This is a genomic window from Parapedobacter sp. 2B3 (genome assembly GCF_041925275.1).
Classification (GTDB): Bacteria; Bacteroidota; Bacteroidia; order Sphingobacteriales; family Sphingobacteriaceae; genus Parapedobacter; species Parapedobacter pyrenivorans_A.
In genome coordinates, this window is record NZ_JBHEUZ010000012.1 from 1 (window position 1) to 57671 (window position 57671).

At 51.3% G+C, this 57671-nt stretch carries 47 protein-coding genes and 1 tRNA gene (1 of these 48 running past the window's edge); 25 read left to right on the forward strand and 23 right to left on the reverse strand.

All coding sequences use genetic code 11. The features are described 5' to 3' along the window. The first annotated feature begins 107 nt into the window (after positions 1 to 107). Together ACEVG1_RS13900 and ACEVG1_RS13905 are read left to right on the forward strand one after the other, a co-directional pair. On the forward strand, positions 108 to 662 hold the full coding sequence (locus ACEVG1_RS13900) for a BfmA/BtgA family mobilization protein (RefSeq protein WP_374744348.1): 555 nt from the start codon (positions 108 to 110) through the stop codon (positions 660 to 662). Positions 663 to 665: 3 nt separating this feature from the next. After that, a complete protein-coding gene (locus tag ACEVG1_RS13905; protein ID WP_374744349.1) occupies positions 666 to 1652 on the forward strand; it encodes a DUF5712 family protein in 987 nt (328 codons plus the stop codon). A 345-nt stretch (positions 1653 to 1997) separates the two neighbouring features. Here ACEVG1_RS13905 and ACEVG1_RS13910 read toward each other — a convergent pair whose 3' ends face one another. The 5 genes from ACEVG1_RS13910 to ACEVG1_RS13930 all read right to left on the reverse strand — a co-directional run bounded on the left by ACEVG1_RS13910 (position 1998) and on the right by ACEVG1_RS13930 (position 5711). Next, positions 1998 to 2882 (reverse strand): Rpn family recombination-promoting nuclease/putative transposase, encoded by an 885-nt coding sequence (locus ACEVG1_RS13910; RefSeq protein WP_374744350.1) that lies wholly within the window; start codon positions 2880 to 2882, stop codon positions 1998 to 2000. Positions 2883 to 2927: 45 nt separating this feature from the next. Then, positions 2928 to 4145, reverse strand: a complete 1218-nt coding sequence (locus ACEVG1_RS13915) for a site-specific integrase (RefSeq protein ID WP_374744351.1) — start codon at positions 4143 to 4145, stop codon at positions 2928 to 2930. A gap of 314 nt (positions 4146 to 4459) precedes the next feature. After that, a tRNA-Glu gene (locus ACEVG1_RS13920) sits at positions 4460 to 4531 on the reverse strand. Between the two features lie 95 nt (positions 4532 to 4626). Continuing rightward, entirely contained in the window at positions 4627 to 5298 is a 672-nt protein-coding gene (locus tag ACEVG1_RS13925; protein WP_374744352.1) for a class I SAM-dependent methyltransferase, read from the reverse strand. A gap of 5 nt (positions 5299 to 5303) precedes the next feature. Then, positions 5304 to 5711, reverse strand: a complete 408-nt coding sequence (locus tag ACEVG1_RS13930) for a DoxX family protein (protein ID WP_374744353.1) — start codon at positions 5709 to 5711, stop codon at positions 5304 to 5306. A gap of 133 nt (positions 5712 to 5844) precedes the next feature. Here ACEVG1_RS13930 and metG point away from each other — a divergent pair, with 133 nt between their 5' ends. Beyond that, a complete protein-coding gene (gene metG / locus ACEVG1_RS13935; RefSeq protein WP_374744354.1) occupies positions 5845 to 7920 on the forward strand; it encodes a methionine--tRNA ligase in 2076 nt (691 codons plus the stop codon). A 19-nt stretch (positions 7921 to 7939) separates the two neighbouring features. Here the strand turns inward: metG and folP are convergent, their stop codons facing one another. The 4 genes from folP to ACEVG1_RS13955 all read right to left on the reverse strand — a co-directional run bounded on the left by folP (position 7940) and on the right by ACEVG1_RS13955 (position 10713). Further along, positions 7940 to 8746 (reverse strand): dihydropteroate synthase, encoded by an 807-nt coding sequence (gene folP / locus ACEVG1_RS13940; RefSeq protein WP_374744355.1) that lies wholly within the window; start codon positions 8744 to 8746, stop codon positions 7940 to 7942. Position 8747: 1 nt separating this feature from the next. Next, positions 8748 to 9227, reverse strand: coding sequence for a DUF4920 domain-containing protein (locus ACEVG1_RS13945; RefSeq protein WP_374744356.1), 480 nt, complete (start codon positions 9225 to 9227; stop codon positions 8748 to 8750). An 85-nt stretch (positions 9228 to 9312) separates the two neighbouring features. Beyond that, positions 9313 to 9891, reverse strand: a complete 579-nt coding sequence (locus tag ACEVG1_RS13950) for an L-threonylcarbamoyladenylate synthase (protein WP_374744357.1) — start codon at positions 9889 to 9891, stop codon at positions 9313 to 9315. A 3-nt stretch (positions 9892 to 9894) separates the two neighbouring features. Then, entirely contained in the window at positions 9895 to 10713 is an 819-nt protein-coding gene (locus ACEVG1_RS13955) for a 2,3,4,5-tetrahydropyridine-2,6-dicarboxylate N-succinyltransferase (protein ID WP_374744358.1), read from the reverse strand. Between the two features lie 82 nt (positions 10714 to 10795). Between ACEVG1_RS13955 and ACEVG1_RS13960 the strand changes: the two genes are divergently transcribed. Further along, positions 10796 to 11194, forward strand: a complete 399-nt coding sequence (locus tag ACEVG1_RS13960) for an RNA-binding S4 domain-containing protein (RefSeq protein WP_374744359.1) — start codon at positions 10796 to 10798, stop codon at positions 11192 to 11194. Here the strand turns inward: ACEVG1_RS13960 and ACEVG1_RS13965 are convergent. The 4 genes from ACEVG1_RS13965 to ACEVG1_RS13980 form a co-directional block, all read right to left on the reverse strand. Next, positions 11191 to 11958 (reverse strand): hypothetical protein, encoded by a 768-nt coding sequence (locus ACEVG1_RS13965; protein WP_374744360.1) that lies wholly within the window; start codon positions 11956 to 11958, stop codon positions 11191 to 11193. The two genes, ACEVG1_RS13960 and ACEVG1_RS13965, sit on opposite strands and share 4 nt — an antisense overlap. Positions 11959 to 12344: 386 nt before the next feature. Further along, positions 12345 to 12839, reverse strand: a complete 495-nt coding sequence (gene ribH / locus ACEVG1_RS13970) for a 6,7-dimethyl-8-ribityllumazine synthase (protein WP_374744361.1) — start codon at positions 12837 to 12839, stop codon at positions 12345 to 12347. An 18-nt stretch (positions 12840 to 12857) separates the two neighbouring features. Continuing rightward, positions 12858 to 13541: a tetratricopeptide repeat protein gene (locus ACEVG1_RS13975; protein WP_374744362.1), complete on the reverse strand. Its 684-nt coding sequence runs from the start codon at positions 13539 to 13541 to the stop codon at positions 12858 to 12860. A gap of 72 nt (positions 13542 to 13613) precedes the next feature. Next, positions 13614 to 15545 carry a polysaccharide biosynthesis protein gene (locus ACEVG1_RS13980; protein WP_374744363.1) on the reverse strand — a complete coding sequence of 644 codons (1932 nt, stop codon included), beginning with the start codon at positions 15543 to 15545 and terminating at the stop codon, positions 13614 to 13616. A 226-nt stretch (positions 15546 to 15771) separates the two neighbouring features. Here ACEVG1_RS13980 and ACEVG1_RS13985 point away from each other — a divergent pair, with 226 nt between their 5' ends. From ACEVG1_RS13985 to ACEVG1_RS13995, 3 genes are all read left to right on the forward strand, one after another. Next, entirely contained in the window at positions 15772 to 16983 is a 1212-nt protein-coding gene (locus ACEVG1_RS13985) for an alanine dehydrogenase (protein ID WP_374744364.1), read from the forward strand. A gap of 52 nt (positions 16984 to 17035) precedes the next feature. Next, on the forward strand, positions 17036 to 17908 hold the full coding sequence (locus tag ACEVG1_RS13990; RefSeq protein ID WP_374744365.1) for an alpha/beta hydrolase: 873 nt from the start codon (positions 17036 to 17038) through the stop codon (positions 17906 to 17908). A gap of 163 nt (positions 17909 to 18071) precedes the next feature. Continuing rightward, positions 18072 to 18929 (forward strand): glutamate--tRNA ligase family protein, encoded by an 858-nt coding sequence (locus ACEVG1_RS13995; protein WP_374744366.1) that lies wholly within the window; start codon positions 18072 to 18074, stop codon positions 18927 to 18929. Here the strand turns inward: ACEVG1_RS13995 and ACEVG1_RS14000 are convergent. Then, entirely contained in the window at positions 18894 to 20174 is a 1281-nt protein-coding gene (locus ACEVG1_RS14000) for a replication-associated recombination protein A (protein ID WP_374744367.1), read from the reverse strand. The two genes, ACEVG1_RS13995 and ACEVG1_RS14000, sit on opposite strands and share 36 nt — an antisense overlap. Before the next feature lie 89 nt (positions 20175 to 20263). Here ACEVG1_RS14000 and ACEVG1_RS14005 point away from each other — a divergent pair, with 89 nt between their 5' ends. The 10 genes from ACEVG1_RS14005 (at position 20264) to bglX (ending at position 38840) form a co-directional block, all read left to right on the forward strand. Beyond that, positions 20264 to 21400 carry a tetratricopeptide repeat protein gene (locus tag ACEVG1_RS14005; RefSeq protein ID WP_374744368.1) on the forward strand — a complete coding sequence of 379 codons (1137 nt, stop codon included), beginning with the start codon at positions 20264 to 20266 and terminating at the stop codon, positions 21398 to 21400. A 174-nt stretch (positions 21401 to 21574) separates the two neighbouring features. After that, a complete protein-coding gene (locus ACEVG1_RS14010) occupies positions 21575 to 23692 on the forward strand; it encodes a carboxy terminal-processing peptidase (protein ID WP_374744369.1) in 2118 nt (705 codons plus the stop codon). 493 nt (positions 23693 to 24185) lie between these two features. Then, positions 24186 to 27227, forward strand: a complete 3042-nt coding sequence (locus ACEVG1_RS14015; RefSeq protein ID WP_374744370.1) for a SusC/RagA family TonB-linked outer membrane protein — start codon at positions 24186 to 24188, stop codon at positions 27225 to 27227. Positions 27228 to 27247: 20 nt separating this feature from the next. Next, a complete protein-coding gene (locus ACEVG1_RS14020; RefSeq protein ID WP_374744371.1) occupies positions 27248 to 28780 on the forward strand; it encodes a RagB/SusD family nutrient uptake outer membrane protein in 1533 nt (510 codons plus the stop codon). A 32-nt stretch (positions 28781 to 28812) separates the two neighbouring features. Next, entirely contained in the window at positions 28813 to 29886 is a 1074-nt protein-coding gene (locus ACEVG1_RS14025) for a LamG domain-containing protein (protein WP_374744372.1), read from the forward strand. 8 nt (positions 29887 to 29894) lie between these two features. After that, the gene (locus tag ACEVG1_RS14030; RefSeq protein ID WP_374744373.1) at positions 29895 to 31880 is read left to right on the forward strand and encodes a glucoamylase family protein; all 1986 of its coding nucleotides are present in this window, start codon (positions 29895 to 29897) and stop codon (positions 31878 to 31880) included. 15 nt (positions 31881 to 31895) lie between these two features. Further along, positions 31896 to 33248, forward strand: coding sequence for a glucoamylase family protein (locus ACEVG1_RS14035; protein ID WP_374744374.1), 1353 nt, complete (start codon positions 31896 to 31898; stop codon positions 33246 to 33248). A gap of 49 nt (positions 33249 to 33297) precedes the next feature. Then, entirely contained in the window at positions 33298 to 35028 is a 1731-nt protein-coding gene (locus ACEVG1_RS14040) for a family 43 glycosylhydrolase (protein WP_374744375.1), read from the forward strand. A gap of 11 nt (positions 35029 to 35039) precedes the next feature. Continuing rightward, the gene (locus tag ACEVG1_RS14045; protein WP_374744376.1) at positions 35040 to 36536 is read left to right on the forward strand and encodes a sulfatase; all 1497 of its coding nucleotides are present in this window, start codon (positions 35040 to 35042) and stop codon (positions 36534 to 36536) included. Positions 36537 to 36545: 9 nt separating this feature from the next. Then, positions 36546 to 38840 (forward strand): beta-glucosidase BglX, encoded by a 2295-nt coding sequence (gene bglX / locus ACEVG1_RS14050; RefSeq protein ID WP_374744528.1) that lies wholly within the window; start codon positions 36546 to 36548, stop codon positions 38838 to 38840. Between the two features lie 8 nt (positions 38841 to 38848). Here bglX and ACEVG1_RS14055 read toward each other — a convergent pair whose 3' ends face one another. From ACEVG1_RS14055 to ACEVG1_RS14070, 4 genes are read right to left on the reverse strand one after another with little or no spacing between them, the layout of a single operon-like run. Continuing rightward, a complete protein-coding gene (locus ACEVG1_RS14055) occupies positions 38849 to 39487 on the reverse strand; it encodes an alpha/beta hydrolase (RefSeq protein WP_374744377.1) in 639 nt (212 codons plus the stop codon). Positions 39488 to 39491: 4 nt separating this feature from the next. Beyond that, complete coding sequence (locus ACEVG1_RS14060) at positions 39492 to 40430, reverse strand: ring-cleaving dioxygenase (RefSeq protein WP_374744378.1); 939 nt, start codon at positions 40428 to 40430, stop codon at positions 39492 to 39494. Between the two features lie 54 nt (positions 40431 to 40484). Then, positions 40485 to 40928: a tRNA (adenosine(37)-N6)-threonylcarbamoyltransferase complex ATPase subunit type 1 TsaE gene (gene tsaE, locus ACEVG1_RS14065; RefSeq protein ID WP_374744379.1), complete on the reverse strand. Its 444-nt coding sequence runs from the start codon at positions 40926 to 40928 to the stop codon at positions 40485 to 40487. Between the two features lie 21 nt (positions 40929 to 40949). Beyond that, complete coding sequence (locus tag ACEVG1_RS14070) at positions 40950 to 42503, reverse strand: PglZ domain-containing protein (protein WP_374744380.1); 1554 nt, start codon at positions 42501 to 42503, stop codon at positions 40950 to 40952. Positions 42504 to 42642: 139 nt separating this feature from the next. Between ACEVG1_RS14070 and ACEVG1_RS14075 the strand changes: the two genes are divergently transcribed. The 6 genes from ACEVG1_RS14075 to ACEVG1_RS14100 are packed head-to-tail and all read left to right on the forward strand — an operon-like array spanning position 42643 to position 49060. Next, positions 42643 to 43890, forward strand: coding sequence for an HD domain-containing protein (locus ACEVG1_RS14075; protein WP_374744381.1), 1248 nt, complete (start codon positions 42643 to 42645; stop codon positions 43888 to 43890). A 49-nt stretch (positions 43891 to 43939) separates the two neighbouring features. Then, positions 43940 to 44977 carry a UDP-3-O-(3-hydroxymyristoyl)glucosamine N-acyltransferase gene (lpxD, locus tag ACEVG1_RS14080; protein WP_374744382.1) on the forward strand — a complete coding sequence of 346 codons (1038 nt, stop codon included), beginning with the start codon at positions 43940 to 43942 and terminating at the stop codon, positions 44975 to 44977. Between the two features lie 44 nt (positions 44978 to 45021). After that, positions 45022 to 46431 carry a bifunctional UDP-3-O-[3-hydroxymyristoyl] N-acetylglucosamine deacetylase/3-hydroxyacyl-ACP dehydratase gene (locus ACEVG1_RS14085; RefSeq protein ID WP_374744383.1) on the forward strand — a complete coding sequence of 470 codons (1410 nt, stop codon included), beginning with the start codon at positions 45022 to 45024 and terminating at the stop codon, positions 46429 to 46431. Then, positions 46428 to 47222, forward strand: coding sequence for an acyl-ACP--UDP-N-acetylglucosamine O-acyltransferase (gene lpxA, locus ACEVG1_RS14090; protein ID WP_374744384.1), 795 nt, complete (start codon positions 46428 to 46430; stop codon positions 47220 to 47222). Before ACEVG1_RS14085 ends, lpxA begins: the two co-directional genes overlap by 4 nt. After that, on the forward strand, positions 47223 to 47846 hold the full coding sequence (locus ACEVG1_RS14095) for an ATP-binding cassette domain-containing protein (RefSeq protein WP_374744385.1): 624 nt from the start codon (positions 47223 to 47225) through the stop codon (positions 47844 to 47846). A gap of 2 nt (positions 47847 to 47848) precedes the next feature. Continuing rightward, entirely contained in the window at positions 47849 to 49060 is a 1212-nt protein-coding gene (locus ACEVG1_RS14100) for a glycoside hydrolase family 76 protein (RefSeq protein ID WP_374744386.1), read from the forward strand. A gap of 7 nt (positions 49061 to 49067) precedes the next feature. Here the strand turns inward: ACEVG1_RS14100 and ACEVG1_RS14105 are convergent, their stop codons facing one another. From ACEVG1_RS14105 to ACEVG1_RS14120, 4 genes are read right to left on the reverse strand one after another with little or no spacing between them, the layout of a single operon-like run. Further along, the gene (locus ACEVG1_RS14105; protein WP_374744387.1) at positions 49068 to 49568 is read right to left on the reverse strand and encodes a phosphoheptose isomerase; all 501 of its coding nucleotides are present in this window, start codon (positions 49566 to 49568) and stop codon (positions 49068 to 49070) included. Between the two features lie 23 nt (positions 49569 to 49591). Further along, entirely contained in the window at positions 49592 to 49753 is a 162-nt protein-coding gene (locus tag ACEVG1_RS14110) for a FeoB-associated Cys-rich membrane protein (protein ID WP_374744388.1), read from the reverse strand. Position 49754: 1 nt separating this feature from the next. Continuing rightward, complete coding sequence (gene feoB, locus ACEVG1_RS14115; RefSeq protein ID WP_374744389.1) at positions 49755 to 51839, reverse strand: ferrous iron transport protein B; 2085 nt, start codon at positions 51837 to 51839, stop codon at positions 49755 to 49757. Positions 51840 to 51842: 3 nt separating this feature from the next. Beyond that, positions 51843 to 52094, reverse strand: coding sequence for a ferrous iron transport protein A (locus tag ACEVG1_RS14120; RefSeq protein WP_374744391.1), 252 nt, complete (start codon positions 52092 to 52094; stop codon positions 51843 to 51845). A gap of 140 nt (positions 52095 to 52234) precedes the next feature. Here ACEVG1_RS14120 and ACEVG1_RS14125 point away from each other — a divergent pair, with 140 nt between their 5' ends. Continuing rightward, positions 52235 to 54454, forward strand: a complete 2220-nt coding sequence (locus ACEVG1_RS14125) for a helix-turn-helix domain-containing protein (RefSeq protein WP_374744392.1) — start codon at positions 52235 to 52237, stop codon at positions 54452 to 54454. A gap of 46 nt (positions 54455 to 54500) precedes the next feature. Beyond that, a complete protein-coding gene (locus ACEVG1_RS14130; RefSeq protein ID WP_374744393.1) occupies positions 54501 to 57386 on the forward strand; it encodes a DEAD/DEAH box helicase in 2886 nt (961 codons plus the stop codon). On the opposite strand, the gene gltX is transcribed toward ACEVG1_RS14130, so the two are convergent. Next, positions 57367 to 57671 carry the end of a glutamate--tRNA ligase gene (gene gltX / locus ACEVG1_RS14135; RefSeq protein WP_374744395.1) on the reverse strand. 1228 nt of this gene lie beyond the right edge of the window, so only the last 305 of its 1533 coding nucleotides appear in the window; its start codon lies beyond the right edge, outside the window; its stop codon occupies positions 57367 to 57369. The genes ACEVG1_RS14130 and gltX overlap by 20 nt on opposite strands.

Consider the following 57671-nt stretch of genomic DNA (forward strand, 5'->3'; position numbering starts at 1 on the left):
AAACCTGAAAGACCTATACCCACAGAACTATAAAAATAATCTTCAGGAATCAAACCTGTAGTTGGTCGGGCGGATACGGTTCATCATCCACGGGGAGGGAGGGGTAAATGGTCAGGATTGACGAGAACACGAAATCCGTCCGTTTCCCCGAGGCGGTGGACGAACGGCTCACCCTGCTTGCGCGGAAACTTGTCCGCACCAAGCGGGAAGTGGTCATGCAGATGGTGGATTATTTCTACAAAAGCAAGAAAGACCCCGCCGACCTGAACGACGAGGTGCTGAAAAAGGAACTGTCAAGCGGTATCAGCCGCATCCTCTCGTTCATCCGCAAACAGGAGGGTGATATGCTGGTGCCGATGTATTCGGCAATGGAGGAACTGATGGCCATCGCCAAGATGCAAAGCCCGCTTTTGAAGAACATCGGCAAAGGGCAGTCGGAGGCAACCATCATGGGCAGGGAAACCATCGGCTACCTGAAACTGGTGGACGGTACACTGAAAAAGATACTTGGCAACATGCGGGAAAGGGAAACATTGAAGTCCAGGTTCCGGCAGGTACTGGATTACTACATTACCCAAAGGGAAACCCTCGGCTGGCCTGTATCGGCGGCCAAAAAGGAGGAACTGGCCAAGCATGCAAGGCAATCACTGGATAATCTGTAACGTATGTACATCAACATCACCAAGTCGGAAACGGGCGACAACAAGGGCAGCAGCGGTGCGCTGGTGCATTACCTCGAAAAGGAAAACCGGATGCAGCCCGAAAACGGGATGGAAAATAAGCCGGAGCGTTGGTTCAACGGGACGGCCAACGACATCAAACCCCACGAGGTGCGGACGGGCATCGACCGCAACGTGGCCAAGCTGGGCAGGGACGACAGCAAGTTCTTCCTCATTAACGTCAGCCCCAGCCACAAGGAACTGGCGCACCTCGTGTCCAAATACGGCGAGGACGGGGCAAGGGAAAAGCTAAAGGAATTTGCCACGAGGGTAATGGACGAATATGCCCGTAACTTCAAACGCCCCGGCATCGACAGCCACAGCGATTTGCTTTGGTTCGGCAAGCTGGAAAACCACCGCTATTACGGCCACAACGACAGGGAGGTGAAAAGCGGGCAAAAGAGAAAAGGGGAACGCAAGGAGGGGCGGCAGATGCACGTCCAGATTATCGTGAGCCGCAAGGACATCACCAATAAAATCAAGCTAAGCCCGCAGAACACGTCACGCGGCAAAAACAAAGCCCATTCGCGGAAGCTGGGGCAGTTCGACCGCACGGCGTTCAAGCAGTCCGGCGAAACGCTGTTCGATGAACTGTTCGATTTTGAGCGTAACCTGAAAGACAGCCTGCAATATGCCAACACGATGAAGAACGGCACGGCACAGCAAAAAGCGCAGATGCACACGCTCACGGAATTAACCGAGCGGCATCCGCAGGGTAAGCCGTTGGCGATGGAACTGGCACATGATGTTGCCCAAGGCATGTTCGAAAGCGTGGGCGAAATGCTGACCACCACGGGCAGCATGGCTGCCGACCTATTGGGATTGCTGATGGCTCCGGTGGAGGGAGCGGGTGAGCAGCAAAGCCCCATCGAGGAGGAGGAAAAGCGGCGCAAACGGAAAAAGAAAGCGCAGTCACGGGGTATCAGGAGGTGAGTTTACGGGTGGTTCAGGGCATCCGGCCTTTGCACCGCCCGGCCAAAATTACCCACGGCGTGGGAAAGGTCAAGGGTATATAAACGCCCCCGTCCGCAGGCCTTTGCCCTCCGGCGCCCTTGACCCAATTCCCCCGCCTTGCGTTCCGGTGGCCTAAGCGGTGAAAATGCCTTTGTGTGTGCAGATTTAAAAACAAGAATACTGAAATGAACCGATATGAGCCAGTAAGAACCAATAGTGAGCCGATAGCGAAGTGTTAGTTGTGTGTGAGTGGGGCTGTAAAAGAGGGGTACGAAAAAAGCCATCCGTTTGCGGGATGGCTTGCTTTATATTGTAAGAATTCTATCAGAGCTTTTCGATTTGCTTAATGGACAGCTTGGTGAACTTGGCAATTTGTTCAATAGAGATACCATCTTTTTTCATTTCGCGTGCGATGGCAATGGCTTCTTCACGCTTCCCCCTATTCTTTTCCCTATCCAATAATAACTGTTCTATGCCCATGGTATCCCTCCTTTCTGTTAATTTTTCTACTTCTTGTTCAAAGATAGTATTTACTTCTGAATTGTCAAAGCGCACATAGTAGCGCAGGAAATTCATCAGTCCTCTGATTTTTCCCTTGGCTATTCTACGGATAAGCAATTCACGGGCCAACTGGATTTTTATCTGCAATAAAGCCTCATCACTTTGACTGCCGTTGTTTGTGTTTTTCCCCGCAAATGCTGCCTTGGCAGTTAAGACGACCAAGGCAAACGGATTGTTGCTTGCCAAAAGGGCTTCATCGTCCTGTTCGGCAATTTTGTACATATTAAACCTATACGAGATGCCTGTACCCATAAACTCTTCCTCATAGGTATTCGGTCTCGGTTTTTTGCTCGCCTCCGTCAGGATGGCATATGCAGAAATGCGCTTATGGTATTTATCAAGTATCCGGTAATAATAGGTGAACATCCGCAAGGAGAAATCCCTGCGGTAAGTGCCCTGAACTTCCACATGGATTAAAACCCATTCCTCCTTGCCGTCATGGGTATAGACCTGCGCCAGTTTGTCAACCACTTTGGGGGCAAACTCATCATCTTCCGGTGGGAACAACTGCTCCAACTCCTTGTCGAGGAACGTGATGCCCCGGTTTAAATCGAAGACTTTGTCGGCATCAGGATGGAGGAAGCGGAGGAAATCGTCAAAAACGTCTTCCAAAATCCCTTTCCATAGGTAATCGTCTTTTTGCTTCATTGTTTTGCTTGGTTGTACACGGGTAAAAATATGAATAATTTTCGGTCACATTCCGGCAAGCCGCTTCTGCAAGGCCTCCATGTCGCTGCCGATCCGCGTATCCAGCAGCTTGGCATAGTGCTGGGTGGTCTTGATGCTGGTATGCCCCAGCATTTTGGAAACCGTTTCGATAGGCACGTTGTTGGCCAGTGTCACCGTGGTGGCGAATGTGTGCCGCGCCATGTGGAATGTCAGCTTTTTAGTGATGCCGCACAGGTCGGCAATCTCTTTCAGGTAGCTGTTCATCTTTTGGTTGCTCAATACCGGAAGAACCAATCCCTTTGCTACGCATGAGGGATAGTCTGCATAGCGTCCGATGATTTCCAAGGCTCGCGGAAGCAGCGGGATATTGGAGGAAGTTTCCGTTTTCTCCCGGCTGGTCAATACCCACAACCTGCCGTCTATACCCTTGGCGATGTCCGTCTTTTGCAGCTTCCGCACATCGGCGTATGACAGCCCCGTATAGCAGCAGAATACGAAGATGTCGCGCACATGTGCCAGCCTTGTTATGGAAAATTTCTTTTGGGCTATCCTGTCCAGTTCATCGGGCGTGAGAAATTCCTTTTCCCTTGGCTTGGCTTTCGTTTTGTAGAACGCAAAGGGGTTTTCCGTAATCCATCGGTGGGCAATGCACAGGTTGACGATTTTACGCAGGTGTTTCATGTACTTGGTCGCCGACACCGCACTGCATCCCATGTCCGAGCGCAGGAAAAACTCGTAACCCGTGATAAACGCATGGTCGATGCGCCGGATGTCGATATCCGTTTCACCGAGGCATTTCGAGAGGTACGCGGTAAGATGCCCAACCGAAGTGTTGTAGCCTTTCAGCGTGTTTGGCTTGAAGCCCTTGCCCAGCAATGCTTCCATTTTCCGGTTGTGTTCGGTGAACGTTTCCATTAGGTGCCGCCGTTGCACGTCTTTGCCGAGGTACTTTAGTTTCAGCGTTTCGGCAGTGATTTCCGCGCCGTCCTTTACGAGTTGCAGGTGGGCATTGGCCACCTTTCGCTCCATCGTGTCGAGGTAGGCGTTCAGGCCACGGATATCCTCTTTGGTACCCTTGGCACGATTGGACTTGGCGTTCCAGCGTACGGGGTCGCATTCTCGGCCAGTGGACACTTCCTTGGGTTCACCGGCCACGGTGATACGCATGTAAATCGGCTTGGGGCCGCACACATAATTTTTTGGTTTCTTCAAGTAGAAGAGCAAGGAATAATTTGTACTCATGATAACACATCATTTAAGTGAAACAAAACCGAGTCCCGACTTTCGGGACGAGCTCTGCATCGCCGTTAAAAAGCAATTTTTTACCGATGCAAATTAGCCTTGCAGCCTACGGTAGTCAAGATGTTCAATGACTGAACACGTTGTTTTACAATTTGTTACAACGTTTCCAGTGAGTAAAGGTATGCGGGGAATTGACTCACTGAATTACTCACTGTTTTTATGCGAGTAATTGAATGAATCAGGATGCTGTAAAAAACAAAAAGCCCGCAAACGTTTAATTTGCAGGCTTTTGTATGTTTTGACTTCAAGATGTGTAGCCCGTAGGGGAATCGAACCCCTGTTTCAAGAATGAAAATCTTGCGTCCTAACCCCTAGACGAACGGGCCTTTTTTACTTTTTCGAAAAACACGTTTCCGTTTTTCGGTCTGCAAAGATAGAAGTATTTCTATTCGTTCCAAAGAAAAACGATAGAATTTTTGTGCTATTCTATCCGCCCTTCTGCTCGCGCACGGAGGAACACTTCCTCACGCAGCAATTCTCGCTGGCCTGCCCCGATGGTTTTATGTTCGCGGATGGTCGTATCGACCACGGTGAAGCCATTGGCGGCGAGGAGTTCTTGCGCTGCTGCCGGTGTATACAACGTAAATCCGTATGCTGTAAACGGAAGACGTTCCATAAATGCACGGCTGGCGATGGCGAGACAGCACATACCGCCCGGTTTCAGCATACGCCGGATCTCAGTGAGCTGGACACGAGGGTTTTCCCAGAAGTAAAGGGTGTTGACGGTAAGCACGTAGTCAAACGATTGATCGAGGAAAGGGAACGTCAGCCCATCTGTCCATTCGAAACATGCGCTACCGGCCTCGATGTGCTGCCTGTTGATATTCCGGGCTTCGTTAATCATCGTTTCAGACCGGTCGACACCGGTGTACCGGATGCCAGCGCCCTTGGATAGCACGTATGCGGCGAAGTTCCCATTGCCGGGGCCGATTTCCAATACATGCGCATTTGGATGGATATCCATGAGGTCGATCGCATGGCGGGTCATATCGCCGTTGCTCACATTCATGTGGGCCGCCGTTTGGATGCCCGCTTCACCTTCCGGATGAGCCAACTGTGCCGCTACGGCCTTGAAATCGATCGGTTTGTCCATGTCGCTTACCGTTTGTCTACGCTGTATTTGCCCGGGCCCACGAAAGCGAGGCCCAAGAACACCACGCCGATTTCAATGGCGTGCGATGCGCCCATGAGGCCGTCGCCCCGGCCCAGATGGGAGAGCGCGGCGATAAGCATCGTAAAGGCGAGTGCAATGGCGACAGGTCGGAAAAATAACCCGAGCAGGAAGCATACGCCACCCACGGTCTCGGCTAAAGCAGCCAGTAGCCCCCAGAACATGGGTAGAAAAGTAATGCCTATATTACCCATCGCGCTGCCCACGCCTTCCCACCGATCGGGTCCGCCTAGCAGTTTGGGGTAACCGTGCATCACAAACATGATTCCAAGACCGATGCGGATAAGTAATAACCCTGTGTTTTTAAATTTGCTCAACGATGATAGCGCAGCCATTTTTGATTGCTGATTTTGTATAACCTGCTGTTAATTTCCGCGCAAATTGACTTATCTTTGCCGTGTTTGCAAGCAATGGATTTTCATTTTTCTGTAAAAATGAACGGCTTTCCCACTAAATAACTGATATACATTGAGTAATACTGATTTACCTTTCAAGCGATATACGATTACTTCGGCCCTGCCTTATGCCAACGGCCCATTGCACATCGGGCACCTTGCGGGGGCCTATATCCCCGCCGATATTTTCGTGCGCTTCCTGCGCTTGAATGGGCGGGATGTGGTCTATGTATGTGGTTCGGATGAGCATGGTGCCGCCATCACCATCAAGGCGAAGAAGGAAGGGACAACGCCGCAGGCGATTATCGACCAATACCATGCGCAGATCAAAGCCAGTTTTGAACAGTTTGGGATATCGTTTGATATTTACCACCGTACATCTGAGCGGATACACCACGAGCTTTCGCAGGAGTTTTTCCTCAATTTATACGAAAAGGGCGAGTTTACCGAGCAGGTAACCGAGCAGTATTACGACGAAGAGTACCACCAATTTTTGGCAGATCGGTACATTACAGGTACATGCCCCAATTGTAAAAATGAGGGTGCGTACGGCGACCAATGCGAAAAGTGCGGTACTTCGCTAAATCCCACCGACTTAATTAATCCACTATCTACACTGAGTGGAAAACCCCCGGTACTCCGCGAAACCAGGCATTGGTACCTGCCATTGGATAAATACCAGCCATGGCTGGAAAAGTGGCTGCTCGAAGGTAAGAAAGATGTGTTAAAGCCCAACGTGTACGGCCAGTGCCGCTCATGGCTCAAATCGGGTTTGCAGCCGCGATCGATGACGCGCGACCTGGATTGGGGTGTGGATGTGCCCCTTGGCGATGCGGTGGGCAAGAAGCTGTATGTTTGGCTCGATGCACCCATCGGCTATATCTCGGCAACGAAACAATGGGCGCTAGACACAGGCAACGACTGGGAGAAGTATTGGAAAAAGCAGGCTAATCCGGCTGATGATGCTTGTCTGATCCACTTTATCGGTAAGGACAACATTGTATTCCATTGTATCACATTCCCCAGCATCCTCCACGCACACGGCGAGTATGTGTTGCCCGAGAATATACCGGCCAATGAGTTCCTTAACCTGGAAGGCGACAAGCTGTCTACCTCACGCAACCACGCCGTGTGGTTGCATGAATACTTGGCGGCGTTTCCCGGTAAGCAGGACGAACTGCGTTATGTGCTGACTTCCATCCTGCCGGAGACGTCGGATAGCGAGTTTACCTGGCGTGATTTCCAAGCGCGGGTCAACAATGAGTTGGTAGCCATCTTCGGTAATTTCATCAACCGTGTATTGGTGCTTTCGCACAAATATTTCGATGGCAAGGTGATGCCGGCCACAGACCTCACCGAAACGGATCGGTTTATTTTTTCCGAACTGGAACGGTACCCGAAGTACATCGCCACCTCCGTCACCCATTTCCGCTTCCGCGAGGCGTTGGCACAGTTCATGAACATAGCCCGGTTGGGCAACAAGTATTTGGCCGATGCCGAACCGTGGAAAGTAATCAAAACGGATGAGGAACGTGTAAAGACTGTATTGAACGTAGGGCTGCAGATTGCCGCCAACCTGGCTGTGCTCGCCCAGCCTTTCCTTCCCCATACCGCGCGGCGAATGGCCGAGATGTTGCATTTAGAGGAACTCGGGTGGGAGCGTGCTGGAAGTTCCACGCTTTTGCCAGCCGGGCATCAACTGGGACAAGCGCAGTTACTTTTCGAGAAGATCACCGACGAACAGGTCCATGCGCAACTCGCCAAGCTATCGCAGGCGAAAGAAGGGAATGTAAAACCCGCCGCCGCGTTGCCGGAAGCGAAAGACGTCGTCGAATTTTCCGATTTCGTGAAAATGGATATCCGAACGGGTGAAATCCTTGCGGCCGAAAAAGTGGCTAAGACCAAGAAATTGCTCAAGTTGACGATTGATACCGGGATTGACCAACGAACGGTGGTGTCGGGCATTGCCGAGTTTTTTACACCGGAGGAGATTGTGGGTAGGCAGGTGGCCATCTTGATCAATCTGGAACCGCGTGAAATCAAGGGCATCCTATCGCAAGGCATGATCTTGATGGCGGAGGATGCCGATGGCCGCCTCGACTTCGTTTCGCCGAAGACGGCTATGCGGCCCGGCAGCGTGATCCGATAGCTTGCCCGCCCGCTGTTGGTTACTTGAGTAAGGCGATGGCTTCTTTGGCAGCTTTCACATCGTGCACCCGCAGGATGTGGACGCCCTTTAACAGCAGCACGGTATTGAGCACGGTCGTGCCGTTGAGGGCATCTTCGGGTTTGATGCCTAGTTTTCTGTAAATCATCGATTTGCGTGAAATGGCACCCAAGATGGGGAGTCCATGCACGTGCATCGTTTCCAGGCGGTTGAGTAGTTCGTAATTCTGCTCCAGTGTTTTCGCAAATCCGAAACCGGGGTCCAAGATAATGTCCCGTACACCCAATTGCCGTAAGGCAGCGACCTGCTTGCCGAAGAAAAGACTGATCTCACCGACTAGATCGCTATAATCGGTCAGCCGTTGCATGGTGTCGGGCGTACCCCGCATGTGCATAAGGATGTAGGGCACCTGCAGATCGGCAACGGTGGCAAACATCTCCCCGTCTAGCGTGCCGCCGGAAATATCGTTGATGATATGCGCCCCTGCTGCAATACAGGCACGCGCTACTTTTGCGCGGAACGTATCGATGGAGAGGATAGCTTCAGGGAACCGGGAGCGAATGGCTTCGATAATGGGCAAAAGGCGGTCGGACTCTTCCCTCGCACTTACATCCGTGGCCCCGGGGCGGGATGAATAGGCACCGAGGTCGAGTATATCGGCCCCTTCGGCGAGCAATTGCTCGGCCTGTGCCAATGCAGTAGGAACCGTATGATGGCGCCCCCCATCGTAAAAAGAATCGGGCGTGATGTTCAATATGCCCATCACTTTCGGCGAGGAAAGATCGATCAGCTTGCCGCCGGCATTCATCCTATCGCACCACCACTACACCGTCAGCAATGATATTGATGTCTACTTTGGGTTCGGTGATTTTAGCGATTTCTTCGGCGTCTTTGCCTGCATCTTCAGCAAAGTGCTGTTGCTGGGCTACCGATACTTCCCGTACCTTGGCTTGGCCCTCGAGCACGACCGTTTTTCCCACGATGTTTTGTGGCATGAAAAATCCGTAATCCTTGAACCGCACCAAAATGGGGTCGCCCTCACCTTCGCGTAGTACGCGGATGAAACAGCCTTTCTTTTTGCATACTTCTACGACCTTGCCTTGTACCTTGCCGGTATAGGTAGAATCGGTAGTAAGCTTGGCTTCCAGTTGCCGTACATTGATGGCGTCATTTTTGGTAATCGCTTTGCCGTACTGAACTCCCGGCTGGGCCGAAGGGATTTCGTTCTGGGCCAGCGATACCGCCGCGAAACAACACAACGCAACCAGGGTGAATGCTATTTTGTTCATAACCTGTTGTTTTTGTCAATATGCAAACTTAGGCAAAATGCTCCGTATTCACGAATGCCTAAAGAGGCGAAAGGCAATGCGTAAATCAACGGCGGATAAATGAAAATTGGCCATCCGGTTCGAGCTTCATTACGACAGATGCCGCACCGCGCTGCGTATCGTGCTGACCGTAGGATGCCACGTAATCTACACCATCGATAACCGATTGGTCGATTTCGCTGAAGTTGGTCGCGGCCGGATGGCCGCTTAAGTTGGCCGATGTGGACACGATGGGTTTACGGAACCGTTGGAGCAAAGCCGAACAAAAGGGGTGACGCACGATACGGATACCGATACTTCCATCTTCGGCAAGGAGGTTGGGTGCTAGGTTTTTGGCCCCCGAATATACAATCGTCAGCGGTCGTTCCGTGTATTCGATGAGTTGGTAGGCAACCTCGGGTACTTCCTGTACATAGCTTGGGAGTTTGTGGTCGCTGTCGAGGAGAACGATCAGGCTTTTCGCTTGGTCGCGCCCCTTCAACCGGAATACACGCGCCACGGCATCGGTATTGGTAGCATCGCAACCGATACCCCATATCGTATCGGTAGGGTATAGGATAAGCCCTCCATTCCGTAAGGTTTCGAGGGCCTCATTGATATCCGTTGGTTTTACGTCGCTAGCCATCCGCTACACGGCTACATTGTGTTCGCGCAACGCATCGTTAAGGGAGGTTTTCTTGTCGGTCGATTCCTTGCGTTTGCCGATAATAAGGGCGCAGGGAACCTGGTAGGCACCGGCGGTGAATGTTTTGGTATAGGAGCCGGGAATAACCACAGATCGTGCGGGCACTACTCCCTTATATTCGATGGGTTCGGTTCCACTTACGTCGATGATTTTGGTCGAGGCGGTAAGTACCACATTGGCACCCAATACGGCTTCCGCTTCCACGTGCACACCTTCTACCACAATAGCCCGCGACCCCACGAAGACGTTGTCTTCGATGATAACAGGAGCAGCCTGTACGGGTTCTAGTACACCACCGATACCCACGCCACCGCTGAGGTGTACGTGTTTGCCGATCTGCGCGCACGATCCCACGGTCGCCCACGTATCTACCATGGTGCCTTCGTCTACGTAGGCGCCGATATTTACGTAGGAGGGCATCATGATGACACCCTTGGCTAAATAGGCGCCATAACGCGCGATGCCGTGGGGCACCACGCGCACACCCAACTCTTTATAGTTGGTTTTCAATTTCATTTTGTCGTGGAATACGAAGGGGCCTGTGGCCACTTCTTCCATTTGCCGGATGGGGAAATAGAGGATAACCGCCTTTTTGATCCAGTCGTTTACATGCCAACGGGAACCAATGGGTTCTGCCACCCGGAGTTCACCTTTATCCAGGCGCTGGATGACTGACTCAATCGCTTCCCGGTACTCTTTATATTCCAAAAACTGCCGGTTTTCCCAGGCATCTTCAACCAATCCTTTTAATTCTTTAATCATATCGAACCGTGTATCGAAAGTTATTCGGGCAAAGAAAGCAAATTCTTCCGACTTACGCCGCATTTTACCTAAGTTTGCTGTGATGGCTGAAGACGGAAAACTACGCATAGATAAATACTTGTGGGCTATCCGTGTATTCAAAACACGGAGCTTGGCAACGGAGGCGTGCAAGGCCGGCCGCGTGAAGCTCGATGGGCGGAGTGTCAAACCCTCGGCATTGGTTAAGGTGGGCGATGCCTACCATGTTCAGAAAGGGATGGAAAAGAAAGTGTTACAGGTTACGGGCTTGTTGGATAAGCGTGTAGATGCCAAAACGGCCGTTGCGTTTTATACAGATATTACCCCGCTGGAAGAAACCTATGCGTACACATCGATGCACCGGGCATCCGTGCCAACCCGCGACCGAGGGACGGGGCGCCCTACGAAAAAAGACCGAAGGGAGCTAGACGACTTGCAAAATGATTGGTGGAACGAAAGCTAGGGCGTGCTGAATTTCTGGCCTTCGATATGTACCAATGCCGCCGCGATGGGATAGGTGATGCTGGTTGTTGCATCGCTGCCGGTAAAGCGTGTAGGCAATGCCAGGCCACTGCCAATCGCCTTATAGCCGCCTATGGAAAATGCAACGGTCCCGCGGTTGGGTCGCCATTGGTGTATCCGGCCGGTTTGTGAGTCGACATATAATTGGCCCGCTACGGACGACTCGAAGCTGGTGTGTCTATTCTCGATGGCAACAACCGTAAACCGTTGCGATCCGATCAGTTTATCGCCCGTGATTTTATAGGAAACTTGGTCTCCCTCCAAAACGGTGGGCAAGAATAGGAGCTGGGCGTCCCGGTTGAACTCTTCGATGATTTCGGAAACAATATCATGCGTGGTGCGCGGGTTTTCAAGTTTGGTGTCATTGATGTATACCGTCCCTTCGCCTGTTTCGATATTGAAGAGGACAATGACTGCCTCATCGTCCGTAGTAATGCCGTCAAAGCGGCAATTTCCCGTTTGTTTGTCCCAAAGGTATTTGCGCTCGCCCTGCGCGAAAGAATGATTACCCCCCTTGCAGCTGAACATGAAATACCGGGCGTTGTGCCAGTTCTCACGTCCGCCCACGGCCTCCCAAAGCTTATCTGCGAGTTTGATTTCCGTGCCGGATGGGGCATCTTGCCCGTTTACGGCAGTGGTGCAGCAGCACACGGCAATCAGTAGGCTTAGCTTGAGTTTGACGGAATATAGCATTATCTTTATCATGCTTATTTTTCAGTGCGACGTTATACTCGACAGCCTGAAAACGCGGCAGGTATTGATGACCGCAGGAACTACCTGTTTAACCGATGGTAACAATTACCGGAGCCGTTTTGTTTTGGGATACGTATTGTAGGCCGGGCAGGTCTTTGGCGAACAGGACTGCATTGACAGTGATACGAGTACAAATAACGCGATGCCGATGGTAAATATCCTTTTCATTCGAAAATAGTTATGCATTTAGTTACCTGCTTTCAATGGCATTCATGAATGCTTCGCAGTTTATTCTTTAATGGCCCCATGGGACCTGCATTTTCATTCGTACCATTTGCTTTTCAGCGGTGATGAAACTTGCGATCTAGCGCAGGTTTCATATGATAGCGGACTGCCTATTACGGTTGATGGGAGCCACTCAATGCTGCCATCTGGATGGCGGTAATGGCGGCTTCTTCGCCCTTGTTGCCATGCTTCCCTCCGGCTCTGTCTAGCGCTTGCTGCAGATTGTCAGTTGTTAAAACGCCAAAGATAGCAGGTTTATTGTGCTTGAGTGCAACTTGGGTAATGCCGTGGGCAACGGCGCTGCAAATGAAGTCGAAATGCCTGGTTTCGCCCTGAATAACGCAACCGAGGCATATGACTGCGTCCAATTGCCTATCGCGAAGGAGGATATCTGCCCCGCCCGTGAGCTCATAGCTGCCGGGTACCTGCACCACCTGGATGTTTTCCTCCGATGCACCGTGTTTTATCAAAGCCTCATAAGCGCCATCCAGCAAAGCTCCGGTCACTTCGGCATTCCATTGAGAAACAACAATACCGAATCGGTACGGAGCGGCTGATGCCACTTCGATGTGGGAGAAATCCGACAGGTTTTTATGGTGACTTGCCATATGCAATCAAAGCAACGGCTACAACTGTGCCTCCGCCCGGGCGATGAAACTTTCGATAGAAGTGGCCTCGTGGCTTTCCGGGTAATCAGACTGGATACGCTTGTAGGCCGCTACTGCATTTTTGAAATCGTTTTGTGCTTCGTACACCAACCCCAGTTTCTTGAGTAGCAATGGTGATGTAAATGCGTTTGCATTTTTGTCTGCAGCTTTTTTGTAGAACGACGCTGCTTTTTTATAGTCTTTCAGCTCGGAGTATGCGTCGCCAAGAAGGCCGATAACCAGCGGATCGAGTATGACACTACCTGTATTGGTGTATTGTTCCAATGCATTGATTGCCTCTTGGTAGTTGCCTTGGCGGAGGTATAGCCCCCCTAAATAGGCATTGGCGATATTGGCCGATTTGGTGTTTTCGTAGGCGGTTGCTATTTCCTTGAAACCAGGATAAGACCCATCCCCGTCAATGGCGCGTTGTTGGAGGGAATCGATCGTTGCATACGATTCAGCCTTAAAAAGTTGGTTGGCTGCAGTTTCAGCACGCGGTGCGAGGTAAAAACGTTGGTAGCCAATGTAAAGTAAAATTAGCACGACGATACCGCCGACAATGAATACCAAACTCTTCTGGTTCTCTAAAATGAAACTGCCGCTTCCGGGGCGCTGGGCGTTGCCCGGCACCGTTGCCTTATGTTTTTGATTGTTTGACATTTCTGTTTCTAAATTCGGACTGCAAAAATACACTTTTACAACTTATATACAAGTGCTTTTTGCATGCGCTGGTCAAACGTCGATGCCATTTTTGTGTTTTTGGTCGAGTTCTTCGTAGATGGAGTTGTTGCTTTTGAATTCAGGCACCAGTTCTTTCATTTTTAGGACGATTTCCCGCTCATTTTGATTCTTCGTCATGTTGATCAGTGCATCGATCTGTGTTTCCACTTGTTCGAAATCATACTCGCGCACTTTCGCAACCATGATTTTATGATGGTGTGTGGGGAGGGTGTTTTCCAGATCGTTGAGCAACTCTTCGTATAATTTCTCACCAGGCCGTAACCCCGAATATTCAATGGAGATGTCTTTATTTGGCACCAAGCCAGACAGTTTGATCATTTTATTTGCCAACTCAACGATTTTGACCGATTTGCCCATATCGAACACATAGATTTCTCCACCTTTGCCCATGGAGCCAGCTTCCAGCACCAGTTGGCATGCTTCAGGAATGGTCATGAAATACCGGGTGATTTCGGGGTGGGTAACCGTAACGGGCCCACCTTTTTCAATCTGGGCCTTAAACCGGGGGATGACTGAGCCATTGGAACCCAGCACATTTCCGAACCGGGTAGTAATAAACCGCGTGTCTGCCATTCGGGCATTTCCATTGAGCAGCGCACGTGTATTCGAAAGGTAGTTGAAATAGGTCTGTACGTAGATTTCGGCGATACGTTTGGAGGCTCCCATCACATTCGTAGGGTTGACCGCTTTGTCGGTGGATATCATGACAAAGTTTTCCGCCCCGTGGGCAACGGCCAGGCGTGCAATGAGCCGGGTACCCATAATATTTGTCCGAACGGCTTCTACCGGGTGGTTTTCCATCATGGGCACATGCTTATATGCCGCCGCATGGTATACATAATGGGGTTTAAAGGTCTTAAACAGCGCTTCCATGCGCTCTTGGTCGCGTATATCCCCGATGAATGCGTGGTATACTTGATTTTTCTGTAAATCTTCCAGTTCCAACTGCAGTTCATGCAACGGCGTCTCGGCCTGATCGTTGAGAATGATCATTTGAGGGTTGTACTTGCCCAGTTGGCGCGCTATTTCACTGCCGATGGATCCCGCAGCCCCGGTAACCAATATCCGTTTGCCAGCCAGTTGCTGTTGGATAGAGCGGTTGTTGATTTTGATGGGCTCGCGCTCAAGCAGGTCTTCGATCCGTAACTTCTGGATCTGATTGGGGGTCAACTCGCCATTGATCAGGCGGTGTACAGGAGGCATCGTTAGCACGTTGATGTTGCGTTCCAAGCAAAGATCGACAATGCTCGCCTTTTTCTCTATCGGTATATTATGGGAAGAAATGATGAGTTCATCTACTTTGCCCTGTACGATAAGCTGCTCGAAATAATCGGTATGGTAAATGTGCACGCCATCGATGATTTTGCCCACCTTCTGCAGGTTGTCATCGATAAATCCAACGACTACGTTTTCAGCGTGATGGTCATGATCCAATGTGCGTTTGGCCGCAATACCTAAATCGCCCGCGCCATAGATAACGGTCTGTTTGCGGGTTGACTTCAGGTTCTTAATATAAAGGAAAAACAATTTAACCACGGAGCGGTAGGTGATCAGAAGCAAGAAACTCATCAGGCCATAAGCGATCAACAAGCTGTTGGACATTAATGGCGACTGATTGAGCGCGATTAGGACCGTATTGATCAAAAACATCCCGGCTACGCTCAATGATACGGACGAGAGGATACGGACCGAGTCTAGTGCACTGGTGTAGCGGACAATGCCGGCATACATTTTTAGCCGATAGAACACGGTAGCGCTTACACCCAGTACGACCAATAGCTTCCTGCTGAAATCGGCGGAATTGATGGTATCGTAGGCAAATCGGTTTAATAAAAGATAGGCACAGAATAAAGCCACTGCACTACAGCACAAGTCTAGCGTAAAGATAATCCAGCGAGGGACGATATTGAATCTATCAAACATCCAATGTGATTAACATGCAGCGTTTGTGACGGCGCTGTACTGTAAATGCGCTTCAAATATAACTATTTTATATTACCAAACAAGACTGCGTATATTTTAAGTCGTTCTCGTAAAGCAAGTTGGGCGGCCTACTTCTTCTATTCCTATCTAAATAGCGCTCATTTTATTAAAAGTTTGATTATTTTCGCATAATGAACCTTAATGTTTTGGATAAAGTGAGCGCATCATGAATGAGCTATCGAAGTTGGCGCGACAAGCGTTGCTGCAGCCGCAGGAAGCACTGCTTGAGACGGGAAAGAAGAAGGACAATCTTTACATCGGCATACCCAAAGAAATCAGTTTTCAGGAAAACCGCGTTCCGCTGACGCCGCTTTCCGTTGCGTTGCTTGTAGAGTACGGTCACCGGGTAGTGTTGGAAAGCGGGGCAGGCGATGCCGCAAACTTCCTGGATCATCATTACAGCGAGCAGGGAGCGCTTATTGTACACGATAAAGCGGAGGTGTACAAGGCGGACATCATCATTAAAATCGCCCCCCCAACCCTTGAGGAGGTGGATATGATGCGGAGCGGGCAAGTGCTGCTCTCGTCTCAGCAACCGTCGTTGATGAGCATCGACCTGCTACATGCGCTCATGAAGAAAAAGGTAACAGCGCTTTCGTATGAATACCTGCGCGATGAAGGCAACACGCTTACCGTGGTGCGCGCCATGAGTGAAATTGTTGGGGCGACATCGGTCTTGATCGCCGCGGAATACCTGAGCAACGTTTTTGACGGAAAGGGATTGATGCTGGGCGGGGTTACAGGTGTGCCGCCTACGGAGATGGTGATCCTTGGTGCGGGCACGGTAGGCGAATTTGCCGCGCGCACCGCCATTGCATTGGGTGCACAGGTGAAGGTTTTCGATAGTTCGGTGTACCGCTTGCGCCGTTTGCAGAACAATGTGGGGAGCCGTGTATTTACATCGGTGATTCAACCGATCGTACTCCGTAAGGCCGTAATCGGGTGTGATGTGGTTATCGGCGCCATCCGTGCAACCCATGGGCGTAGCCCGTGCATCATTACCGAAGAAACCGTATCGCGGATGAAACCCAACTCCGTACTGATCGATATCAGCATTGACCAAGGGGGGTGTTTCGAAACATCGGAAATCACCAACCACGAATCGCCGGTATTCCGCAAATATGAGGTAATCCATTACTGCGTGCCGAATGTCGCGTCGCGGGTGGCGCGCACTGCCACCTACGCATTGACCAATATCTTCACTCCGATATTACTAGACATCGGTGAGATGGGTGGGATTATGAATCTCATCTGGGCAAAGCCCGGGGTACGAAATGCAATCTACCTGTACCAAGGGCACCTCACGAATAAGGATATGGCAAATAAGTTTAATTTGACACCCAAAGACCTCGACCTGCTGGTCGTATCCAACCACTAAATGAAAGCCCATGCAATACGTAAAATGGATTTGTTGTGTAACCTTGTTAACGATGAGTACATGGGTTGCATATAGCCAAAACGAGATGGCGCTGTATGACATGGAAGTGCCCAATAGCAAAGCCTTTTCAATCGACTATGTGCAAACCACCGACGATAACGGCATTACGCGCGTAGCGGGGGTAACCAACCCAACGCTGACAGCCTATTTTCCGCCCGAAGGGGTGGCCAATACCGGTAAAGCCGTCATTATCTGCCCCGGGGGTGGGTACGCCATATTGGCCATTTCCCATGAAGGGCACGATGTGGCGCGATCGCTGGCAGCACAAGGCATCAGCGCGTTTGTGCTCAAGTACCGACTGCCAAAAGATGAGATCATGGTAGATAAGCGCATCGGCCCCTTGCAGGATGCGCAGCGGGCCATCCAGTTGGTGCGCGAGCGGGCTTCCGAATGGGGGATATCCGAAAACCAGATTGGTGTCGCCGGTTTTTCGGCCGGCGGGCACTTGGCCGCTACGTTGTCTACCCACTACAAGGATGCGGTGATCCCTAATCCGAAGCATACCTCGCTACGGCCTGATTTTTCATTGTTGATTTATCCGGTGATCAGCATGCGGGAAGCGATGACGCATGGTGGATCAAGGACAAATTTGTTGGGCAGCGAACCCGCAGAAGCCGACATAACGCGGTTTTCAAATGAACTGCAGGTGACGAATGATACGCCACCAGCGTTTCTTGTGCATGCCGAAGATGATACGGGAGTGCCTATTGCCAATAGCGAGGCGTATGTCGCTGCACTCAAGCAGCACGGTGTCGATGCCAAACTCCTTACGTACCCTAAAGGAGGGCATGGCTTCGGGCTCAACAATAGAACCACCGAAGATAAGTGGCTCGACCATTTTTTAAGCTGGCTGGCCGCCCATTGAAGCGGAAAAGGTAAGCGGGGCCATCGGTTGGTTTTTTGACACGTCATTGGCCACGGTGTAACATATCTACGGCGATCATATTTATCTGATAGACGCAGTGGCTTGGGAAAAGCTGCACGTAAATAGAAAAGCACTGGAAAACGGAAATCATTAGTTTTGCGTTATGCAGCAATTCGTACGCAGCCGCCTTGCTCCCACACCCAGTGGCTACCTGCACTTGGGCAATGTGCTTTCGTTTGCAATCACGACGGTACTGGCACGGCAATCGGGAGCCCGCGTGATGCTGCGCATTGACGACCTGGACCAACGGCGTGTACGGGAGGCGTACGTGGCTGACATCTTCGAAACATTGGCATACCTCGATATACCGTGGGATGAAGGACCGCTAGACTATCGGGCATATGAGACGGTCTACTCGCAGATCCACCGGGTGGGGCTATACCGCGATGCGTTGCAGCAGTTGAGGGCCCAAGGGGTGGTTTTTGCGTGCGATTGCTCACGGGCTGCGGTGCGCCACGAGCATCCGGCGGGGGTATATACAGGTAGGTGCAGGCATCGCGCACTGCCTTTGGACGGCCCGGGTTACTGTTGGCGTATCGATACAGATAAAGCGGACCTTCCGGCAAGTATGCGCTATTTCATCGTACGGAAGAAAGATGGGATGCCGGCCTATCAACTGACTTCGTTGGTTGACGACCTGCATTTTGGCGTAGATTTAGTGGTGCGTGGGGAGGATTTGTGGGATTCGACAATGGCCCAACTGTTTTTGGCCGATACGTTGGGGCATCAACGGTTTCGCCAGGCATCCTTTGTGCACCATACGTTGTTGGAGGCCGATGCCGGTGAAAAGCTATCCAAATCGGCAGGAGCGACATCGGTGCACTACCTCCGTAACAAAGGATATTCAAAAACAGCTATCTATCGGATGGTGGGTGAAGCCGCAGGGTTGCCGCAACCGATTTCATCTTGGGCAGATTTAAGCCCGTTAATATCCGTATTTATTCTTCCAATTAGACCGTAGTTTCTCCCGTAGTTTTTCTTCCGTGGGGTTTTTGCCCGGGTCGTACAGTTTGGTGCCGCTCAGGCCGTCAGGCATAAATTCCTGATCTACGAAATTTCCGGCATACGCATGTGCGTATTGATAATCTTTCCCGTAGTCCAACTGTTTCATTAACTTGGTAGGGGCGTTCCGTATCGGAAGGGGAACGGGCAGGTCGCCCGTTTGCTTTACCAATGCCTGGGCTTTGTTGATGGCCTCGTAGGCCGCATTGCTTTTGGCTGACGAAGCCAGGTAAGTAACGGTTTGCGAAAGGATGATGCGCGATTCGGGCCAACCGATTACATTGACCGCCTGGAAACAGTTATTGGCCAGCAACAATGCATTGGGGTTGGCATTGCCGATGTCTTCGGAAGCGAGGATAAGCAGCCGGCGGGCAATGAATAACGGATCTTCGCCACCCTCGATCATGCGGGCAAGCCAATATACGGCGGCGTTCGGATCGCTACCCCGGATCGATTTGATAAAAGCCGATATGATGTCGTAATGCTGCTCGCCGGTCTTATCGTACCGGGCCATGTTCTGCTGGACCTGCTTGAGCACGAAATCGTTGGTGATTTCCAGCGCCGCACCGCCGGCCGCATTGATTACTAACTCCAGGATATTGAGCAGCTTGCGGGCATCACCGCCCGAGAGCCGCAACAATGCGCCGTACTCTTTGACGGCGACAGGCAAATCGCGCAAGTATTCATCTTCTTTCAGCGCCTTATCGATAATACTTATCAGTTCGGATTCTGTAAGATGCTCCAACACATATACCTGGCAGCGCGAAAGCAATGCGGAAATAACTTCGAAAGAAGGATTCTCGGTGGTCGCTCCAATCAACGTGACCAATCCCCGTTCGACCGCCCCGAGGAGGGAGTCTTGTTGCGACTTTGAAAAGCGGTGGATTTCGTCGATGAATAAAATGGGCTGCTCCTGTTGGAAGTTGCGCAGTTGGGTGGCCTTGTCGATGACCTCCCGAACGTCTTTCACGCCCGAGTTGATGGCGCTCAAGCTGAAAAACGGCCGACTCAATTGCTTGGAAATGATTGATGCCAGTGTCGTTTTACCCACACCGGGCGGCCCCCATAAAATCATGGAGGGAATGTTCTGCTGATGGATGGCTTGGTACAACACAGCTCCTTTGCCAATGATGTGCTGCTGCCCCACATAATCATCGATCGTGGTGGGGCGCATCCGTTCTGCCAGTGGAATTTTCGTTGCCATGATTCTTAGCAAAAGTAAGCGGATTTATGGTATGTAACGAAAAAATAAGGAACAATTTTTGTATCTTGGTGCGCTGATTGGAATGATATATGAAGGTAAAACAACGGCTGTGGCGATTTTCAGGATGCTTTTGCTTCTTTTTGTGGGGTATTTCGTCTGTTGTTTTCGCCCAGGAAGGTGTCGATTTCTCAGGCTTTATAACCAAATACGATCGTACTTTTTCGGGAATAGGACCGGAAGTCTATTTTCTCCCGCCACCCAAAACGGAGGCGGAATTATTGGACGATCGGTATGCGGAAAAGGAGGTGGATTCTGCATTGGTAGAGGAATACGTAAAACGGATGCAGTATTACCATCGCTTGGAAATGACCGGCAACGGGGATGTGGCAGTGAAGTATGTACCCATCCGTGAAGCACAAGTATCCAGTGTGGAAGGCAAATTACTGATGGCAGCAGATTACAACGTTGCCAGCAACAACATCAATGCATTGGCCGATATCCAAAACAGGTTAGCCATGGAGTATATAGCTATCGGAACAGTGGATGTTGCGGTTGAATTTTTCGAAAGGGCTATCCGGACCAAAAAGGCAATGAATAACATGGCTGACTCGGAAACCATCACGCGTAACCTTGCCGTTGCGTATGAATACCTTGGCCAATTGGACAAGGCGTATGCGCTGCGGGAGCAACTATATGAGCGTGCTGCTAAAGGCCGTGACCATAGCGATGAAGCAAGCGCCTTGATGGAACTCGCGTTGATTAAAGCCAAGAAAGGGGGATGGAGCGAAGCAGAGCGCGATATTATTCGGAGGGTGGTTCCTTTATTCCGGCGGGGCCGGGACGAAGCGGGCCGGGCTTCGGCATACAGCACCTTGGCAGCCATTTATACACTTCAGCATAAATACCCCGAAGCACAATGGTTTCTGGTGCAGGCCAAAACCATCGTTGATCGGGAAGGTATTAGCGAACAGTTGCCCGAGATTGTCTTCCACTTGGCTGAAACAAAGAAATATGCGGGTAACCCGCGGGTAGCCATTGAAGAATATAAGATGGCCGACAACTTGGCCAAGAAAGACCACCGGATTGGGATGCAATTGGCTATCCAAGACGCGCTGGGCAACCTATACCACGAGGCGGGCGATTACGACGGAGCGGCACTTGCACTCAATCAGTACGACATGCTGAAGAAAATATTGTTCAAAGGGGTGATGCCCATGGACAATTGACTCGGAAGGATGCACGTTCTGTAACAAACCGAAGTCAAACCCATAGGATGGCAAAATAGGTAATAAAGATAATTGGATTTTTAGTTACATTTAGCGACTTTAGTGTTGAATAAGGCGGGGTTGCGAGGTTGATCGCAATCGGGATAAAGGGATAGAATTACCAGTATGGAGAATATGTTGAAGAAAGTTTTTTTTGGGTTATTTGTGGTCGCAATAGCGGCCTGTGGATCCAAACCACGGGTCAACCTGGATGCGGAAGTGGGTGCTTTGCAGCCCACAGCGCAGCATGCGGTGATCGCAAAGGATGTTGTGGGGTTGTTTGAATCGGTAAGCTACAAGAAAGTCCCTTTCAATGATTCCATTTCATCGATCATTTTTGATAATTTGATCAAAGCAGTAGACCAAGGCAAGAACTACTTGATGCAAGCGGATATCGATGAATTTGAACAATATCGGAATACGCTGGCGCAGGATTTCCGAAGCGGCGACCTTAGTGCAGCCTACCATATATTTAATGTTTACCTAACGCGCTATCTCGGGCGGCTGGACTACGCACTTGGGCAGGTAGCGGCCCCTCACGACTTTTCGGTAGACGAAACGTATGTTTACAACCGGGAAGACGCGCATTGGTTTGCATCGGAGGCCGAGGCCGATGAACAATGGCGCAAGCGGGTTAAATATGATTTGCTCAACCTACGTATCAGCGGCGATGGAAGCGACTCGACGGCGGCCAAGCAGCAGGAGACGCTGACCAACCGGTATAAGAACCTCATTTCGATGGCTAAGAAAACCGACAACAACGAGGCGTTTCAGGTGATCATGGCAGCACTTACCGATGCCATTGATCCACATACCAGCTACTTCAATCCGTACTTTGCACAACGGTTTAACGAGGAGATGGCCAATACGTTTGAGGGTATCGGTGCCCGGTTGACCATTGAAAACGAAGTAGTGAAAGTGGCAGATGTGATCGTTGGCGGGCCGGTATACCGGGAGAAAGCGTTGCAGATCGACGATCGTATCATAGGCGTAGCACAGGGTGCCGAGGGTGAGTTTGAGGATATCATCGGGTGGAAACTGGATCATGCCGTAGCCAAGATCAAGGGGCCGAAAGGTACCGTGGTGCGGTTGAAGGTAATCCCTGCCGGGCAAGAGCTTACTGCCGAACCTAAAACCGTATCGCTCACACGCGACCGGGTGGTTATCGAAGACGAGTCTGCCAAACGAGAAATCAAGGAAGTAGTGGGCGATGATGGGAAAACATATCGGGTAGGTATCATCAGCCTTCCGAAATTTTATATCGATTTTGATGCGTATCGCAACAACGACCCGAATTATAAAAGCACCACCCGAGACGTGCGCCTATTGCTCGATTCGCTCAAGCAGGAAAATGTGGATGCGGTGGTGATGGACCTCCGGTTCAATGGCGGTGGTTCGTTGCAGGAATCCATCGAACTGACGGGATTGTTTATCGATAAAGGTCCGGTGGTACAAGTACGCGACACACGCAACCGCATCGAGGTAAACAGCGACCGCGAGGATGAGGTGGCTTGGGATGGTCCGCTGGGCGTCATTATTAATCGGTTCAGCGCTTCTGCGTCTGAAATCTTTGCTGCTGCGATACAGGATTATGGCCGGGGGATTATTTTAGGCTCCCAATCGTATGGCAAAGGGACGGTGCAATCGGCTATCGATATGAGCCGGGTTATCAGCCCGACCGACCGCATATTGCTCAAGGCAGGGACGAACGACGCTGCCGGCTTGCCGGTAGGGGCGCCCCAATTTGGACAGATTAATATTACACTCGCCAAGTTTTACCGCATTACGGGCAGCAGTACGCAGCATAAGGGCGTGGAACCGGATATCGTATTCCCCTCGATGTACGCTGCCGATAAGTATGGGGAAAGTTCGGAGCGCTCCGCATTGCCTTGGGACCAGATATCGGCCACTGATTTTGCACCGGTTGCTGATTTGGACCCCCTGCTTGGTCAGTTGATAACAAAGCACGAAAGCCGAATGGATGGTTCGCCGGCCTATAAGTTTTTGCTCGAGGATATCGAAACGGTGCAGACGCAGGAAACGGAGACTACGGTGACGCTTTTGGAAGAAAGGCTCAAGAAAGAACGCGAAGAGACCCGTTTGAAACGGAAGGGTCGGTCTGATGCGCTGCAGCAAATGAAGGTTAAACTCCCGCTTGGCGGTGCGGGCATGGCCGTGGATGAGGGACTCGATTTCATCCAAGAAGAAAGTCTTGCTGTAATGGCCGATTACGTATCGTTGATAAAGAAGTAGCACACTAACGAACACCTTCTTTGTGAACCACCTGTTTTGAAGCAGGTGGTTTTTTTTGTATGCATCCATAGTCCCGCGCCCGGTACATAGAAGACTTGCTTGACGCCCGCCAACTAATACCAATTGTCAACTACCAGGGGAGAGCGGGCGGATATTCTGTACTTCTAATTGACTAGTAGACTACATCATTACCTCTCATAACAAATAGTGTATTAGATACACACATAGACGAAATATGAGTAGTCTTACTATCATTATATCTTATTTATTTACAGTTTGTTAGTTGTTTTTTTACGGGTATAGTGAGAAATTTTTACAGTTGTGATGTAGGGATGTGTAAGCTTTTTATTTGTTGCGGATAGCGATACATCACAACTTTGTAAAACAATACAGCGCGAAAGGCTGTATGGTAAAAAGAACCAATTGGTCCCATCAGAGATGGGTGGGAGATGCGTGAATTAAAAGATTGATAAACCAACTAATTAAAGACAACATGAGGAATTTATTTACATGCTTCTTATTGCTGTGCGTGGTTCCTGGCTTTGCCTTGGCACAACACAGGGTAAGCGGTCGGGTAACCGATGCATTGACATCGGGTGGTATACCCGGAGTCACGGTAATCGTAAAGGGAACGGAGACGGCTACCCAAACCGATGCGACGGGAAACTTTACCATTGAAGCGAACGCGACAGACACCTTGGTTTTCCGTTCGTTGGGCTATGCGTTGCAAGAGATACCTATTTCCAGCCGAACTGATGTGGCCGTGGTGCTGCAAGGAGAAGGAACCGAACTGGAAGAGGTGGTGGTAGTGGGCTATGGTACTCAACGGCAACGTGACCTGACCACGGCAGTAACCACGGTAAGGGCCGACGACATTGCGAAGACACCCAACGCCCAAGCCATGCAATCGTTGCAGGGCAGGGTGGCCGGTGTACAGATTGTGAGTAACGGGGCGCCGGGCGCGTCACCTACCGTCCGATTACGGGGTATCGGCTCCTTTGAAGGAAATGCGGCGCCCCTCTATGTAGTAGACGGGATGTTTTTCGATAACATCGATTTTCTCAACCCCAATGATATCGCCACCATATCGGTATTGAAAGACGCGTCTGCATCGGCGATTTACGGTGTGCGTGCGGGCAATGGTGTCGTGCTTGTCGAAACGAAATCGGGGGCATATAATAAACCGGGTGAAATCGTTTATGACGCGTACTACGGGATACAGAACCCACAAAATGTATTGAAGATGGCCAATGCGCAGCAGTTTGTGCAATATATTAACGGCACGGGCAGTGCCGCGGATATTCAGCTGGTACAAAATGCAATGCAGCGGTATGGCCGGAGCCGGCTCGACCCGAACTTGCCGGATGTAAACACCGATTGGTACAGCGAGATCATGAGCCCGGCACCTATCCAGAACCACAACCTGTCGTTCAACGGTGGCGGCGAGAGCACGCGTTATTCCATAGGCGGCAGCTATTTCGACCAGGCAGGATTGCTGGAGCTGCAGCGAAACAACTACCGGCGATTGAACTTCCGTGTTAAAGTGGATAGCAAAGTAAAGGACTGGTTGAATGTGGGTGGAAACTTTAATGTAAGTACAGCCCGCCAATATAACGGTGAGAATACCGCGTGGTTCCGGTCTTATTTTGCGGTTCCTATTTTACCGGTCTATGATGACGCGAATACGAACGCCACTCCGGTAAAGTATGCCAACGCCCAGCAGATCGGCTATCGGGGCAGCCAGAATCCATTCTTCCCCTTGGAATACATCGACAACCGCAACCACGTGGCCAAGTTACTGGGTAACTTCCACGCGGAGGTGGCACTGTGGGAACAAAAGTTGAAATTCCGCACGCAATACAACTACGGGCTGAGTTTCGTAAATACGCGCCGTGTGGATTTTGAATACCACGATGGCGTGACGCAGCACCAGTCGGCCATCCGCAGGCAGAATACCACCGACTACGATCAAGTATGGGACAACTTCCTGACATACGATGATAATTTCGGCAAACACAACCTCAACGTGGTGTTGGGCCAGTCGTACCGCAGTGAATACAGCGAATTGCTGTTTGCGCGGGGAACGGCGATCAGCCCGGCACCTTCGCGAGCTGCTGAACAATATTGGTACCTAGCGAATGCGACCGATTTTGATTTGAATAGCATTGGCGATGCGGATGGTGGCACACTGAATGCCAATTTGCAGTTTCTCTCGTTTTTCGGTCGTGCAGCTTACAACTACGACGATAGGTATCTACTCTATGCCACGTTCCGGCGCGACGGCAATAACAAGTTCCAACAGACGTGGGGTAATTTCGCAACGGTAGGTGCCGGGTGGGTGCTGTCGGAAGAGGAGTTCTTCGATGTTCCGGGTATCGATTTCCTCAAGTTCCGCGCGTCATGGGGCCAATTGGGTAATGATGCTATCAGCCCATCTGTGGGATTACCCACTTTGCAGGAAAACAACGGTGCCATCAATGGCACCCGGATTATCGGTAGGCGGCTCAACCCGACGTTCGACCTCATTACACAATGGGAAACGACGGTGGAGAAAAACTTCGGTGTGGATGCCCAGTTTCTTAACAGTCGCCTGTCTTTGGAAGCTGACTATTTCATCCGTGATACCAGAAACCTAGCGGTTACCATTATACCGCCGGTATTCGCATCTGCCGAACGTCGCAGTGTGGGTGAGATCCGGAACCAGGGATTGGAGCTTAACCTCAACTGGCGCGACAACCTATCGGAAGATTTCTCATACAATATTGGTGGAAATATTGCCACGCTAACGAATAAAGTCCTGGGACTTGGCGGTGCCGATGGCTTGAATGCAGGTTCGGCGGAGTTCCGCCAGCGTTCGATCATCGGGCAACCGTACCAGGCCTTTTATGGTTATGAAGTTACCGGAGTCTTTGATAGCCCGCAACAGATCCAAAACACCTATGATGCGGACTTCGTCGCAGAGAAAAGCCTCGTGCCGGGCGACTTGATTTTCAAGGACCAAAACGGCGACGGCATCATTGACGATCAGGACCGCGTAGTGCTGGGATCGTACCTGCCGGATTTCACTTGGGGCGCCAACCTGGGTTTCCGTTATAAGAAGCTGGAGTTTGCGGCGCTGTTGCAAGGTCAGACCGGGTACCACATCCTGAATCGGAAGCGCGGCGAGATGATCTTCACCAACGATACAAACATTGATGCCGATCTGGCGACTAATCTTTGGACCGAAGGCGGAGGGTCATCGAAAAATTATCCTTCGGCCGCGGGGCTCCGCAGGGCGTGGAACCAAGTGATGAGCAGTTATTTCGTGGAAGCAGGTTCCTATTTCAGGTTGCAAAACGTTCGCCTTTCCTATTCCTTGTTGGGTAAGGAAATCAATGGCGTGAACTGGCCCGAAACGCGGCTTACGCTAACCGCTGAGCGACCCCTCACGGTATTCAAATACAACGGGTTTAATCCGGAGGTAGCCAACGGGGTGGATCGCGAAGTGTACCCCATACCGGCCATCTATACCTTGGGCGTAACGATCAAACTGTAAACCATTAAGGAAAAGACATTATGAAAGCGATACGAAATATCCAATACGTGGCAATGGTTTTCTTCGGACTGTTGCTCGGCACATCGTGTAGCGGTTTATTGGATGAGCCGCTCGAAAATCAGCAGATTGCTGAAGGAACTGACTATACACAAACCCAGAATATGGTGTTGATGTTGTATGGCGCATATAATCAATTGTATGATTTCGGATGGGAAGTTTATCCAACCCTAAGTGTGCGGGGCGATGACATTGATATCGGCGGACGTGGCGACCAGCCGTTGTTTGCACAGGCAGATAGTTTCCGGTACGACCGTAACTTCTGGGCGCTGAATAATTCATGGACCAGCCTCTACACGGACCTCATTTACTGGCAAGGTGCCATTGAAGAGATTCAGAAATACCAAGAAGCCGGCGCGAACCAAGGTACCGCCCAGCAATACATTGCGGAAATCAAGGTGATGCAGGGATTCGAATTCCTTCAATTGGCGCGCATGTGGGGTCGGATACTGATTCCGCCTAGTTCACAACCTAGCCAGTTGTTCAATGTGGAGCTATCTAGCTTTGAGGATGTCATGCAGCACATTGCTACACTGATGGATGAGGCGATTCCGCTGTTGCCCAATGTGCGGCCCAACCAGCGGACCGACATACCCGGTGGCATCACCCGTTATACGGCTTACGCGGTGAAAGCGATGGCTAGCCTCGAATTGAAAAATTATCCGGCAGTGGCCGAGGCAACGGGCCAGATCATCAGTAGTGGATTGTTTAGCTTGGAGCCCGATTTCTACCACCTGTTTAAGCTACGCGGCAAGCTCAATAGTGAAAACCTGCTAGAGCTGCAATATTCGGATTACGGTACACCTACCGGCACATCGAACAAGTACTTGTGGGACTTCTTCGGTCCAACAAGCTGGACGCCGGCCCGTAGCGGGGCGAGCGGGGGTTGGGGCTTTTGGGAACCCAGCATGAAATACATCCAGTTCATGCTCGACCGCGGTGAGCGGGAGCGGCTTGAAACCACGGTGATTTTTACACCTGATGGCATTACTGATTTGCGCAATGCGTATCCCGGTACACCAAGCTGGGTGTCAAATGTGACCCCGGATGGCGATGTGTTCAACAACAGCGTCCGGACCAAATTCTACAGTGGCAAGCACTACTGGCCCTCTACTATGCTCACGCAGGGCCGCACGGCATATGGCGAAAATAAAAACTTTACCGTGATCCGGTATGCAGAAGTGTTGCTCATGCACGCCGAGGCACTGGTGAGTGGCGCATCCAGTTCGGCGATGACGGCCGATGCCGCCGTGAACGAAGTGCGCAACCGGGTAGGCCTCGGTGCCCTGAGTGGCGTTACGCTCGACCAGGTCCTGGACGAAAAATTTGCCGAATTTGCCGGCGAGTGGGGTATTCGGTTTTACGACCTTGTACGGCACGACCGGACGGCCGAATTATCGTATGGCGGCCGCTCTTACGATGCCACGACGGATAGATACTTTCCTTATCCTTTACTGCAACAGGATATTTTGCCACAGTTGAGGGATGAGAACTAGTGAACCAATTATGGATTTAAATAAAGTATGAGATGAAAAGCATTTATAAATCATTGGCCATCGCTGCGGCGGTTACCGCTACCGCCGCTTGCCAAGATGGCTATATAGACGACATCAAGCCTATCCAACCAGGAACGGATGAAACAGCACCCGAAGTGACCATCGGCTACCCATCTAACGCAACGGTGCTGATTCCCTTCACGGATGAATCGACCCAGATAAACTTTGAGTTTGAGGTAAAAGACGATATCGAGATCACCTCGATAGCCCTTGCACTCAATGGTAATACGCTGGAAACATTCACGGATTTCAAAGACTATCGCCGGGTGGCGGCCAAGCACCTTAGTGAAACCTTACCCGTAGGCGATTATACATTTGACGTAGTGGCTACCGATGCTTCGGGAAAGACCACGACGAAGAGCTTCGCTTTCGAAATCAGTAATGTATACCAGGCGAAGTACGATGGCGAGATTTTCTACATGCCATTTGAAGGTGATCTTTACCTCGATTTGCTGGAGAACATCTCTGCAACGAAGGTAGGTGGCCCCGGCTTTGCTTCAGGCAAGTCAGGCCGTGCATACGCCGGAGCAACCGATGGCTATCTGACATTGCCCGCAGCAGATGTGATTAACGACGAATTCAGCGCTTCCTTTTGGTATAAAGTCAATGCGGTACCAGATCGTGGCGGTATTTTGACGGTGAGCCCCCCAGGCCCGACGAACAACAATCGGACAAGTGGCTTCCGGCTGTTCAGGGAAAACGCAGGGGGTAAGCAGCGCATCAAACTGAATGTGGGTAACGGAACGGCAGATAACTGGTTTGATGGCGGAGCTGCCGCCGATATCGATGCGGGCAGCGATTGGGTACACGTAGCATTTACAATCGCCGGAGACCAATGCGCGGTGTACATTAATGGGAATGCGGTAAGCCAAGGAGCCTATCCGGGCATTAGCTGGGCAGACTGTGACCTGCTCACCATCGGCTCCGGGGCACCCAATTTTACGGAGTGGAACCACCTATCGGACTTGAGTTTGATTGACGAACTTCGGATTTTCGATAAGGCCCTGACCCAAGGAGAGGTACAGGCGATTTTTGAGGATAACTAAGCAGACGCATGGTAAACGTTCGGGTGTCGATACGGATCTTTTTTACGTTGGGTATGGCCCTGTTAATGGCGCGATGCAAAACAGACCGTATCGGCACACTTGCGTTGCAGCGGGTGATGGTTGGTGAGGTGGAATTGGTGATGGGCCATGTCGTGGAAGGCCTGCCGACCGATCGGAGCATCACCTTGGAGTTTTCGGGTGCTGTTAATACCACGTTGGCCAACACGGCCATCACGCTAAGGCATGACGGCGGGCCGGTCCCGATGAGTTTGGGCTTTCTTGCCAATGGAAGCACCGTGATGATGCATCCTACCGGGCCATTGCTGAGCAATACTGTTTATACCATTGATATTTCCGACCAGCTGCAAGGCAATGATGGAAGCCGGGGGCAAGCATACCGCGTACAGTTCAAGACGGTGATGGAAGACCTGCAGGTTATCGCCATCGAAGTGCAGGGAGAATCGGTAGGCCAATCCGTCGTTTTAACGGATGTACCACTCGATCTGGGAATGACCATCCGGTTTTCCGGTCCCTTGGATGCCACTGCGGCGCAACAGGCGGTTGCGCTGGTGGGTGCTACAGGTACCGCAGGCATCCGATCGGTACTCGCAGCGGATGGGCGGTCACTTACCTTGGCCAGTAGTACGCCCCTTCGGGATTTTACCAAATACGAACTGCGGATTTCGGATGCACTGGCTGGAGCGGCAGGTGAACGATTTGACGGGCTCGAAAGGACACTATATACCACCGCAGCTGCCGATCCGAAGTTTCCTGTTATTGGCGATGAGGAACTGCTCACGCTGGTGCAACGGCAAACGTTTGGCTATTTCTGGAATTTCGCCCATCCAGCCAGTGGCATGGCGCGCGAGCGTAATACCTCAGGAAATTTGGTGACAAGTGGCGGCTCGGGCTTTGGTGTGATGGCGCTTATCGTCGGCATGGAGCGGGGGTTTATCTCCCGCAATGAAGGGCTGGCGCGGTTGGCTACCATATTGTCTTTTTTGGAGATGGCCGATCGTTTTCATGGTGCATGGTCACATTGGATCAACGGCAATACGGGCGAAGTAATGCCCTTCAGTGCGAATGATAACGGTGGTGACCTCGTGGAAACGTCGCTCTTGATGCAGGGCCTCCTCACTATGCGGCAGTATCTCGATACAGCGATACCTGCCGAAAAGCAACTGATCGACCGCATCAACGTGTTGTGGGAGTCGGTGGAATGGGACTGGTATCGGCGCGGCGGGCAGGATGTGCTCTATTGGCATTGGTCGCCGGATAAGGAATGGGCGATGAACCTGCCTATACGGGGCTGGAATGAATCGCTGATCACGTACGTTTTGGCGGCGGCATCGCCAACGCACGGTATTCCCGAAAGTGTCTATACGAAGGGCTGGGCAAGGGACGGCGCTATGCAGAATGGCGAAATGTATGAAGGCACGCAATTGCCGCTTGGCCCGCCGTCGGGTGGCCCGCTGTTTTTCAGCCAGTATTCGTTTTTGGGTATAGACCCGCGGGGTCTGAGCGATGGTTATGCCAACTATTGGAACCAGAACGTAAACCATACACTGATCAACTACCGCTATTGCGTGCGCAATCCGCGCACGTACGTAGGCTACGGTTCGGCCGGCGGTTGGGGGCTGACAGCAAGCGACAGCCACGAGGGCTATTCCGCCCATTCGCCCACCAACGACCTGGGGGTAATCACACCTTCCGCGGCGCTCAGCGCATTTCCGTATACACCCGACGAGTCGATGGCGGCCCTGAAGTTCTTCTACTACACATTGGGCGATCGGCTGTGGGGTACGTATGGGTTTTACGACGCGTTTAACCTCACGGAGCAATGGGTGGCCGACTCCTACCTTGCCATCGACCAGGGGCCCATCATTGCCATGATTGAAAACTACCGTACCGGGTTGCTTTGGGACCTTTTCATGAGTGCACCCGAGGTGAAGGCGGGGCTACGTAAATTGGGGTTCAACAGTCCGAAACTATAACTTGAAAATAAATCCATGAATAATACAATCATCTATACGGTATTGATAGCCGCCACAACGTGGGCGGGTTGCAGCGGGACTACCCAAAAGAAGACTGGTGACAACATTGGCACGCTCTCTGACGACTCCTTGTTGACACTTGTGCAGCAACAGACCTTCCAATATTTCTGGGATGGTGCCGAGCCGACCTCCGGATTGGCTCGAGAGCGTATCCATATCGATGGCGAATACCCGCAAAATGACCAAGAGGTTGTCACCATCGGTGGCAGTGGGTTCGGGTTAATGGCGGTCATCGTGGGTATGGAGCGTGGATTCATTACGCGGGAAGCCGGGGTACGCCATTTTCAAAAAGTAATAGGCTACTTGGAAAACGCCGACCGTTTCCGCGGTGCATGGCCACATTGGCTGGATGGCCCCACCGGCAAGGCGAAGCCTTTTAGCAAGAACGACAATGGTGGCGACCTTGTAGAGACGGCTTTTATGGCGCAGGCGTTGATATGCGCGAGGGAATATTTCCAGCAGGGTAATGAACTAGAAAAGCAATTGGCTGCACGCGCCGACGCCCTCTGGAAAGGCATTGAATGGGATTGGTACCGCCAAGGAGGGCAAAATGTGCTCTATTGGCATTGGAGCCCAACGGCCGGCTGGGCGGCCAACCACCCCATAAGGGGGTACGACGAGTGCCTCATCACGTATGTGCTGGCTGCCTCGTCGCCTACCCATGGGGTACCTGCCGAGGTGTATCACGAAGGTTGGGCGCGCGGGGGAACCATTGCGTCTGATGCCGAACGTTATGGCCATCCTATTGTCCTCAAGCACAACGTGCCGGATAGCAACGGGGTAGGGCCACTGTTCTGGTCGCACTACTCCTACCTGGGCCTTGATCCGCGCGGGCTGAAAGATCGATACGGAGACTATTGGGAGCTGAACCGAAACCACGCACTCATCCACCGCGACTACGCAATAGAAAATCCGAAAGGCTACAAGGGTTACGGCGCGCACGCCTGGGGATTCACGGCTAGCTATTCCATTAGCGGCTATTCGGCGCACAACCCGGATAATGACCTTGGTGTAATCTCGCCAACGGCTGCACTGTCCTCATTCCCCTATACTCCCGAATACAGCATGGAAGTGATCCGCTACCTATACGAGCAACTCGGCGATAAAGTTTGGGGCAAGTATGGGTTTTATGATGCGTACAGCGAGACCGAAAACTGGTATCCGCAACGCTACCTTGCTATTGATCAGGGTCCGATACCCGTGATGATTGAGAACCATCGCACCGGATTGCTTTGGAAGCTATTTATGGGGGCACCCGAGATCAAAGATGGACTGAAGAAACTGGGCTTTACAAGTCCGAAGATTTAACAACGAAATCACCGTGGAGCATCGTTGGAAATATAATTGGCTAATCGTTGTGGCGTGGGTATTGTGTGGAGGGATGGGCAGTGCCCAAACACCCCGAACCTACTGCAATCCGATCAACATCGACTACGGTTATACGCCCATTCCCAATTTTTCTGAATGGGGTCGGCATCGTGCTACGGCCGACCCGGTTATTGTGAATTATAAAGGCGATTACTACTTATTCAGTACCAACCAATGGGGCTATTGGTGGAGCAGTGACCTCTCCAAATGGAATTTTGTGCCCAAGAAATTCCTACGCCCTTGGAACGGCGATGTGTATGATGAACTGTGTGCCCCGGCTGTAGGGATTGTTGGCGATACCATGCTCGTGTTCGGGTCTACGTACACCGATAAATTCACCTTGTGGATGAGTACGAATCCCAAAGAAAACGAATGGCAACCGTTGGTAGATTCCTTTTCCATCGGGGGGTGGGATCCCGACTTTTTCACCGACGATGATGGGCGCTTTTATATGTATAACGGCAGCAGCAACCGCTATCCGCTTTACGGGATTGAACTCAATCGCCAGACCTTTGCGCCCATAGGCACACGCAAAGAACTGTATTTCCTTGAGGACTGGCGGTACGGCTGGCAGCGGTTCGGCGAGTACATGGATAATACCTTCCTAGACCCCTTTATCGAAGGGGCGCATATGACCAAACACGGCGGTAAATATTACCTCCAGTATGCCGCCCCCGGCACCGAGTTTAGCGGTTACGCCGATGGCGTGGCCGTAGGCGACAGCCCCTTGGGGCCGTTTACCACACAATCCGACCCGCTCAGCTATAAGCCCGGTGGTTTTGCACGTGGGGCTGGCCACGGGTCCACTTTCAAAGACAATGACGGAAACTACTGGCACGTGGCTACCGTGGTGCTGGGCGTCAAGAATAATTTCGAAAGGCGGTTGGGTGTATGGCCCACTGGCTTTGACGTGGACGGTGTGATGTATGCGAATACAGCCTTTGGCGACTACCCGCACTACCTGCCCGATGGACCTGCCGACCACCGGGAAAGCCGTTTCACGGGGTGGATGCTGCTCAATTACCAAAAACCGGTTCAGGTGTCGTCCACATTAGGTGCCGGCTACCCGGCAAATCAAGCGGTAGACGAAAGCATGAAGACCTATTGGAGTGCGGCAACGGGCGACAAAGGCGAATGGATACAAAGTGACCTCGGGGAGGTGAGTACGGTGCATGCCGTGCAGGTTAATTACGCTGACCAGGATGCAGACAGCGCATTCCTTGGCAAGATGAACGGCATTTACCACCAATACATCCTGTCTTATTCGGAAGATGGCCGCAATTGGAGCGTGCTTGTTGATAAAAGTCAAAACAAAACGGATGTGCCCCACGACTACGTGGAGCTCCAACGGCCGGTGAAAGCCCGCTACATTAAATTGGAGAACGTGCACATGCCTACCGGTAAATTTGCCATCAGCGGCCTTCGCGTGTTTGGCCGGGGGCAGGGGAGCGAACCGGCGGCCGTCGATGATTTCATCGTTATGCGAACGGAGAAAGATAAACGCAGTGCTTGGATCAAATGGAGCCCCGTGGACGACGCTTACGCCTATAACATCTATACCGGGCTGGCACCGGATAAACTGTACAATTGCATCATGGTGTACGGCGCCAACGAGTATTATTACAAAGCAATGGATAGCCAGAAGCCTTATTATTTCAGCATCGAAGCCGTCAATGAGAATGGGGTATCGGTAAGAAGCGAAGTGAAGCGTGTTGACTAATTTTAGAAGAAATGAGAAAAATCGGTCTATTTTTCGTGTTGTGTTGGTGGTGTGCAGCATCATTCGGCCAATCCGCAACGAAGCCCTATAACGTGGTTTTTATTTTGAGTGACGATCATCGTTATGATTTCATGGGTTTCATGGACAAGGTGCCCGGGCTGGAAACACCTTTTATGGACCGCATGGCAGCGGAAGGGGCGCACCTGCGAAATGCCTTCGTATCTACCGCGCTTTGCTCGCCGAGCCGGGCATCTATCCTCACAGGCCAGTATGCCCATACCCATACCATTGTGGATAACAACGCCCCCTTACCCGAGGGCCTTACGTTCTTCCCACAGTACATGCAGGAGGAAGGTTACAAAACGGGCTTCTTCGGGAAATGGCACATGGGCAATAAAGATGGTAACCCGCAACCGGGGTTTGACCAATGGGTGAGTTTCCGCGACCAAGGGGTGTATTACTCACCGACGTTTAACATCAATGGCACCGAAGTGAAGCAGCCCGAGGGGAGCTATACGACCGACCTGCTGACCGACTACGCCATCGATTGGCTGAACACGCTCGGCGGTGACCAGCCGTTCTTCCTGTACCTTTCGCACAAAGGGGTTCATGCCGAATTTAACCCGGCCGAGCGGCACCGGGGAAGTTATCAAGACATGCCTGTCATCACCCCGCCGTCAATGTACCTCACGGCTACCGATAGCAGCATGCATGTGGGCGTTGAGACACCTTATGACGGCCCGGTCAACTTGGATGGTATCCCCGATTGGGTGCGTAAGCAACGGTACAGCTGGCACGGTGTGGACCACATGTACGACGGGACGATCGCATTTGCCGACTTTTACCGGCAGTATTGCGAGACCTTGCGCAGTGTGGATGAAAGCATCGGCTCGGTGATTGCCTGGCTGGAAGAACACGGCTTAGCCGAAAACACATTGGTTTTTTACATGGGCGACAACGGCTTCCTATTCGGTGAACAGGGGCTGATTGATAAACGGAATGCCTATGAAGCGTCCATGCGGGTGCCGCTGCTGGCGTGGGCACCGGGCATGATCAAGCCGCAGAGCCAGGTTGAGCAGATGGTCATGAATGTGGATATTGGGCCCACCATCCTCGATATCGCGGGTATCGCGATACCGGAACAAATGCAGGGCCACTCGTTCTTGCCGCTGTTGCAGGGGAAACCCATCGCCGGCTGGCGCGACAGGGTGTTTTACGAATATTATTGGGAGTGGGCCTTCCCGCAGACGCCAACGGTCTTCGCCATCCGCACCGATCGCTACAAATATATCTTCAACCAGGGGCTGTGGGATACCAATGAATTGTATGATCTGCAGACCGACCCCCACGAGATGAATAATCTCATCCGCGACCCAGAGTCGCAGGAGACGGCCGGACAGCTCAAACGGGAGTTGTGGGACTGGCTGGAATCCACGGACGGTATGCAGATACCGCTCAAGAAAATTAACCAGAAACGCATCGACCACTTATACCGTGGAACGTATTAATGTTAAATGATGAACGCACGAATTTATACCCTGATTTTAGGGGCAATGGTGATGGCCGGTTTACCGGCGCTGCAGGTAAAAGCACAGTCAGGAGCAGATATGGACCGCTTCATCGATGAGCTGATGCAACAGATGACCATCGAGGAAAAGATCGGCCAACTCAACCTCGTTACGGCAGGCGAAGTGACCACGGGCTCGGTAGTGAGTACGGGTGTGGAAGCTAAAATAAAGGAAGGAAAAATCGGTGGTATCTTCAGCATGACGACACCCAAACGCATCCGTGCCGCGCAGGAGCTGGCGGTAAACCAGTCGCGCCTTAAGATTCCGCTGATTTTCGGCTTGGACGTTATCCACGGCTACAAAACCATCTTCCCCATCCCATTGGGCCTAGCCGCTACATGGGATCTCGGTCTGATCGAGGAGACCGCACGGATTTCGGCTGTAGAGGCAGCTGCCGACGGGCTCAACTGGACATTCTCGCCCATGGTGGATGTTTCGCGGGATGCCCGTTGGGGCCGGATATCCGAAGGGTCGGGCGAGGATACGTACCTGACCTCGCGCATCGCGGAAGCGATGGTGCACGGCTATCAGGGCAACAACCTTGCGGCTGATAATACACTCATGGCATGCGTAAAACATTTTGCACTCTACGGTGCGGCCGAAGCAGGCCGAGATTATAATACAACCGATATGAGCCTGCACCGTATGTACAACGAGTACTTGCCCCCCTACAAGGCTGCTATTGACGCAGGTGCGGGGAGCGTGATGACTTCTTTCAATGACATTAACGGCGTGCCAGCTACGGCCAACAAGTGGCTGATGACGGACGTCCTACGCGACCAGTGGGGCTTCCATGGTTTTGTGGTGACGGACTATACAGCCGTCAATGAGTTGATGGACCATGGCTTGGGTGATTTGCAGGAGGTCTCCGCGCGGTCGCTCCAAGCCGGTATCGACATGGATATGGTAGGCGAGGGCTTTCTTTCGACGTTGAAAAAATCGCTGGATGAAGGCCGCGTGAGTGAGGTGGACATCGACCGTGCTTGCCGGCGTATCTTGGAGGCGAAGTATCAGTTGGGTCTTTTTGATGACCCTTTCCGCTATTGTGACGAATCGCGAGCGGAGCGGACACTCCTTGCCCCGGCCCATTTGGCCAAGGCGCGTGAGGTGGCAGGGAAATCGTTCGTACTGCTCAAGAACGACCAGCAGTTGCTTCCATTGAAGAAAAAAGGGACGGTAGCATTGATAGGCCCCTTGGCCAATACAGGGAGCAACATGCCGGGCACCTGGAGCGTGAGTGCCGATCTGGAACATACCCCCTCCTTATTGGAGGGTATGCGGGCATTACTGGGCGAACAGGTCAACATCATCCACCACCAAGGGGCAAACTTGTTGGAAGATGCCGATTACCAAGAGCGAGCCACGATGTTCGGGCGTACCATTCCACGGGACGACCGGCCGGAGGCTGAGGTCCTTGCCGAGGCGGTAGCTACTGCGCAGCAGGCTGACGTGATCGTAGCGGCATTGGGCGAAAGCTCCGAAATGAGTGGCGAATCCTCCAGCCGTACCGATATCGGCATACCGGCCATCCAACAGCGGTTGTTGGCCGAATTGCTGAAAACGGGAAAACCGGTGGTGTTGGTGTTGTTTACCGGTAGGCCCCTCACCCTGGGCTGGGAAGATGCTCATGTGCCGGCCATACTGAACGTATGGTTTGGTGGCACCGAAACAGGTAAGGCGGTTGCCGACGTGCTGTTTGGCGACGTCAACCCGTCGGGAAAGTTGCCCGCTACGTTCCCCCAGCATGTGGGGCAGGTGCCGCTATATTATAGCCATAAGAAGACGGGGCGGCCACTAGCCGAAGGGCAGTGGTTCCAAAAATTCCGGTCCAACTACCTAGACGTGAGTAACGACCCCCTTTATCCATTCGGCTATGGCCTTAGCTATACAACATTCGCTTACGGGGAAATTTCCCTCAGCAGGGATAACTTGCCGTCAAACGGCGTGCTCGAAGTATACGTTGATGTGCGCAATACGGGAAACTATGGGGGTGAAGAAGTGGTGCAGCTTTACATCAGTGACGTAGCGGGCTCCATAACTCGGCCGGTGAAAGAATTGAAAGGCTTCCAGAAAATCTGGCTTGAGCCCGGCCAGTCGAAACGCGTGGTTTTCGAGCTCACCGTAGAGGACCTTAAGTTTTACGATGCCAATCTGGACCACGTAGCAGAACCGGGCGAGTTTGTGGTAGCTGTCGGTACCAATTCTCGTGACGTACAGGAGGGCCGCTTTACACTCACGGATTGATGGTGGGTTTAGTGTGGTATGCTGCTTCCAAACACCACCTCGTTGGCCAATAATGTCTCGTCTGGACTGATGCTGTGCGGTTTTCCGGGGTAGATTTCCAGGATGACGTTTGCCCCGAGCCCCCGCAAAATAGTCGCACTTTCCTCAATCCTGGAGAGGGGAACGTGGGGGTCATCATCGCCTGACGTGACTAATATAGGCGTACCTGCAAAGTCGCCTACGTAGTTTTCCTTCTCCAGCGATTCGCCGATCAACCCGCCTGTAAAGGCGACGACACCGCCATACCGTTGACCATGGCGCGCGATATATTCCAGGGCCAAACAGGCACCCTGTGAGAACCCCACGAAATAAAGGGCGCTCGCCGGGATTCCTAACCGCATGGCCTCCGCCGCCGCGTCATCAACCAGCGCCAATGCGGAAGTCAATGCAGGCTGATTGTCTGCCACGGGCGCCAGAAAACTATATGGATACCATGAGTTGTTGGTAGCCTGTGGCGCCAGCAAGAGTGCATCTTCTAGCTGGAGGTGGCGAGCTAGAGAAAGTATGCCAGGCGCGGAGCTGCCCCGTCCATGGAGCAGCACCACAGCCTTATTGGCGTGTGCAGCCGATTTGCCGGCTTGTATGAGTTGTTTTTCGTGTGAGTACATGTTGCTAATCCAATTGAGGTAAAACCTTTTCCAACTGTTCGCGGTAGCCTTCATATTGGGTAGGCAGCTTCAGGCCATTACCCAACTCGGCTACGGTCTCATCGGTGGCGAAACCGGGGTTGTCGGTGGCTATCTCAAACAAAACACCTCCCGGTTCGCGGAAATATAGCGAGTAGAAATAGTTGCGATCTATTTTCTCGGTGATGTGCAATCCTTGGGCAATCACTTTTTCCCTGAAATGCATGAGGGTGGCTTCATCTTTTACACGGAAGGCAACGTGGTGTACCGAACCACCGCCCACGATTCCTTCGGCTTCGCCCGGTGCTTCCACCAAATCTACCACGGCGGCATGGTCTACGGTATCCGTAATGAACCGATAACGGTTTACCTCTTGTTTCAGCAGGCGGTATCCGAATACATCGGTGAGTACGCGTGCAGTAGCGTCTATTTTGGTGGTAGTGATGGTGACGTGGTGGAAGCCACGTATGGCATGGGCCGCATCGACTCCATCGGTTGTCCACGGTGCACGGGTATCGGCTTTGCCGGGTACCGTAAGTTCGAACTTCAACCCATCGGGGTCGAGGAAGGTGAGGTACTGCTCGCCGAATTTTTCTGCGGGGTTATTGTAGAGGACATTGTTTGCTTCCAGCCGGTCTTTCCAAAAATCAAGGCTTCCTGCCGGTACGGCATAGCCGATTTCGGTGACCTGACGGGTGCCGCGGCGGCCCGGCTTCACGCGGGTTCCCCAAGGGAAGAATGTAAGGATGGTACCCGGCGTGCCTACTTCGTCGCCAAAATAGAAGTGATAGGTCTGCGGATCGTCGAAGTTGACCGTCTTTTTGACCATACGGAGGCCCAGCACACGGGTATAGAAGTCGTAGTTGCGTTTCGCATCGCTCGCAATGGCGGTGATGTGATGGATACCTAAGATGTTGTTGTCCATGATAATGCTCCTTTCTTGTGAGTACAAAGATACAAGGGGCATTGTTCGTAGGCATTAACCTAGGACAAGAAGTGGAGGTTTTTCGCTCACATTAATAGTGATACGACGCGTACCGTCTGTAGCGGCGGTGATATGGATGTGAACCGCATCAGCGGGCAGCAGATTCATTATTTTCTCCGGCCACTCCACAAAGCAATACGAACCCGAATAGAAATAATCTTCATAGCCTAAATCAAAGGCTTCCCGATCGGACTTGATGCGGTAGAAATCGAAGTGGTACATCGGGCCGGTGTTACCATGGTATTCGTTTACGATGGCAAATGTAGGGCTCGATGGAACATCGGTAACGCCCAATTGCCGGCATATTGCAGTAATAAGCGTTGTTTTGCCAGCACCCATGGCACCGTAAAATAGCAGTACGCGCCGATTGCCCGTTGCTGCCAGTATTTGGCTGGCGGCAACGGGTAAACCCGCCAAATTTGGAACCTCAATGACCATCCTGCAAAAATACGTTTTTTGCTATTTGGTGGTGTATGTTGCAAACGGAATGATCATCTCTTCCAACGATATGCCACCGTGCTGGAAGGTTTCATTGAAATAGTTGACAAAGTGATTGTAATTATTAGGGTATACAAAATAGGTGTCTTCGCGCGCAAAAATGAAACTGGAACTCACGTGCAATTTGGGCAGTAACGCATCGTGCGGATTCTTTACATGGAACACATCCTTGGCTATAAAATTCAAGTTCTTACCCTGTTTATAGCGCAAGTTGGTGTTGGTATTGCGGTCACCGATAACTTTGCTGGCATGTTTCACGCGGATGGTGCCGTGGTCGGTCGTGATAATCAGCCGGACTGGCTTCTGCGAAAGCCATCTCAACGTGTCGAGCAGGGGTGAATGTTCAAACCAGGAGAGGGTAAGTGAGCGGTAGGCCGCCTCATCGTTGGCCAGCTCGCGGATCATGGCCATATCTGTACGCGCATGCGACAGCATGTCTACGAAATTATATACCAATACGTTGAGGTCATTGCCCATGAGGTTGCTGAGGTTGTCCGTCACATCGCGACCCTGCTCGAGGGTAAGCACCTTGGTATACGAGTGCTTACATTCTTTACGGTACATCCGCTTGATCTGGTCGGCTAGGAACTTATCCTCATGCAGGTTCTTGCCGCCTTCATCTTCGTCGTTCTGCCAAAGCCCCGGATGCTGACGCTCCATTTCAAGGGGCATCAATCCGCTAAAGATGGCGTTGCGGGCATATTGCGTGGCGGTAGGCAGGATGCTGTAGTAGCTGTCTTCCTCTTCGAGCCGGAAGTAGTTGGTGATGACATCATTGATGATGCGCCACTGGTCGTACCGCAGGTTGTCGACGAGGAAAAAGAAGGTCGGTCGGTTTTCCTGCAGTGTAGGGAACACCTTCTTGCGGAAAAGTTGGTGTGACATCACGGGCCCTGTTTCGGGCTCTTTCACCCATTGGAGGTATTTTTTTTCGATAAACTTGAAAAACTGCATGTTGGCTTCTGCCTTTTGCAGGGTAAGTACTTCATGCATACCCGCATCTTCAAGCTTTTCGAGAGACAGTTCCCAATATATCAGTTTCTTATAGACATCGGCCCATTGGTCGTAGTCGAGGTTGTCGTTGAGGATCATGCCCAGGTTCCGGAAATCCTGCTGATAGGCCATCGAAGTTTTCTCGCTGATGAGCCGTTTGTTTTCCGTCAGCTTTTTGATGGTGAGCAGGATTTGTTTCGGATTGACCGGCTTGATGAGGTAGTCGTCTATCTTTGAGCCGATGGCATCCTCCATGAGATGCTCCTCTTCGTTTTTGGTCACCAACACCATCGGGACTGCCGGATTGATGTTTTTCAGTTCGGAAAGCGTTTCCAGCCCCGTAAGACCCGGCATATTCTCGTCTAAGAAGACAAGGTCATAAAATCCTTTTTTAAACGCATCTACGGCATCATTGCCATTGGTTACTGTTTTTACGCCATACCCCTTCTCATTCAGAAGCATGATGTGTGGTTTTAGCAGATCAATTTCATCATCTGCCCAAAGTATATTTGTTTCTTGCATGCTGGCTCGCCAATCTATATTATCTCGTACAACACGAGCATTTAATAAGTGCGAACTTAGCGAAAAGTTTGCCCGCATTGACAATTTTAACATAAATTAACAGCGATGTAACGTATCTTTGTAGGGTATAAGATAGCGTTTGAACAAAAAGAAAATAATCAACGATCCAGTATATGGATTCATATCCATTCCATCCGGTTTCATATTTGACCTGATTCAGCACCCCTATTTTCAGCGCTTGCGATACATCAAGCAGGTAAGTATGACCCACCTGGTATATCCGGGGGCGCTGCATACTCGTTTTCAGCATGCGCTTGGCGCCATGCACCTGATGGGGCTCTCGTTGGAGACCCTGCGAGGGAAAGGTGTCATCGTTTCTGACGAAGAGGAAGAAGCTGCGTTGGCCGCAATTTTATTGCATGATATCGGCCACGGACCGTTTTCGCACTCGCTTGAACATACGTTGGTGGAAGGAGTGTCGCACGAGTTGCTCTCTGCGCTCATGATGAATGAACTGAATGAAACGACGGGAGGGCGGCTCGACTTAGCCATTGAGATTTTCAACAATCGCTATCCGAAAAAATTCCTGCATCAATTGGTTGCAGGCCAGCTTGATATCGACCGGATGGATTATTTGAGCCGCGACAGTTTTTTCACTGGCGTGGCCGAAGGTGTAATCAGCTTCGATCGTATTATTAAGATGCTAAACGTGGTTGATAACGAACTCGTTGTTGAGCAAAAAGGGATTTACTCTGTTGAGAAGTTTCTGATTGCCAGGCGCCTGATGTATTGGCAGGTGTACCTGCACAAGACTGTACTGAGCGCCGAGCAGATGCTGCTTAAAATCCTGCAGCGAGCTAAAGAATTGTATGAAAGCGGCGCCTCGCTCTTCGCTTCGCCATCCTTGGAACATTTTTTGCGCAATAAGGTGACTCGGCAGAATTTCACCGAAGATGCCCTGCATTTAGTGCATTTTTCGCGTCTAGACGATACCGATATATGGTCTGCTGTAAAGACTTGGACGTATCATAGCGACCATATTTTGCAGCTATTGTGTTCCAGGCTTATTGCACGGTCGTTATATCATACCGAATTGCACGCAGCGGTTCCTGGAGAAGAGGTGATAGCGCAGCTTAAAGCAGCGGCCGTGAACCACTTTGACATTGATGTTGCCGATGTTGATTATTATGTATGGGTACAAGCGATAGAAAACAGTGCATATGAACCTAACAATGGTACCATTAAGATTTTGATGAAAGATGGCAATATACAGGATATTGCGGAGGCTTCTGACTTGTCCAATTTGGAAACCCTCTCCCGTAAGGTTCAAAAATTTGCAGTTTCCTTTCCGAAGGAGTTGGTCAAAGCCCCGGTATCAATAGATTGATAGTCAGTAAAAATTTGAATTATTACCGTTTAAACTTATACATTTGCAGATGCAATTTTCCGCACATCAAATAGCTACGTTCGTGAATGGCTCCCTTGAAGGGAACCCCGATGTGATGGTGGAGCAACTGGCTAAAATCGAGGAAGCCTCAGCGGGCTCCCTTTCTTTTTTGTCTAATCCGAAGTACGAGCAATTCCTCTACACGACGAAGGCATCTGTAATTATCGTTAATGAGGACCTGAAGTTGGAACGACCGGTGGCGGGAACGATTGTGCGCGTTAAAAATGCCTATTTGGCCTTTTCAACATTATTAGAACTATATAATAAGATGCGCCTCGACAAAACGGGTATCGAGGAACGCGCGTGCATCGATTCGAGCGCCGAGATTGGCGAAGATGTGTATGTGGGTGCATTTGCCTACATTGACCGGGGTGCAGTGATTGGTAACAGGTGTAAAATCTACCCAAACGTTTACATCGGCGATAACGTGAAAATCGGAGACGATACCACCCTTTTTCCTGGCGTATCGGTTTATTTCGATTGCGTGATCGGCGAGCGTGTTATTATCCATTCGGGAACGGTTGTAGGAAGTGACGGTTTTGGGTTTGCCCCTCAAGAAGATGGTACTTATAACAAAATCAGCCAGATTGGCAACGTGATTATCGAAGATGATGTCGAAATCGGCGCAAATTCGGTGATCGATCGGGCTACGATGGGTTCCACAATCATCAGGAAAGGGGTAAAGTTAGACAATCTGATTCAAATCGCACACAATGTTGAAATAGGGAAACATACCGTTATCGCGGCCCAGTCGGGTATTTCCGGAAGTACCAAAATCGGTGAACATGTGGTGGTCGGCGGGCAAGTGGGCGTGGTGGGGCATATCAGTATTGCCAATGGAAGCCAGATACAGGCCCAATCGGGTATCAACCGCACCATTGCCTACGAAGGGAAAAGATGGTCGGGTACGCCTGCAACGCCCTACAATGCGCAGATGCGATCGCAGGTGGTTTATTCACGCCTGCCGGAACTGGAACGACGCCTCGAAGAATTGGAACAGTTATTAACAAAAGAATTATCGAAATAAACGAGCTTCAGATCCGCGCATCCGCGGATAAGCGAATAAAAGGAATGAACGTAAAACAACGCACAATCAAATCAGAGATCGTCATTTCAGGGGTAGGGCTCCACACCGGAAAGCCTGTAACCATGACCTTAAAACCCGCCCCGGAACACCATTGGTACAAGTTTAGACGGATCGACCTTGAAAACCAACCGGTGGTTCTTGTGGATGCCGACAACGTAACGGATACATCCCGGGGAACAACGATATCGCAGAATGGCGCTCGCGTAAGTACCATTGAACACCTCATGGCAGCATTGGTGGGCCTTCAGATCGACAATGTGCTCATCGATATCGATGGCCCGGAGGTGCCGATCATGGACGGTAGTTCCGCACCCTTTGTGAAAGCTATTGAAGAAGCCGGCTATGTAGACCAGAATGCAGACCGCGACTACTACGAGATACCGCATAATATACACCATACGGAGCCTGATCGGAAAGTGGAGATGGTCGCCATGCCGCTCGACGGGTACCGTTTTACATGCATGATCGATTTCAATTCGCCGGTATTGGGGAGCCAGCATGCGTCTATCAGCAGTATCGATGAATTTTCCAAAGACATTGCGACGTCCCGTACGTTCTGTTTCCTCCACGAGTTGGAAATGCTACTGCAGAACAACCTCATCAAAGGAGGCGATTTAAACAACGCGATCGTGGTGGTGGATAGGGAAGTGAGCAAGAACGAGCTGCGGCATTTGGCCAAGCTCTTCAACCGGGAAGACATCGATGTTGCAAAAGAAGGGATATTGGACAATATTGAGCTGCGCCACCAGAATGAGCCCGCCCGCCATAAGCTGTTGGATATGATCGGCGATCTGGCGTTGGTAGGCCGACCTATTAAAGGCCATATCATGGCCGCAAGACCCGGACACGCGGCCAACGTAGCCTTCGCTAAAAAGATAAAGGCGCAGATCAAGAAGGAAAAGAGCCGTAAATACGCCAAGGTATACGATCCAAACATGCCTCCGCTGTATGACACGGTGCAGATCATGGATATTCTTCCGCACCGGCAGCCGTTCCTGATGATCGATAAGATCCTGGAGCTTACCAAAACGCACGTAGTGGGATTAAAGAACGTCACCATGAACGAGGATTTGTTTATGGGGCATTTTCCCGGCGCCCCTGTTTTTCCCGGGGTGTTGCAGATAGAAGCCATGGCTCAAACAGGCGGGGTATTGGTGTTGAGCACGGTACCCGACCCTGAAAATTACCTGACACTGTTCCTGAAAATCGAAAATGCGCGGTTCAAAGCACAGGTAAATCCGGGTGATACCATTATCTTCCGATGTGATTTGTTAGAACCCATCCGCAGAGGAATTGCCCAAATGAAGGGCGTAGGCATGGTTGGTGAGAAAGTGGTGGTAGAGGCCGAACTGATGGCCCAGATTGTAAAAGTTAAAGAGAGCCAAGCGTCATGATACAGCCGTTAGCATACATACATCCCCAAGCCAAGATTGCGGGGAATGTGGTCATTGAACCTTTTGTGACCATCCACAAGGACGTGGTCATCGAAGAAGGTACATGGATTGGCTCTAACGTGACCATCATGGATGGGGCCCGCATAGGTAAAAACTGCCGGATTTTCCCGGGGGCTGTTATTTCAGGTATCCCGCAGGACTTAAAGTTTGACGGAGAGGAAACCACGGCGGAAATCGGCGATAATACGACAATCCGTGAATGCGTTACGGTGAATCGGGGGACCAAGGATAAATGGAAAACGGTAATCGGCAAGAACTGCTTGATCCAGGCGTATAGCCATATCGCGCACGATTGCATCGTGGGCGACAATTGTATTTTCTCGAATAATAGTACCTTGGCTGGGCACATCACCGTGGGTGATTATGTCGTATTGGCGGGTATGGTGGCCGTTCACCAGTTTTGCCACGTCGGCTCCCATGCATTTATCGCCGGTGGATCACTGGTCCGTAAGGATGTGCCGCCTTTTGTAAAGGCAGCGCGCGAGCCGCTGGCCTATGTGGGTATCAACTCGGTAGGGTTGCGGCGACGGGGCTTCTCTTCCAGCCAAATCAACGAGATTCAAGATATCTACCGCGTACTGTTTGTCAAAAACAATAATTTGACCAAAGCGTTGGATATCATCGAAGCCGAATATAAACCCACGGAGATACGCGACGAAATACTCGATTCCATCCGGAATTCCAATAGGGGTGTGATGAAGGGATTCGGCCAAAGTAAGGGTGTACTTTAAATGATGGAAATTATTCTGGAAGACATTGGCAGACGGTTTAATCGCGATTGGGTCTTTCAGCATGTAAACTATCGTTTCATCACCGGCTTGCGTTATGCCGTATTGGGCCCCAACGGCTCGGGGAAATCCACCTTGTTGCAGGTCGTATCTTCGGCGTTGACACCGTCTGTCGGCCACATTACTTACCAAACTGGGGGCGTCACTATTGATCCCGACCGGGTGTACCAATACCTGTCGATCGCGGCACCCTATCTCGAATTGATCGAGGAGTTTACACTCGCCGAGCAGATCCGTTTCCATTTTATGCACAAGGCGTTCTTAAGCGGCTTCAACGGGCAGTCACTCATCGAATACATGGGACTGACGCATGCGCAGGACAAGCAACTCCGGTATTTTTCGTCGGGCATGAAGCAGCGGGTGAAATTGGGCTTGGCGTGCTGTGCTGATGTACCCATTGTGTTGCTGGATGAGCCAACATCCAATTTGGACGAAGAAGGTATAGCCTGGTACCTGCAATTGGTGGAGCAAACCGTTGCCGGCCGGCTATTGTTGGTGTGCTCCAATCAGGAACGGGAATACGGCTTTTGCGACCATACGATTACGATTACAGATTATAAAGCATGACGATGCCATTTAATAAGATGATACTGCCGTGCGCTGCGTTTATGGCCGTGCTACTGGGTATGGCTTACGCAGGTGCATCCGGCGGGGTGGGCAAGGATAGCTTATCGCAAGACAATCAATCGGTAGTACGGGCCGATGCGTTGACCGAACTGGTCTATCATCGGTATGGGGTGGAGGGCTCGCCATTACTCCGTGAAAACTATCCGGACGACCGGGCCTATCGCGCGGACTACCTGGCCGAGGGAGCCGAGGGGGCACCGAATGCCTACTCCTACTTATGGCCGTTTTCGGGAATGCTCTCGGCAATCGGTGCCCTGTTCGAGGCGACGGGCGACAAGCGTTACCTCGAGATGCTGGATAACCGGATACTGCATGGCCTGGATCGCTACTATGACGATAGCAGATTACCGGCGGGTTTCGCTTCTTACGTGCGAAGCGAAGGCCAATCAGACCGGTTTTATGATGATAACATCTGGCTGGGCATCGACTTCGCGGAGCTTTACCTGTCGTCTGGCGAAACGCGGTACCTGGATAGGGCAAAGGTGATATGGAAGTTCGTAGCAAGTGGCGAGGATGCCGTTCTTGGAGGTGGTATCTATTGGTGCGAGCAGAAAAAGACATCCAAAAATACCTGCTCAAATGCGCCTGCGGCCGTATTCGCTCTCCGGATGTTTGAAGCTACCCAAGACCGTATGTATATGGAGGCCGGCAAGCGGTGGTACGACTGGACCAAGCAGTATCTGCAGGACCCTACGGACGGTCTGTATTGGGATAATGTGAACCTGGAGGGTAAGGTAGACAAGCGGAAATACCCGTATAACAGTGGGCAGATGCTCCAAAGTGCAGCCTTGTTGTACCGGTTCACCAAGGATAGCAGCTACCTGCACGATGCCCGGCGCATCGCAGCGAGCGGTTATCAGTATTTCTTTGAAGCATTTACACCGCCCAATGGCAAGTCATTCCGCCTGCTGAAACGCAGCGATAATTGGTTTATTGCCGTAATGATGCGCGGTTATGTCGAACTGCGGCGCGTGGATGGTGATGAACGCTATATGAATGCATTTCGCGAGAACCTGGATTATGCATGGGACCATGCCCGCGATGCCAACGGCCTTTTCGGTAAAGACTGGAGCGGCAGGAACCAACGCGCACGCAAATGGCTGCTGGACCAAGCAGCCATGGTAGAGATGTACGCACGGATAGCTAGTTTCTGACGGCTAGCTACCTTCCAAAGTCATCCTGTACCCGTACGATGTCTTCCTCATCGGACGGATTGTTGGCATCCGTGTGTTGCCAGATTTCGGCCAATACACCCCACTCATCTAAGCCTACGAGGCGGTGGCGCTCACCTTGGTTAAGCCGGATCACGTCGCCCGGATGGAGGAGTTTCAGTTCGTGCTCCTCATCGGTATCGCTCGTTACCACACCCACTACACCCTTTACCACTTGCCAGATTTCCGCGCGGCGGTGGTGGTATTGCCAAGAAAGGCGTTTGCCGGGCGCAACGACGAGTATCTTAGGGCTTAATTTTCCCGAAATTTTCAATTCCTGCACGTCGAGCCCGTTGAAATAGGTGTTGGCAAACTGCTGGGCCTGCGACTCTTCGATGACGAAGAAACCACCCCAGGGCCTGGTCTGGTCTTGTTGTACCACTTGAAAGCCTTGATCGTTCAATACAGCTTCTATTTCGTTGAAGAGTGCTTCCTTTGCTTGGTAAGTCATGGGTTATCTATTACGCCGTTAAGTTAATATGTTGCTTTTTTTGGTTGTTCACTGAAATCGCAGCCGCACCCTTTCGAGCAAGTCTGTTTTCCCTTGATCGATTTCCGGGTACGCCGGATTAAAAAAAACACGGCAGCCACGAACAAGGCACTGATAACAATATATTGAATCGTGATGCTATCCATGTTATTTCAATAGTTGGTACGCCACTAGCGCAGCAAGGTACGCAAATCCCGTCATAAATGCCAACTGGATAATGGTCCATTTCCACGAGTTGCTCTCCTTACGTACGATAGCAATGGTGCTCATGCACTGCATGGCAAAGGCGTAGAATAGCAGCAATGATATGCCCGATGCGAAATTGTACGCTGGTTTACCAGTATGGGGATTAATCTCTCCTGCCATGCGCTCCCGGATGGTGAGCTCATCATCGGTTCCGCCCAGGCTATATACGGTAGCCATGGTACTCACAAATACTTCGCGGGCTGCAAACGAAGCGATGAGTCCGATACCCATTTTCCAATCGTAACCCAATGGCTCGATAGCGGGCTCGATAAACCGCCCCAATGTGCCGAGGAAGGAGTATTCGAGCTTTTGTGATTGTATTTCGTTTTCCAGTTCCTCTGCAGACATTGCAGGGTTTTCCAAGAGCACAAGTTGTTCCGCATCTGTAAATCGGTCGTTTATGCCGAATGAGCCCAATACCCACAAAACGATACTGATGGCCAGAATGATTTTACCGGCACCCCAGACAAAACCCATGGTTTTTTCCCACACATGGAGTGCAACGTTCCGTAATACGGGGAACCGATAGGTAGGCATTTCGAGGATTAGGAAACTCTTGTAGTTCGACTTGAGCCACAGCTTAAGTAACCAGGCACTCCCCAAGGCCGCCAATAAGCCGAGTACGTACATACCGAACAATACGAGCCCTTGAAGGTCCAACCCGAGCACACGTTCCTGTGGGATAACCAGCCCGATGATGACAATATAGATGGGCAACCGTGCGGAGCAGGTCATGAACGGTGTTACCAATATGGTAATCAGCCGTTCTTTGTCGTTTTCGATGGTGCGTGCCGACATGACGGCGGGGATGGCACAGGCAGCCCCCGACATCAAAGGAACAGCGCTTTTACCGCTTAACCCAAAAGGCTTCAGCCACCGGTCCATCAAGTAAACCACCCGGCTCATGTAGCCGGATTCTTCCATCAGCGCAATGAAGATGAACAGGATGGCAATCTGTGGGATGAAGATGACAATGCCGCCGATACCTGCGATGATGCCATCGGTAAGCAGCCCATTGATAGGGCCTTCGGGCAACCGTTCGGCTGTATAGCTGGCTAACCAAGCAAACCCGTTGTCGATGGCGTCCATGAAGGGTCCCGACCAAGTATAAATCGCTTGGAAGATGAGTAATAGGAGCCCGAAGAAAATGACGTATCCCCACACGGCGTGAATAAGCAGCTTGTCTAGCCGTTGGGTAAAATGTTCCCTTTTTTTTGCCGGGTCTTTAACGATGTGTAGCAGGTCACGGTCCAGCTTGGCGTGCCTCGCCATCGTCTCCTGGATTTGCAACCGGTGCGGGTTGAGCCCATGTTCTTCTCGGATAGCCTCAATGGCGCGGTCCGCCACAGCCTCGTGAGCGATATGGTGCTTTTGTGAAAGCGATAACCATGCAAGGTAATCGTTGCCCTCGCCCGTCTGTTCTTTTACCCGTTGGATGGCAGCGTGGTATTCGTCGGGGATGGCGAACCCCTGTGCCGCGTAGCCAGGCGTAAACGAAAGCGCCGCTTTTAGTTCGTCTATCCCCTTGCCCAAGCGGGCGTCGGTGAGGATAACCTTGGTGGCCAATAAGTTCTCCAGTTTTCCGGTATCGATGGAAAGCCCCGCCTGTTCAGCTTCGTCGACCATGTTGACCACGAAAATGGCCGGAACGCCCATGTCGCGTATCTGTTGATATAGGAATACGGCCCTTTTCAGGTTGAACGGATCGCCGATCACCACGGCCAGCGATGGGTGGTTGGCATTGGTTTTGTCGGCCAGTACGTCATAAACGACCTGTTCATCCAGCGATGAAGGATGTATACCGTAAGCGCCGGGTAAATCGATGACGTGGTATTTGGTGGTACCTTCGGTAAAACTCCCGGTTTTTTTCTCTACCGTGATACCCGGATAGTTGCCTGTTTTTTGGCGTAAGCCGGTTAGCTTATTGAACAACGTAGACTTACCCACGTTGGGGTTTCCAACCAGCGCAATTTTTGTTTCCGTCATGGTCTATGCTAGGGGTTCGATGAGAATGAGGTCAGCTTCGGTGCGGCGGAGTGCTACCCCGTTGGGGTTGCCTTTGATGTGCAGGCAAACTGGGCCGCTTAATGGCAGGCGCTGTTTCATGGTGAAAACAACCCCCGGCAATAGCCCCATTTCGTAGATCTTGAGAGGGATTTCGCCGGAGGCGTAGCCAACAATCGTTGCTGTTTCTCCCTTTCGTAACTGGCTTATGGTCTTATGTTGGGCAATTGCGTGCATGGTCGTAAATAATCGCCAAAGTTAGTAATTTATAATCAATCTAGGTAGTTTGCTCCATATTTGTTCCGGTGGACGAGGGGGGCGGAGGTTCGGCTTTTTTCATTACCTTTGACAAGTCACGCTAAAACCGGCGTCTCGAAATGACAGGGTTAGATATACAAAACACGGCTTTTACGCAGGCGGTATCTTTTGTAAACCATACCAACCGCAATATTTTTCTGACCGGCAAGGCTGGGACCGGAAAAACCACGTTTTTGAAGTATATCCGGCAGCACAGCTACAAGAAGATGGCCGTGGCGGCACCTACGGGCGTGGCCGCAATGAATGCCGGTGGAACCACCCTTCACTCCCTTTTTTGGTTGCCGTTTGGTCTCTATATCGAGGACTACGAGCTGGCATGGAACGATGACGACAGCCATATTTACAACCGCCGCCGCCTGTTTGGCAAAGTGAAGCTGACGAAGCAACGACGCGCGTTACTGCGAGAAATAGAGCTACTGGTTATCGATGAAGTATCCATGTTGCGGGCCGATACATTAGACGCCATTGATACGATTTTGAAGAGTGTACGGCGGGATGCCCGTCCGTTTGGCGGTGCACAACTCCTTTTTATCGGCGATATGTACCAATTGCCGCCCGTGGTGAAGGAGCGGGAAAGGGAAATCATGGCACACTATTACCCAAGCCCATTTTTCTTCGATGCCAAGGTGTTGCGCGAACAGCCTCCCGTGCTTCTTGAACTGAAGAAAATATATCGGCAGCGTGAGCAGACATTCATTGATATCCTTAACGATATACGCAATAATTGCTGTACGCCGCAGCAACTGGACGTACTCAACAGTTATTACAAACCTGACTTCGTGCCACCACCCGACGAGTCTTACATCACACTTACCACTCACAACAATCGAGCGGATGCTATCAATAAGCAGGAACTCTCAGCACTTCAGGGAAAGCCGGTTGTACTGCAGGCCAAGGTGGCAAACGATTTCCCGGAAAGCCTGTATCCCGCGGAGATGGAACTGACGTTAAAAATGGGGGCGCAAGTGATGTTTATCCGCAACGATAGCGGTGAGGAACGGCGTTATTATAACGGCAAAATCGGTTACGTGAAACACATCGATTCGGCCGGCGATAGCTTGGTGGTGGAGTTTAAAGATAGCGGTGAGGCCGTGGAAGTAAAGCGCGAGGAATGGGAAAACATCCGATATAGCTACAACAAAACCCAAGACAAAGTGGAAGAAGAGGTATTGGGCACCTTTGCGCAGTTCCCGTTGCGGCTGGCTTGGGCCATTACCATCCACAAAAGCCAAGGGCTTACATTTGACCGTGCCATCATCGATGCAGGGGCTTCCTTTGCTGCGGGGCAGGTATACGTGGCGTTGAGCCGGCTGCGTACATTAGACGGCTTGGTACTGCATTCGCGGATTCCACCGCACAGCATCCGTACCGATCACCAAGTAACCGGTTTTTCGAGCAATACCGTGGCCGAAGAGGAAATGGCGTCGCTATTGGAGGCCTCCCAACGTAATTATATAGGCCAGCTGCTCCTGCAAGCATTTAAATGGGATAATGTTGTCGAAACGGTGACCACCCAACGGACGGACCTGCCTACCCGCAACATCGCGGACCAAGAAGAAGCGATGCGGTTTGTCGAAGCTGTGTGCTTCGCGTGCGAAGCGCTGATGGAAGTAGCCAACAAGTTCCGCAACCAGTTGAACGGCTTACTCCATAAAAACGGGCAAACGGATTACTTCCAAATACATGAGCGTATAGCCAAAGCCACGGCGTGGTTTTTACCGCGGATAGACACCCAATTGATGGAAGCATTGGAGGGGCACATCCGCAGTTGGGCCGTCAAAAAGAGGACCAAGAAGTACGTTTCAGAAATGAAAGAGTTGTTGGTTGATTTCAAGCGAAAAAGGGAGCAATTGCGGCAATGCGCCGTCATTGCCGAGGCGTTGGCAAAAGGAGACGCGCTGCATGACATCATGGCCAGGTCGGCTACGCTTACCACCATAGCCATTACTCCTGAGGAACTACCCACTACCGTGAATGCTGGTAAACCGGTCAAGGGGGCTACGAAGCAAATCAGCTTCGATCTTTTCCAGTCGGGCAAAACCATCGACGACATCGCTACGGAGCGCGGCTTAACGAAAGGCACCATTATCGGCCACCTCACCGGTTTCATTGGCAAGGGCGTTGAGGCTGCCCAATTGATGGACACCACCAAGCTCGCTGCCATCCAGGATGCGCTCCGGGAAAACCCGGACAAATCTTCTTCGGCAATCCGTACGCTATTACGCAATCAAGTGGAATTCTATGAGATTCGCATTGCCCAGGCGTCCATTGTCCGCTAGTTTGTGTATCTTTACTGCTTTTATTTTTTGACGCTACCGTTGTTAGATGCAGCAAGTTGATACCACGCAACCGCATGAACTGATATACTCGCTCTGCGAACATCCCTATTTGGGTTACTTGATAGAGCCACACGTGGTGCAGCTCAACCCGAATGGCGGCTATTCGTTGACGCATCGGCGTATTTTTAGCCACACGGCGATAGACTACGCCCCCATCCTGGACGATGTGGACTATAAGCTAATCAAGCTGTTGGAAGAGATGGAGCAAACCAACGTCATCAAGCGCTACCACAAGAAGCCAATACGCCCCATCGATTTTTTCGCGAAATATTTCGATCAGAAGTTTCTTGATTATATACGGCCGAAGATCGAGGCGCGTTTATTGCAGGCGTTCGAATTGCTCGGTAACAAGCCGCTATTCCTGATGAGCAAGGATGGATATGCCGCTGACCAACCGATCGCGATTGCACCCCAGCCGGCTTCGGTGCTGTTTCATTTCAGGCGCAACGAAGAAGAGACCCGTTACTTCCCCACCATCAAGTACAACGGGCAACGCATCGAGTTTATGTATAAAGATGCCCAGGTAGTGGTTAACCAACAGGCGTGGCTGTTGCTGGAAAATGTGCTCTACCACTTTGACCAGCCCTTGGAGGGGAAAAAACTATCGCCGTTTTTGCAAAAGCGCTACATCGCTGTAGCCCGTTCCACCGAGCGTAAATATTTTGAGACGTTTGTGCGTGGATTGATTGAGAAACACCACGTATATGCCGAAGGCTTTGAGATTGAAACACATCAGCATAACGCGATGCCCATCATCAAACTGCTCTATGTAGAAAATGGTGCCTCGCAGTTGCAGCTGCATTTCCGCTATGGCCCTTATTTGTTCGCCTCCGGCAGTCAGAACAAAGTTACGGTACGGATGCAGTATGATGAACTTGCAGATTACTACACATTCCATCGGATCAGACGGTCGTTGCAGTGGGAAGACAAGCAGATGCAGGAATTGCTTGCCATGGGGCTGCATAAGCCTACTGCACTTTTTAGTAATCTTGAGCCATCTGTCAATGGGTCTGGGGGCGTATCGGCGATGGACTGGCTACGCGACAACAGTGAAAGGCTTCGCCAGCGTGGTTTCGAAATTGTACAGGACGACCCGAACAAACGGTTTTTTTTCGGGCGCACCGAACTTAACCTGTCGGTGGAGGAACAAAACGACTGGTTTGACGTACGCGCAACCGCCCGTTTTGGTGAATACGAAATTCCATTTAGCCAGCTGCGTAACCATATCCTCACCAATACGAAGGAGTTCGTGTTGCCCAACGGCGAAATCGCTATCATACCTGAGGAGTGGTTTGCTAGGTACAACCATCTTTTTCAGTTCTCGCAAGATAAGAAAGGCATCCGGTTAGGGAAATACCACGTAGGGCTGCTCAATGATATTTCCGAACATACCGCATTGACCATGGACCGCAAAATGGAACAATTGGCCGGTTTCGATGCCATCGAAGACGCCGAAGGGCCACATCAGTTTGCCGGTCAGCTGCGACCCTATCAGCAGGCCGGTTACAACTGGTTCCATTTCCTGCAAAAATACCGTTTCGGAGGGTGTTTGGCAGATGATATGGGGTTGGGAAAGACCATCCAGACGTTGGCATTGCTACAAAAGCAAAAAGAAACAGTATCCGTTGGAACGGGGCCCTTAACATCGCTCATTGTTATGCCCACTTCGCTGGTGTACAACTGGGAAAACGAAGCAGCAAAGTTTGCTCCCGAATTACGGATACTAGTACACACGGGAATCGGCCGTACCAAGGAACCGGCGTTGTTCGGGCAGTATGACCTTGTGATCACTACCTATGGCATCGCTCGTATAGACGAGGAGCTGTTGAGTTCATTTTATTTCAATTACATCATCCTCGATGAGAGCCAACTGATCAAAAATCCTTCATCCAAATCGTTCAAGGCGGTCAAAGGGCTCAAGGCAAAACACCGGCTGGTACTAAGCGGTACGCCGGTAGAAAATTCGGTAGCAGACTTATGGGCGCAGATGGCTTTTTTGAACCCCGGCCTGCTGGGTAGCTACCGGTATTTCCAGCAGGAATTTGTGCAGCCTATCGAAAAGAAGAAAGATGATGAGAAAGCGCGGCGCCTGCAGGCGATGATCAAGCCATTTGTACTGCGGCGCACCAAGAACCAAGTGGCTACCGAGCTTCCACCCAAGTCCGAACAGGTGTTTTACTGCACCATGGGTGAGGAGCAGGCCGAGTACTATGAGCGTGTAAAATCCGAATACCGCAACGCGATATTGGAAAACCTGGGTGATGAAAAAGCCAAGCCTCCCCAGATCGCGTTATTGCAGGGCCTTACCAAGCTCCGGCAGTTGGCCAATCACCCCGCCATGGTAGATGCCACCTTCCAGGGTGAGTCGGGTAAATTCGAAAGTGCCATACATACCCTCGATACGGTACTGCAGCGGGGCAATAAGGTACTTGTGTTCTCCCAGTTCGTTAAGCAGTTGGTGCTCTTCAAACAGTATTTCGATAAGCATGGGATAGGGTATGCCTATCTCGACGGTGCAACAAAAAACAGGCAGGAAGTGGTGCAGCAGTTCCGTGAAGATAAAGATACCCGCCTGTTCCTTATTTCTATCAAGGCCGGTGGCGTAGGGCTCAACCTCGTGGAGGCAGACTATGTTTTTATCCTCGATCCATGGTGGAACCCCGCCGTAGAGCAACAGGCCATTGACCGCACCCACCGCATCGGCCAGACACGCAATGTGTTTATCTATAAATTCATTACCAAGGGCACGGTGGAAGAAAAGATACTCGCCCTGCAAAACCGAAAGAAGACCATCGCAGACACGCTCATTACCACCGAGGAAAGCTTTATCAAGTCGCTCTCGCGCGAGGATATCAGTGAGCTGCTTGGGTAAATGCTTCCAATCCGATTTTCATGCGGGCCACGGTTTCCTCGCGGCCCAAGCTGGCGGCGATATCGAACACGTGTGGCCCGAACTTGCCGCCCACCAGCATGATGCGAAATGGCAGCATCAGTTCGCCCATCTTCATGCCCGATGCTTGGATGGCGAGTTTATAAAAACTTTCCAGCTCAGCGCTATGCCACGGATCGAAGTTTTCCAGTTTGGCAATCATATCCAAGAAGAACGCCGTTTTTTCCGAGCTCCAACGCGGTTGCACGGAAGCAAGGTCATAGCCGT

Excerpts from the sequence above, each read along its gene's own strand:
- ACEVG1_RS14100 (WP_374744386.1), top strand. The coding sequence starts at position 47,849 with ATGCCATTTAATAAGATGATACTGCCGTGCGCTGCGTTTATGGCCGTG.
- ACEVG1_RS14130 (WP_374744393.1), top strand. The coding sequence starts at position 54,501 with ATGCAGCAAGTTGATACCACGCAACCGCATGAACTGATATACTCGCTC.
- ACEVG1_RS13980 (WP_374744363.1), bottom strand. The coding sequence starts at position 15,545 with ATGTTTGATAGATTCAATATCGTCCCTCGCTGGATTATCTTTACGCTA.
- ACEVG1_RS14025 (WP_374744372.1), top strand. The coding sequence starts at position 28,813 with ATGAAAAGCATTTATAAATCATTGGCCATCGCTGCGGCGGTTACCGCT.
- ACEVG1_RS14020 (WP_374744371.1), top strand. The coding sequence starts at position 27,248 with ATGAAAGCGATACGAAATATCCAATACGTGGCAATGGTTTTCTTCGGA.
- ACEVG1_RS13960 (WP_374744359.1), top strand. The coding sequence starts at position 10,796 with ATGGCTGAAGACGGAAAACTACGCATAGATAAATACTTGTGGGCTATC.
- ACEVG1_RS13905 (WP_374744349.1), top strand. The coding sequence starts at position 666 with ATGTACATCAACATCACCAAGTCGGAAACGGGCGACAACAAGGGCAGC.
- ACEVG1_RS14125 (WP_374744392.1), top strand. The coding sequence starts at position 52,235 with ATGACAGGGTTAGATATACAAAACACGGCTTTTACGCAGGCGGTATCT.
- ACEVG1_RS14120 (WP_374744391.1), bottom strand. The coding sequence starts at position 52,094 with ATGCACGCAATTGCCCAACATAAGACCATAAGCCAGTTACGAAAGGGA.
- feoB (WP_374744389.1), bottom strand. The coding sequence starts at position 51,839 with ATGACGGAAACAAAAATTGCGCTGGTTGGAAACCCCAACGTGGGTAAG.
- lpxD (WP_374744382.1), top strand. The coding sequence starts at position 43,940 with ATGCAATTTTCCGCACATCAAATAGCTACGTTCGTGAATGGCTCCCTT.
- ACEVG1_RS14035 (WP_374744374.1), top strand. The coding sequence starts at position 31,896 with ATGAATAATACAATCATCTATACGGTATTGATAGCCGCCACAACGTGG.
- ACEVG1_RS13925 (WP_374744352.1), bottom strand. The coding sequence starts at position 5,298 with ATGGACAAACCGATCGATTTCAAGGCCGTAGCGGCACAGTTGGCTCAT.
- ACEVG1_RS13995 (WP_374744366.1), top strand. The coding sequence starts at position 18,072 with ATGCAGCAATTCGTACGCAGCCGCCTTGCTCCCACACCCAGTGGCTAC.
- bglX (WP_374744528.1), top strand. The coding sequence starts at position 36,546 with ATGAACGCACGAATTTATACCCTGATTTTAGGGGCAATGGTGATGGCC.
- ACEVG1_RS14045 (WP_374744376.1), top strand. The coding sequence starts at position 35,040 with ATGAGAAAAATCGGTCTATTTTTCGTGTTGTGTTGGTGGTGTGCAGCA.
- ACEVG1_RS14110 (WP_374744388.1), bottom strand. The coding sequence starts at position 49,753 with ATGGATAGCATCACGATTCAATATATTGTTATCAGTGCCTTGTTCGTG.
- ACEVG1_RS13950 (WP_374744357.1), bottom strand. The coding sequence starts at position 9,891 with ATGGCTAGCGACGTAAAACCAACGGATATCAATGAGGCCCTCGAAACC.
- tsaE (WP_374744379.1), bottom strand. The coding sequence starts at position 40,928 with ATGGTCATTGAGGTTCCAAATTTGGCGGGTTTACCCGTTGCCGCCAGC.
- ACEVG1_RS13900 (WP_374744348.1), top strand. The coding sequence starts at position 108 with ATGGTCAGGATTGACGAGAACACGAAATCCGTCCGTTTCCCCGAGGCG.
- ACEVG1_RS14105 (WP_374744387.1), bottom strand. The coding sequence starts at position 49,568 with ATGACTTACCAAGCAAAGGAAGCACTCTTCAACGAAATAGAAGCTGTA.
- ACEVG1_RS14055 (WP_374744377.1), bottom strand. The coding sequence starts at position 39,487 with ATGTACTCACACGAAAAACAACTCATACAAGCCGGCAAATCGGCTGCA.
- ACEVG1_RS14060 (WP_374744378.1), bottom strand. The coding sequence starts at position 40,430 with ATGGACAACAACATCTTAGGTATCCATCACATCACCGCCATTGCGAGC.
- ribH (WP_374744361.1), bottom strand. The coding sequence starts at position 12,839 with ATGGCAAGTCACCATAAAAACCTGTCGGATTTCTCCCACATCGAAGTG.
- ACEVG1_RS13990 (WP_374744365.1), top strand. The coding sequence starts at position 17,036 with ATGAGTACATGGGTTGCATATAGCCAAAACGAGATGGCGCTGTATGAC.
- ACEVG1_RS13975 (WP_374744362.1), bottom strand. The coding sequence starts at position 13,541 with ATGTCAAACAATCAAAAACATAAGGCAACGGTGCCGGGCAACGCCCAG.
- ACEVG1_RS14095 (WP_374744385.1), top strand. The coding sequence starts at position 47,223 with ATGATGGAAATTATTCTGGAAGACATTGGCAGACGGTTTAATCGCGAT.
- ACEVG1_RS13945 (WP_374744356.1), bottom strand. The coding sequence starts at position 9,227 with ATGAACAAAATAGCATTCACCCTGGTTGCGTTGTGTTGTTTCGCGGCG.
- ACEVG1_RS14085 (WP_374744383.1), top strand. The coding sequence starts at position 45,022 with ATGAACGTAAAACAACGCACAATCAAATCAGAGATCGTCATTTCAGGG.
- ACEVG1_RS14030 (WP_374744373.1), top strand. The coding sequence starts at position 29,895 with ATGGTAAACGTTCGGGTGTCGATACGGATCTTTTTTACGTTGGGTATG.
- ACEVG1_RS14005 (WP_374744368.1), top strand. The coding sequence starts at position 20,264 with ATGAAGGTAAAACAACGGCTGTGGCGATTTTCAGGATGCTTTTGCTTC.
- ACEVG1_RS13965 (WP_374744360.1), bottom strand. The coding sequence starts at position 11,958 with ATGATAAAGATAATGCTATATTCCGTCAAACTCAAGCTAAGCCTACTG.
- ACEVG1_RS14015 (WP_374744370.1), top strand. The coding sequence starts at position 24,186 with ATGAGGAATTTATTTACATGCTTCTTATTGCTGTGCGTGGTTCCTGGC.
- lpxA (WP_374744384.1), top strand. The coding sequence starts at position 46,428 with ATGATACAGCCGTTAGCATACATACATCCCCAAGCCAAGATTGCGGGG.
- ACEVG1_RS14000 (WP_374744367.1), bottom strand. The coding sequence starts at position 20,174 with ATGGCAACGAAAATTCCACTGGCAGAACGGATGCGCCCCACCACGATC.
- ACEVG1_RS14010 (WP_374744369.1), top strand. The coding sequence starts at position 21,575 with ATGTTGAAGAAAGTTTTTTTTGGGTTATTTGTGGTCGCAATAGCGGCC.
- ACEVG1_RS13915 (WP_374744351.1), bottom strand. The coding sequence starts at position 4,145 with ATGAGTACAAATTATTCCTTGCTCTTCTACTTGAAGAAACCAAAAAAT.
- ACEVG1_RS13910 (WP_374744350.1), bottom strand. The coding sequence starts at position 2,882 with ATGAAGCAAAAAGACGATTACCTATGGAAAGGGATTTTGGAAGACGTT.
- ACEVG1_RS13955 (WP_374744358.1), bottom strand. The coding sequence starts at position 10,713 with ATGATTAAAGAATTAAAAGGATTGGTTGAAGATGCCTGGGAAAACCGG.
- folP (WP_374744355.1), bottom strand. The coding sequence starts at position 8,746 with ATGAATGCCGGCGGCAAGCTGATCGATCTTTCCTCGCCGAAAGTGATG.
- ACEVG1_RS13930 (WP_374744353.1), bottom strand. The coding sequence starts at position 5,711 with ATGGCTGCGCTATCATCGTTGAGCAAATTTAAAAACACAGGGTTATTA.
- ACEVG1_RS14070 (WP_374744380.1), bottom strand. The coding sequence starts at position 42,503 with ATGCAAGAAACAAATATACTTTGGGCAGATGATGAAATTGATCTGCTA.
- ACEVG1_RS13985 (WP_374744364.1), top strand. The coding sequence starts at position 15,772 with ATGAATGAGCTATCGAAGTTGGCGCGACAAGCGTTGCTGCAGCCGCAG.